Genomic DNA, 51,436 nt, shown 5'->3' with positions numbered 1-51,436 from the left:
TTCTTAACTTCAACAACATCCTGCAGAGGAACTCTAACCTCAAAAATCTGATTCTCAAGATGCCTATTAATAATAGCGCTCTCAAGATTAGCCTTTACTTTGTTCTCATATCCGGAATATGTATGAACAACATACCAATGAGCATTCTCATTGACAGGCTCAGCAACAGGTGCTTCTACTTCTTCACCAACAGGAGCTTCAGCATTTGTTAACTGCTCATCAGATTCAAAAGACTTTTCCATTTCTTCTGACATATTATCTCCTTTAAATTAGAATATAGATGTTATGAAATTCATACCATATTCAAACGCATAGTCTAAGACAGCAATAAGAGCACAGCATATGATTGAAACAACAACAACTGCAGTTGTCTGCTTAATCACATCGTCCTTGGTCGGCCAGATAATCTTGCCGAACTCTGCCTTAACTCCGGAAAAGAAATCTGAAATCTTGCCAGCCAATACTGCAATCTTGGATTTCTTTGCTTTCCTGGCAGAAGAGGTCTTAGTCTGCTCAGACTTGTTATCTACTACCTTGGTCTCTTCCATACCCGTAGTCTCCCTCCTAATAAGGATGAAATTACTTTGTTTCTTTATGCAAAGTATGCTTCTTGCAGAATGGGCAGTACTTCTTCATCTCAACACGATCAGGATGTGTCTTCTTATCCTTGGTTGTGTCATAGTTACGATTCTTGCAATCTGTACATGCTAATGTAATTCTTGTACGCATAATCTCACCTCCGGCGTGTTCTAAATATCTTAACTTTGCGCCTTTTATCATCATTTTTTTGCATAAAAAAAAGACGTAAATCTTTAGTCGCTTGTCTAATATATCATAGTAACTAATCTTAGTCAATTACTTTTTTTATTTATAGACAACTTCCCTTTGCACTATAAAACTAAGTAAAAACAGCAGGCAATCAACCGGCACCTTTACAACTATCTCCGGCAAGCCGCTAAACAGTCCATGTCCTACCGTCACAAACAGACCACTTAGAAGCATTATGCAAACTGCCAGTAAAAAATATTTGACCGCAGCCATAGCCGTATCGCCCTTGCCCTTAAATACAATTTTGTAATTTATAAGGAAATTATACACTGCAGAAATAACTCTTGCCAATATTGTTGCCACCATGATATAGCCTATGGCCAGCGGAACATTTCTGAATACCGCACAAAATATGCTGAACATTACCATATCAACAACGCTCGACGATAATGACGAAAACAAAAACTTAAGAAAAATTGCATAAATCCTTACAGAGTCCACAATCGGATTAAAATGACTTGATTTGTTTTCTTCTAAATAAATAGTTCTTATCGGAACCTCTATTATTTTTATTCCCTGATCCTTTGTTGCTATAAGCATATTAGTTTCAAATTCGAATCTTTCTCCATCCTCAGTCAAAAGATATCTCATAAAATCAGGTCCGATTCCACGAAGCCCGGTTTGCGTATCTGTTATGGCTATTCCAACAAGAAGCTTCATAATTCTTCTTGTGACCTTATTGCCAAACACAGATCTGGCAGGGATTCCGCTCTCATCAAAATTTCTCACTCCAAGAACAAGAGTGTCAGGATTCCTTAAAAGAACATCAATACACTTCCTGATATCTTCCAAAGTATGCTGTCCATCAGAGTCTGCGGTAATAACCCCTTTAAGATCCTCATACCTGTTCAGACAATAGTTAAAAGCCGTCTTAAGAGCTCTGCCCTTTCCCATGTTGACAGCATGTTCCAGCACAACTGCCCCGTTTTCTCTGACCTTAGAAAAAATTCCTCCGAACTTATCTTTATCAGAGCCATCATTTACAACAACGATTGGCTTAAGTTCTGCTCTATTAAGTTCTTCCACAAGCTTTACCAGTTTTTCATCTGGTTCATAAGCCGGAATTATTATTGGTATATTCATATTGAAGTAAGCTCTACTCCTCCATCGGTAATCTCTATCTTATAGACTGTGCAGGCTTTAAATTCAGCCCCATCCTTGACCAGCGGTCCAAAAAGACCTGCTATCACACCATCCGCATCCTCCACATATATATAAGAGGCATGGCTTGTAAGTATCTTTTGCACCATATCATCAGATGTTTCCTGCTCAGCAAGGTATCCATCATAAACAAGGGCAACGGGAGATGCTTCTTTACTGATATAAGCATCATGAACCCAGGTATATGTATGTCCGTCTCTCATAACAAGCACTCGTTTTCCCCAAAGGCCTTTCTCATTTACGACGGTATTCACCAGAATTCTTCCCTCATCACCAACCATATCATAACAGTAATTTGCGATTTCCTCTACATTTTTCCTATAGCCCCACAAATGCTTATATGCACCTGAATAATCGGCAGTCAAAAGAATAAATAAAATAAATGCTGTTCCAAGTCTCTTTCTAGTTTTGAATGACAGTTTTCCACAATTGTCATAAAAAATCCCCATCAAAAGATAAAATCCGCCTAACGCAAAAGGGCATGCATATCTGGCAATTGATACCGCCATGGCATATGCATCAAGATACTGATCTTCAGTCTGAAATATAGAAATATGTGCAAGGAATATAATTCCATAGCACAGCACCCCTGAAATCAAAAGAAATACAGACAATCTCCTGCTTTTATCCGCTGTAATAACATTATTTTTTCTCAGCAATAAAAGAAATACAGCCAGAAAAAGTACTGCTGCCCCTGTTGAAATGTCAAATGTAACATTGGAATCCGCATGCATAGGCATTGTCAAAAAGCCCTCAATAAAATATCCCGCTTTTTCCAATGTATTCTGAGGTGCCGTATATGTTCCGGATGTAGCCATTCTCAGCCCTGCTCCGGTAAGCTTTGCCACTCTCCTGTTTATAAAACAAAAAAGCAGCCAGCTTCCGTAAAATCCTCCGGATACAAAAACCGGAATGAGTATTTTCCGATTCTTTTTCCCATATATAAAGTAAAAAAACAAAGCAAATACCGCCCACTCAATTCCCACAGACTTAGTCAAAAAAAGGACAGACGAATACAGCGCAATACGCAGGTAATAAAAGAACTCACTCTCAACGTTCTGCTGACTTATTGCCAAAAGCAACGCACCATAGATAATTCCCGTCGTAATATCCGCAGGAGTTCCGTAATAAATGATTCCATTAAATACTCCCGGCAACAGAGCTATCGCTGCAAAACAAACCACAGATGCCTGGTATCTTTTCAAGCTTTTCAGTCCACAGCCATCATTTATCCACTCTTGGGCCATGCCCGCAAGCGGCATAAGGAATACCATATTAAGCGCAAAATAACCGGCAAACTGCAAACTCTCATTATAGTTTTGAGCATTTATCTGCAAAAAGAGCCATTTAAAAATCGAGGTTACAGGCGGATAATCGCCAAACTCAGGAGAAACATTGCCATACTTTCCCGGGAAACCATTAAGAAAATAGAGCTGTTTGGCATCAGATGACCAAAAATTTATATCATCCCACCACGAAAAAATTTCTTCCCTAGTCAACACACTCACAACAGCTACGCTGATTACAAGCATAATAAATGTCGGATTCAACAAATATTTAGTATATTTTTTTATCCGGGTATCAGCTTCTCCCGATGCACCGATGCTCTTTTGTCTCAAAAGCGGTAACAAAAAAATTGCACCGGCAAGCACAATCGATACCACTCCTATAAGCTTCATTCCTCTAAAAAACGCTAAAACATAAAGCAACAGAATAATCGTCGCCCCGGAAACCGCAATTCCATCTCCGATATTTACCTTATATTTTTCAGCAGCAGCTATACCAATAAGCAGCATTGCTGTGATTGTTACCACAAATATCATGCATTTTTACCTCACTCATGCATTATACACGATACATCCGTCTCCCACAAATATAATACCTGCACGCAAAGAAGCGGCACACATATAACGCGTGCCGCTTCTATATATTATTTCAAGTCACCTTCCTGCAGAAAAGGTAACTTAAGCGCATTCTCAGCAATAATTATTAAACATCATTCCCGAGTATTCGCTTGTAATATATGGAGATGCTGTATTGTCCTTGCTGTCAGGATTCTTGTAATTGACTACAGGTCTGTCAACATATTTCATAGGATCAACCGCTATTTCTTTTGCTTTGCTTATAAGCGCATCAGTAAAGCTTTTTATGGGAGAAAGCATTTCATCATTCTGAAGTCCGGCTACTGCCTGTCTCAACATCTCATCATCTATTGAGATTGTTCCATTGCCTTCAAGTTTTATTCCCATATCTTCAATACCTGACATGTACTGCCTTGCAATGGCGATTGCTTCGCTCTTTAGTTTGTCACTCTTAAACTTTTCATCCTGCTTGCCGGAAGCATCAAGTACGAAGCTGTTGTAATTATCAACCAAAGACGCGATATGCTTTACAAGCGCCTCGTTATCCCTTTTTACTCCGACATTTATAGGAGAGGATGTAATATCTTTTATCTGAATATCAAATTTGCCGCCAACCGTAAAGTGATTGGATATAGCCATTCGATCTTCACCGTTCAAGGTAAAGTGCGCATTAGTTGCCGGTGACGAAATCTTATCAAGACCATAGGCTTCAACCGAACCGGTTGAAAGTTCCCCGCTGGATTCATAAATTTCAAACTGGCTGTTTTCTCCGGCCTTTATACCTGTATGAGTACTTGAAATCTGAAGTGCAGCCCTGTCAGTTCCATCCTCAACGATTTCCGCTCTAAGACCTATTCCCGCCCTGTTTACAAGTTTTTCGAGTTTCTGCAGAACATCTATATTCTTGTCCGACCTATAAATACTGAATTGGAATTCGTACTCCTGTCTGTCAATTTTTACATCAAATGCATAGTTATCCGGCGCAAGAAGCGATGATGAATCCTTGGATACATAACGCCCTGTATTGATTTGTCCCGTTGCAAGCTGGGAAATCTCAATATCAAATCCTGCACTGCCAACATCATCATCCGGTGTTTTACCTATATAAGCTGCATTGACCTTATCATCATCACTTGTATATGCAGAAGTATGATTAAGCGAGGATTTATCTTCCTGATTACTTAATCCAAAAATATTACCCTGAAGTAGTCTTGCCCTTTCTTTTATATCAATCGCATCATTGCGGCTGGTATCATCATCCGTCAGCAAGTAAAGAGGGGACTTTTTATTGATTTTCGCAATAGACTTATACACATCCCGAAGCTCATCCTTACGATGGGCATCAGCCTGTGTCACATCTTTAGATACATAATCCTGTATGAAATGGTTATAAACACCATTCAAAGAAACGCCTGCCATATGTAGCCCCTCCTTTCTTCCGTGATAACGTACGAGTCCTTTCCTCTGCCATTCCTTTGGCATCTATCGCACGAGGGCACATCTAGCCACCTTTAGTTACTTATATATTCACCTAAAAATGCAAATAAGTCAATAAAGATATTCAAAATAAAAATTAAAAAAATATAAATTATTGTTAAGTTACACCTGTTCCGAAACCATGTCGAGAGCTGCCCTGACCACTTGATCCATATTGTAATATTTGTACTGACCAAGTCTGCCGCCAAATAGGATATCGTCATATTCAGAAGCCATTTCAGTATATTGTGAAAAGAGCTTATTATTCTTTTCATCATTCATTGGATAATACGGCTCATCGCCGTGCTTCCAATTGGCAGGATACTCCCTTGTTACAATAGTTCCCTTTCCTGTACCATATTCAAAATGCTTATGTTCAATGATACGTGTATAAGGAATATCTCTTTCTGTATAATTAACAACTGCATTTCCCTGATAGTTGTCAACATCAGGAAGTTCCTCAGTTTCAAATCTAAGTGATCTGTACTCAAGAGTTCCGAGCTTATATCCAAAAAACTCATCAATCATTCCTGTGAAAAGAATTTTATCAAAACTGTCACCATTTACTGACTCAAAAGGTTTAGCAGGAACATTTCCATTCATCTTGACAAAATCGTAATAGTCCGTATCTGTCTTTACCGTAATACTGCCTGAAACAAACGGCAACTCCCCATCCTGTCCGATCAAAAGAAGTTTGCTGACAAGAGCTGTGTAGCCTCCTATCGGAATTCCCTGATATCTGTCATTGAAGTAATTGTTGTCATAGATATATCTCATAGGAAGCCTCTTAATAATAAAGGCCGGAAGATCTTTGCAATCTCTTCCCCACTGCTTCTCAGTATAGCCCTTTACAAGCTTCTCATAAATATCTCTTCCCGCCAGTGAAAGAGCCTGTTCCTCAAGATTGTCAGCCACAAACTCTGTAGTTCCCTTTTCTCTGTTCATTCGCTCAATTTCTTCACCGGCCTGTTTTTCTATAATAGCCTTAGCTTCTGCAGGAGTCTTGATTCCCCACATCTTACTAAACGTATTCATATTAAAAGGAAGATTGTAGAGTTCATCCTTATATGATGCTACAGGGCAGTTGATATAGTTGTTAAACTCGGCAAATCTGTTGACATACTCCCATACTTCTTTATCAGACGTGTGAAAAATGTGCGCTCCATATTTATGCACATTTATTCCCATTTTACTCTCAGTATATATATTGCCTGCAATGTGGTTACGCCTGTCTATTACAAGAATATTTTTTCCTTTCACTGCCATTTCATGTGCGAATACTGCTCCAAAAAGCCCCGCACCGACTACCAGATAATCATATTTCATATAGACCTCCAAAAAAACACAATAAAAAAACTCGCAGACTTAATTATATCAAATCTGCGAGCTTTTTAATATCGTTATTAAATTAATCAGTCAGCCTGGTACTTGTCAAGCTGTGAAAAATCTCCCATCATATCAAGGATTTTCTTACGTCCAGCCTTGTTAAGCTTAACGTACTGCTGCATAACACGATTTTCAACAATCTTCTTGCCAAGGTCTGTACCCTGCTCAAGTGTTGAAAAATCAACCGGATTCAAGTTAAGACGATCACACATTTTAATAACTGTACCGTAAGCCATACCTTCGATTCCCCTATCAAGTGCTGTAACAAGTGTGCTATATGGAATAGACATATCTATTGCGAACTGTCTGACACTCTTATACTGCTGTAAGATTTCTCTTTTTAAAATTTCTGCCTTTGTCATGTCATACCTCCTATTTATTTTTCATCTTGTGAATATTCATTCTTTTGGCAAAGTAAAGTCTACCACATTAACGTTTTTTCGTCATTCACTTTTTGAGGGAATTTTCTAATAAATTTTTATCAAGATTGACGACTGTTTTTTGGCATTTTAACGAAAATACATATGATAACAAGAATTTGCGAAAGTGTTCACACTTTTTTCACAATTCATTGTTACAATAATCACTTTTTTACGTCAATCTAACATTATCGCACTTTCGTTTACCGCAGGAATTATTTGAACAATTGACGAAAAAACAAACAGCACCGAAGTGCTGTTTTTCATCATAAAATATGTGTAATTATGTTTTGAGATTATAACTGATTTCCTTCTAGCCCTTTATTGAATCTATCCGATTGGTCAAATATACCATAACTTCATTGTAGATATCTTTCGGAATACTATAAATTTTATGAACATTTCCCTCACATTGAACGTCTACAGCGCCCATTTTACGCCTAACTGAGACGATATTAATATAATCTGTAATGTCAGGCTTGTTCATATTGTCAGGAGAAAACTCAATCCTATCACCATATATCTTAAGTTTTCCCTCCAAAAGTCCACTTGTTGCCACTATGTCATAGTCCGGTTCATCTTCTCCCAAAAGCATTCTGAAACCTTTTTCGCCGGTTTCAGAAACCATAATCGGCTGCGATAGTTCTTCAGCATCTATTTCCTGAGAAGTGTGACCGTTTGAAGTTCCTTCAACAGGAGCAAAACCGGTCTCAATAAGCCCGGTCAGAGTATTATAATAAGACTTCACTTCAAAATCAGAATCAATTAGAATCTGAATTACTTTACTCCTTACGCCACATCTGAATTTAAATGTATGAAATCCGCCATTTATGCTAAAAAGGACTCCATTTCCCGGTTTGGCTTCATAAAGAATTCTTTCATCAACAAATACCAGCATATTACCGGGCAGGTTCTCTCTTTGCCCCACACTAAAAACACGAATAAGAAACTGCTTATCATCATCAAACAGTTTATTCCCGCATATAGGACAAAAATTCAGTTTCCCGCTAATCTTATCATTTAATATCTGCTTGCAATTATTACAACGCATCTATCGTCATTCTACTCCTTCTAAAGATTCCTCATCTATAATGATACCATTTGATTTAATAAATTGTGAAGCCCTCACCTTACAGACATCTCTCCTGTCTATGAGCGCCACATCAAAAGAATGATCTTTCCACGGAAGTCTGGCCAAATTCAGATCTCCCCAGGCAACATCATCGGCAATATTTTGAGCAATGCTTGCTTCAAATGCAGTCCTGCAAACCCCTGCCACGTAAATATCGGGATAGACATGCTTCAGATAAGATGCTGTGGCTCCAAAGCCACAGGTAAAATCAATGACTCTTAAAGGTTCTTTTTTCTCTTTGTATATATCTCCTACAGCCCTACATGCCTCATCCCATTGAAGGCTGTATTTCCAGACATCAAATCCCCACTTGTCAATAAACTTTTGACGGCCCGTTTCCATGGCATCGCTGTGGCCCTCAAATCCTCCTCCGCCATGATGGTAAATAAAACTGTTGTCGCAGACATACTGTCTAAAGCCCGCTCTTGCCAGTCTGATTCCCAAATCATCATCCTCAAAATACCCCGGTGAAAAAAGTCCGTCAAAAACTTCCCTGTCAGCCGACACCGTATCCAAAGCTTCTTTTGAAACCATCAAAGCAAAGCCTGTAAGCCTGAACTTTCTTATATAAGAATTACGTTTCGGAATACTGTTATCTTTTGAATACCTTTTAAAAATTTCAAAGCTTTCATCAAGAGGAATATTTTTATGCCACAAATTCGTCAGCTTACACCGGGCATATTTTTCAAAATCAGATGGTTCGATTTCCTGAAGAGATGCGCTATTTGATAAAGCAGACACTGCCCCCACATTTTTGTCATCATATAGCCCCATACGCAAAAAGAACACGGAATTTTTCATCAACACAGCATCATTATTAAGAAAGAGAATATCTCTGTCCGGATCACAGTTTTTTGCCCCAAGGTTACATCCAAGCGGAAATCCAAGATTTTCGCTGCTCTCAATAAGTTTAAATACATATTGAGCAGTATCCTTTTTATCTCTGAGAAACACACATGTTTCTTCATCAGTGGAGCTATTATCCACTACCACCACCTCTGTGTCATCCATCGGACATGTTGTTTCAATACTCTCGATGCATTTTTCCAGTAACTTGGAATCATTATAGGAAAGTACCATGATGCTTAAGCTTTTTACTCTAAATGCCGCATCCTTTTTAAGCTCAAAAAGCATATCTTTGATAACTGCAGCATCCTCAGGCTCATTACAATACAATAGTGCCTGCTGCACACAAAGATATGCTTTGTTTACATTTATATCCCTATAATAAATTCCCAGCATGTAAAAAAGCTCGTAGTTATCAGGCTCATACCTGATTCCTCTTGCTATAGCGTCAAATTCAGCGCAGCTATCCCCAAGAGCTTCCCACAAAGAAGCTTCAAGAAGGCAAAGTTTTGCTGCTTCCTGATCGTTTTTTTCGCCAATATGAAAGAACTCCTCCTGAAATTCAAAGAGTGCCTCTTTGTAATCTCCGTCTGAAATCAGTTCCTGAAGTCTTTCGTACATGCCTCACCCTACAGCTTAAAAATACTTTTCTATTGAATCCGTAAATGAAGCCCTAACCTCAAATCCGGTGTCGTCTACAAGTTTTTTTACTGATGGTTTAAAAGAAACATATGGTTTTGGATCATCCCCAAAATGTAAAAGCTTTTCATCTGCCTTTAAATAAAGGGCAGCCTCTTTTACAAATTCCTTAAGCGGCTTGTAAATACCACTGGCAATATTGTAAGCTTCGCCGTTTCTGCCTTTTTCGCCAAGGAGCCTTATTGCCCTTGCAGCATCAAAAGCATCCATATAATCCCAGTACTGCCTGCAAGAGCTAAGATAAACTTCCTCACCATTTCTTAGCTTTCTGACAAGATCCGGCAGCATTCTGCCTTCCGGCTCATACTTTCCAATAAGACTGAATATCCTGCCCCACACAAAATGTATTTCGGACAATTTTGCTTTATTCTTAAGGAGATAAAAAGCTGCTGCCTTGGCTGATCCATAGGCAGAAAACGGTTCCGGTAAAGCTTGCTCATAAAGCTCAGCTTCATCACTTTTTTCACCGTACTCTGCCTGAGAGCCTATACCCACGAAGCAAATGCTTTTTGCTTTGCCCACAAGGCTTATTGCACTATCCATAAACTTTAATGCACCGTCAATATTTTTAAGCTGTGCATCAAAGTCATCTCTTTGTCCGCCCCATGACAAGTGGAAAAAAATAATCTCTTTTCCACATACATCTTCAGGCTCCAACAAGGACGCTATCTTGTCATAATCATCCATGTCAACAAAACGAATTTTAAGTCTATCGTTTTCCTTAAATCTGTCATTGTGAGAGGAACCGGCTCTTCCTATGGCATAAACAACATAGTTATTATCTAAAAGATGCTCCACAAGGTTGGCTCCGGCAAAACCAAAAGCTCCACTTACAACTGCGGTCTTCATACGGATCTTCCAAGGGCTTTTTTAATAACCCCTGCCATAAATTTAATCTTTTTCTCGTTCATTCCGGGATAAACTCCAACCCAAAATGCATTATTCATTACTCTGTCTGTCACATCAAGAGAGCCCACTACCCTATAGTCCTCGCCTTCTTTGTACTCAGCAAAGCAAGGGTGCTTTATGATATTTCCGGAGAAAAGAAGTCTTGTCTGAATGTTGTTATCTTCAAGAGCTTTTGTAATGTCATTTCTTGAAACACCGACATTTTCTTTTACACACATAATAAATCCAAACCATGAAGGATTGGAATTGTCTGCTGCCTCAGGAAGAATAAGAAGATCGCTGACACATTCAAGTTCTTTTCTAAGAATATCCCAGTTATTTCTACGCGCTTTTGCAAAAGAAATAAGCTTATCAAGCTGAGCACAGCCAACCGCAGCCTGCATATCTGTTGCCTTTAGATTATAGCCAAGATGACTGTAAACATATTTGTGGTCATAACCCACAGGAAGCTCTCCAAACTTTCCGTCAAACCTGTGTCCGCAGAAGTTGTCCTTTCCGGGAGGACATACACAGTCTCTTCCCCAGTCACGGTAGCTTCTTACAAGTCTGTGCAAAAGGCCATTGTTCGTATATACACAGCCGCCCTCGCCCATTGTAATGTGGTGCGGAGGATAAAAGCTTGATGTTCCAATATCACCCCAGGTTCCCGTAAATCTGGTTTCCCCGTTTATTTCATACTCAGAGCCCAAAGCATCGCAGTTGTCCTCAATAAGCCAAAGCTCATGCTTATCGCAAAACTCTCTTACACTCTTTAGATCAAATGGATTTCCAAGGGTATGTGCGATCATTACAGCCTTTGTCTTTTCGCTCAAAGCTTCTTCAAGCTTTGTCACATCAATGTTATATTGAGGAATTGTAACATCCACAAATACAGGTACTGCGCCATACTGAATAACCGGTGCAATGGTTGTAGGGAATCCGCAGGCAACTGTTATGACTTCATCACCTCTTTTTACCCTTCTCTCTCCAAGCTCAGGTGCTGTAAGAGCCATAAAAGCAATAAGATTGGCTGATGATCCGCTGTTTACAAGGCTTACTCCCTTTACTCCCAAAAGCTCACCAAATCTCTTTTCAAATTCATCGGTATATCTTCCTGCCGTGAGCCAAAAATCAAGGGATGAATCCACAAGGTTCTTAACTTCCTTCTCATCAAATACTCTTCCTGAATATGGGATTCTGTCACCTTCGTTAAAATCAGAATTATCTACCTTCAAAAATTTATCGTAATAATCTGCCACAAGTTCCAGAATTTTCTCTCTGGCAGCTTTTTCAGCTTCTTTGTTAATCATCAAAATGCTCCTTAATTTCTTTTTCCATAATTTCTACTGCTCGCCCCTCTAAATAGCCCTTAGTCCATTCAACAGTCTTTTCAATAGCCATGTTGATATCCCACTTAGGCACCCATCCTAATTTACTCTTTATTTTGGAACAGTCAAGCTTTAAATAGTTTGCCTCATGAGGACCACCATCAGGTTTTATTTCAATTTCCGGCTCTCCGTATTTTTCCCTGAATAACCTTGCTATTTTAATCGTAGTTACAGCATCTGCATCATTGGGTCCAACATTATAAAATCCTGCAAACTTCGGATCTTCATACTGTTTTTCTGCAATCAAAAGATAAGCAGACAAAGCCTCAAGTACATGCTGATAAGGCCTGGTAGAGTCAGGATTTCTTAAAGTGATCTTTTGTCCGCTTCTGCAGGCACGAACCAGATCAGGAACAATCCTGTCCTTGGCAAAATCGCCGCCGCCAATGACATTGCCGGCTCTGGCAGTCGATGTTGCAATCTGTAAATCCCCAAAAAATGAATTTATATAAGAATGAGTTACCAGTTCTGAGCAGGACTTACTGTTGGAGTAGGGATCATAGCCATCAAGCTTTTCATCCTCTCTGTAACCCCATTCCCACTCATTATTCTGATAAACCTTGTCTGTGGTAATATTAAGAAAAGATTTGACAGTTCCGGACATTCTTACGCATTCACATACATTCACCGTCCCCATGACATTTGTTTCATAAGTGTAACGCGGTCTTTCGTATGAGTCCCTGACCAAAGGCTGCGCAGCAAGATGAAACACGATCTCAGGCTTTGCCTCGTCAAAAAATTTCTTTAAACTGTCATAGTCCCTGATATCTCCAAAAAATGACTCAATGCTCTCATCCACTTTAGAAATATCGAATAAGTTTTCATCTCCTTCAGGAGGTAAAGAATAGCCATATACTTGGGCTCCCGCTAAACTTAAAATTTTAGTAAGCCAGCTGCCTTTAAAGCCCGTATGGCCGGTGATAAGCACCCTTTTTCCCTTGTAAAAATCTAACATTCCTCTTCCTTTTTTGATTCCAAGGCCTCTTTTTCATAGTCAGCAGCCACTTCATCATTGCCTAAAGCTCTGTAGCACTTTGCAATCGCAAGCCTTGGAAGTTCTTTTGATTTTTGAATATCCAGTATACTTTCGCACTCGTACGCTGCATTATAATACCACACTATAGCCTCATCATAGTCCCCTTTTTCATAATAAAAATCGCCAAGTTCATAACACATCTCGCTGGACATTTCGGTTATTGCGACTTTAAGAGCATATTTCAAAAGAGTTGCCGCATCATTCTCAATAACTGCTATATGCGCCAAAATACAGCTTCCTTCCTTAATCTCATCAAGGCTTCTATTGGTATCTTTCAGCGATTCTTCAAAAAAAGTTTTTGCTTTTAAAAAGTCTTCATCCCTTCCTGCCATCATCAGCTCTCTGGCATACATGCCATAAAGACGTCTGGATATATATTTTCCGTCCAAAATCGCCTTTCTAAAGGAATCAAGATCTCTGGCTGCATGATTTTCACCGGGATTATGAATGATCTCTATTTCCGAATTGACAATAACAGGATCCAAAACAACCTGTTCATGGATAGGATCTTCCCAGACAAAATATCTCACTCTTTTAAACAGCTTAGGTCTAAGCTCCCGGTCATAGTTGTACACCGTGCGAAAAGACAACTGGTTACAATAGTACATCTGCACGATATCAATATCAAGCTCTTCCAAATCTCTTTTCAGCTGAATAAATCTGTCCCTGTTTGCCTCATCCAGCTCCTCGTCAGCATCAGCAGTGTATATATAGTCACAAGTAGCCTTGGAAAAAGAGAAATTCCTTGCTTCACTAAAATCACCGGTCCACTTAAAATCAAAGATTTTAGCTCCAAACCTCGCTGCTATTTCTTTTGTCTTGTCTGTTGAGCCGGTATCAACCACAATCATCTCATCTACCAGACCTTTTAAACTATTCAAACACTTTTCGAGACAGCTTTCTTCATTTTTCACTATCATACAGAGACTGATCGTAACCATACTATACCCCCTAAATATGCGATATTATTATAATAATCGTAACGTTTTATAGTATATTTTTCAATATCCTTTACCTTGAAACAAACATAATGTAAACTAGAAGAAGTTTTGAAAAGGACATATTTCCAATGAATAAAACATTTTTACATAAAACATTAAGCCTGATTACCGCATTATCACTGCTGACAGGATGCAATATACAGGATGCAGACGGCATTTTGGCTGATGATACTTCCAATGATCCGGCATCTGCTGCCTCAACAACTCTTACTCCTGCAACCCCTTTTACAGGAGACACATACATTATGGAATCAAGCCTGACTTCAGTAGGTCAGGAACTGGCAGATGCAGAAGATGACGGTGACATAGAAGATGCCATAGCAGGCATAGAGATTGTACAAAACTATGACACCACCCTTAGTGTTCCAACATACATCACCAGACAGGACGATACATGGTTCATAGTAGATTGTTATCACAACAGAGTAATTTACTCAGATGAACTTAATGCCCCGCTTGATGAATGGTACATTATGTCCGGCGATGCCACGCAGCCTCACACAATAGCAAGTGACGGCTCCGTATATATGATTGACGACACAGAAAACAACAGGGTTCTGATTTACGAGAAGGTTAATGATAAATTCATCCATACTCAGACCTTCTACGATATCGGAAACAGGCCTCACTACACTGTCTACAACGAAGTTACCGATACTTTCTACGTGTGGAGTTCTACTACAGGTGAGCTTTACTGCTTCAGGCATACTGCTGATTCCACCAGAATGTATTTAACAGATATACGCAGAATTGACGAGCTTAACGGTATTTATGTCCGCTCTTTTTCCATTATAGATGGTTATATTTACTTTGTTTCGGGAGTCTCCGACACAGATTCTGCAGGTGCTTCCAACATTTTAATGTGCGACCTTGATACTTTAGATGTAAAAGAAAAGTACACCGTTCCCGCAGAAGTTGCCGGAATGGTGCAGATTTCCAAAATTCAGGACTACTATTATATTTCAGTTTCAACAGACACGACAGGCTCTCAGGATTATGCAACTATCATAAAGACTGCATCGCTTTCTGATTTAAGCCAGGGAAAATATGAAGACATTTATTCTGAGTGTTTCATAGGCGGCGGAACTCCATATTATATATCAAATGTTGAAGACACTTTTTTCCTTACAGAGCACAGGTTAAAAGACCACTCAATCTGGTCATTTAAGGTAACTGATAATCAAATCACAGATGTTACATCAATTTTTTAGGAACTGTCACTTTACAGCTTTTTTCATAAGCCTTAAATCTTCAGCGGTTATCTGATGCTTGCTATATCTGGCCTTTTCATAAATATTTATGGCCGCAGACACCTTTCCTTTTGATGTTTTTTCAAGTTCGCTGGGCGTCTGACATTGCTTTACATCAGGGTAACCGCTTCCGTTTTTTATATACTTTCTAAACGCAAGCCTTATTCTGCCTTCATTGCTAAGCCTCATCTGAAGAAATGATTCATTTCTCTTGACGTCCCTTCCATTTTCCTTATGATCAAAGGGGCTTAAATACTCTACTTTATCCCTTAACAATTTATCTTTCAGGACATTCTTTGAATTTTTAAGAGCTTTGTAAAACCCAAATATCCATCTGATGAAAGCGACAATTACCACAATCACAACAGCTGCAGCAAGCACCCAGTATAGTATTTCCCACAAGCTGTGCCATATGGAATTATCTTCATAATCCTCCGGTAAAAGGCTCTGCCGCTGTCCAAAGCTGTAGCTTTCCTGAAGCGGCACATATTCTTCCTGCTCTTTAAATTTAAAAAATCCAAAAAGCCATCTGAAAAACCTGAATGTAACATATTTGATAGCAGAAACTATCTCTTTTCCATAGTCCAACAATGAGCAAATGAACATTGACACGGCTACAGTCAGAGCAGATATACCCATCATTCGTCCATTATTCTTTTTTACTAAATCATAAGGAACACTTGAACCATCTTTAAAAGGAGCCATCGCATCAAGAATCTGTCTGGCATTGTAATAAAAAACAGCAAGAATTGCCCAAACAGCCTCTCCTGCAAGGACTATGATCACTCCCTGTTGTATTTTGGCAATTCTGCAAAAAACATAGAGAGCTATAAAGAAAAACGCCTCCGATATCTCCGGATAAAAAACAAGTATACCTCTGATTCTTTCCAGCACAAGGGTAATGATCACCAAAACAAAAGTGATACACAAAAAGACAATGACCACTTCTTTTTTCACGCCAAGACCAATTGACATAATCCCCAGCACGTTAAGGCTCAGCAATATGACTATGTTGTTTATTATCCTTAAGACCTCTATCCTCTTATTCATGTGTAACCACTTTGAAATCTATCCTTGGATTTGCAGGCCCATCCTGCTTCATATCCTTTGTTAACGGGCACAGCCACAAAAGCTTCCCTGCTTTATCCGCCAAAAGATCTGCGGTTTTTAGGGAGTCATCCCCTCTTGTGGTAGAAATATAACAAAATGTTGTATTTCCGATATCACTTCCTGCCAACTCCCCCTCTACTATAGCCGCCATGGAATTAGGAGTTATTTTTTCAAGATCTATCCTTGCAAGAGCCCTTTTGATGCTGGAAACATGCAACATTGAGGATCCGGCCAACAATCTTATGTTTTCTCCTGTCACCTTATCTCTTCCGTTGGTCAAAAGAGATACAGGTACATTTTCCTCAATAAATCTGACTGCCAAAGACATTGTCAGCCTTATACAGTCCTCTAAAAGCTCACTTTCGAACAATATGCCCGGCTCATCCACATTTAAAATAAACTTAACTTCCTGAGAAGATGTGTGATCATGCAGGTTAACCTTCAGATCACCAGTCCTGGCCGTTGCCTTCCAATTCACCATATTTTGCGGATCTGCCTGCGAATAATCTCTGATACCGCGAAATGTAAAATTGTCTTCATACAAAAAACGCTTTGAAAGCACATCTCCCATAAGCTGCCTGAAAGGCACTTCTATCTTCCCTGCCGAAAGAAACAAAGGGTAAACATAGATATTCGTGTGCTGTTCAAAGGTGTTATATCTGATATCAGGGCTAAAAAAATCTGACGCTTTGAGAGAAGTTTTTAAGATGCTGTAGTATCCTCTTCTTTCACAGTCAAAATCTATTACCCTTGTTATCTTTTCATATAATCCCAGACTGAATACATCAGTCACATTGACTCTGTCTGAAACAGACGAATTGGTTTCTGCTCCGAACAAAAGCCCCTTATCAGTCTGGAAGCTGACCTGCAAAATATGAAGCGGCAAAAAGTTTCTGTTTGTAATAACTTCCTGCAAATGAGCCTTTTCTCCCTCATTTACAGCCTCCTCCACAAAATCAAGTCTGGCCATAAGCCCCTTGTCCCAATAATTGCCAAAGAGCCATTTCTCAAAGCTGTATAACGCAAAAATAACTATCGGTATAAGTATAATAGGCATCAGAAGACCTCAGTCGGCACAGAAATTTCATCAAGAATACTCTGAATTATTCCGCTTGCATCTGCATTTATCCCATAACCTGAAGCAAGTATAAGTCTATGGGCCAGTACAGGAATTGCAAGCCTTTTAACATCCTCAGGAACCACATAGTCCCTGCCCTCAGCATAAGCTAAAACCTTGGCGCAATTAAGAAGAGCAAGACTTCCTCTTGTGCTCACTCCGGAAGCAACATCCCTTCTGTTTCTCGTAGCCATGATAATATCCACAATATAGTCCCTGATATGTGGATGAACAGAAACTTTCATAGCTTCATTGTGCATATCTTCAATCTCTTTTAAAGTGACAACCGCACTTAATTTTTCCAAAGTTTTTGAACTGCTGCCGCCATCAAATCTCTCAAGGATCTTCAATTCTTCATCTCTGTCCGGAAAACCAACAGAAAGCTTCATAAGAAACCTGTCAAGCTGAGCCTCCGGAAGAGGGAATGTTCCACTGGTCTCAACAGGATTCTGTGTCGCTATAACAAAGAAAGGTCTCTCAAGTTCTCTGGTAGCACCATCGATTGTCACCTGTTTCTCTTCCATACACTCAAGAAGTCCTGCCTGAGTTCTGGGAGTTGCCCTGTTTATCTCATCAGCCAAAAGGATGTTGCAAAAAACCGGCCCCTTGTTAAAAACAAATTCTCCCTTGGACATCTGATATACATTAAGTCCTGTAATATCAGACGGGAGAAGATCCGGCGTAAACTGAATTCTTTTAAATGTACCATCAACTGTCCTGGCCAAAGACTTTGCAAGCACGGTCTTACCTGTACCGGGCACATCCTCTAAAAGCACATGTCCCCCGGCAATCATTGCCACCACAGTTAAAAGAACTGTCTCATCCTTTCCAACTATGACCTTTGAAATATTTTCCTGTATATCCTTGATGTTTCCCATAAGCTGCCTTCTTCATCCGGTTATATTTATAATTTATACCACAACTACCTTGTTTCTTCCTGTATTTTTGGCCTTATACAATGCTGAATCCACATTCTGTATACTCTTTGCAAAATCACCTGTATACTTGGAAACACCAACCGACACAGTAAAAGGTACAGGCGTATCTGTAGCAGCCTCTATGTCACGCCTGAACTGCTCCATTCTTGCACAGGCATTGTTCACATCGCAATTCTTGAAAATAATGATAAATTCCTCACCGCCAAACCTGATAACATAATCATCATCATGGGTTTCAGTGGATAATTTTTTACCTATGTATAAAAGAGTAAGGTCACCGGTATAATGTCCGTGTTCGTCATTGACCTGTTTAAAGAAATCAATATCAAGCATCGCAATAGCAATCGGGCCTGTAACATCCACAAAAGCGTTTTTGGTAACAATCTTTTCAAGAAGATGCCTGTTGTAAACCTGTGTCAAAGGATCTGTTACCATTGCCAGTTCAAGTTTTTGTCCAACTCTGTAGTGATCAAGATAATACAGTGTCAAAAGAATATGTGAACAAACAACCGCAAGTCCAACCGGAACCTGCAGAGCAAGTATTATGTCAAGATTGGGATAATGGTTAAAATTGTTGGTAATAAGGATCTCAAGAATAAAAATCACGCTGGACAGGAATGTGTATCTGGGCCTTGATACAAACCCAACTGTCAAAAACACCACATTCATGATTATGAATCCCTCACTGGCATGGACCTTGATATCCAGATGATAGATAGCCCACATGGTCGCAAGGACAATGCAATGTGCAAGAGCAAAATCAATAAACGTTATGATTCTGCTGTCGCGGACATAATTTATCAGGATCAAAAAAGCAGCCAATGCTATAAGTATAGAAAATCGTGGAATAAGTGTCGGTAAGAAAGTACCATTAAGCAGATAATCCGAAAAAATATAAGTTATTGAAAAAAATGCTCCTACCACTAGACTGATAGCAACATAATTCTGATAATAGTCACATTTAGACTGATAAAAATCCGACAGATCATCCTCGTTCATTGAGCGATAATCCTTGAATAGGCTCCAAAGTGCCTTCGCATTTTCGATAATTTTCATTGTCATAACTCCCCTAATACATTGTACTAGGAAAAAGCGAAATAAGGAAGAAATATTTTTTATGTAAAGTAAAAAGATGCGGCTTTTTAAACCGCACCTTTAAATCAGTCTTCAGAGGTATCTCCAACAGGTTTTCCACCTGTTGCAAGCCACTTAAGATATGCATTTATGAATGGATCGAGATCTCCGTCAAGTACACCGTCAGCATTTGAAGCCTTAAAACCTGTTCTGGTATCATTAACCATTGTGTATGGCTGAAGCACATAGGATCTGATCTGACTTCCCCAGGCATTATCCTTGACTTCGCCACGAATTCCGTCAAGTTTCGCAGCCTGCTCTTCCTGTTTCATGATGAAAAGTTTAGCTTTCAACATCTGCATGGCTTTGTCCTTGTTCTGGAACTGTGAACGCTCATTCTGGCAGGCAACAACAACACCTGTTGGAATATGTGTGATACGAACAGCTGATGAAGTCTTGTTGATATGCTGTCCGCCGGCACCACTTGAACGGTATGTATCTATTCTAAGATCATCGGGATTAATTTCTACATCTACATCTTCTTCTATATCAGGCATTACATCACATGACACGAAAGAAGTCTGTCTCTTGGCCTGAGCATTAAACGGGCTGATACGAACAAGTCTGTGAACGCCGTGTTCTGACTTTAAAAGTCCATAAGCATTTGTTCCTGAAATCTGGAAAGTAACTGACTTTATACCGGCTTCATCACCATCAAGAAGGTCAAGAACCTCTGTTGTAAAGCCCTTTCTTTCTGCCCATCTTGTGTACATACGATACAACATGCTTGCCCAGTCACAAGCCTCTGTTCCACCGGCTCCCGCATTTAATCTTAAAATTACATCATACTTATCATAAGGCTGATTAAGAAGATTACTGATACGGATATTTTCAAGTGTCTCTTCGAAATCATCAAGCTCCGATCTGATCTCGGCAGCCATATCATCATCATCCACACCTTCAGCATTCTGCATGTCTATAAGATCGATAATGTCACCATACTGTGAGTTAAGTCTCTCGATGTTTTCTACAAGATCCTGCATATTCTTAAGATCTTTTGTCTTTTTGTTAGCCTTTTCTGCATCATCCCAGAACCCCGGCTCTTCCATCTCACGACTAAGCTCTTCAATTATCTTTTTCTTAGACTCAAGGTCAAGAGAAGCAGTTACCTCTTTCAGCGTATCCTGCAGATTCTGAATCTCAACCTTCATCTGATCTAAAACTACCATATACTTACCTTTCTAATTACTTAAACTCTTCCATGACAATTCTTAAACTTTTTACCACTTCCGCACGGGCATGGATCATTAGGATAAACTTTAGCTTCAACTCTCTTAACAGGAGCCTTTGCCACTGAGTCATCCTTATTGGTTCCGGTAACCTTAGCCACCTGCTCACGCTCAACTCTCTCTTCGATGTGTACATGGAAAAGAAGTCTCACTGTATCTTCCTTGATATTTTTGGTCATATCATCAAACATCTCATAGCCTGCAAGCTTATACTCAAGCTTAGGGTCTCTCTGACCATAAGCCTGAAGTCCGACACCCTGACGAAGCTGATCCATATCATCGATATGATCCATCCACTTTCTATCAATAACCTTTAGAAGGATAACTCGCTCAATCTCACGAATAGTTTCAGGTTCAGGAAACTCTGCCTCTTTTGCCTCGTAGAGCTTAACAGCTTCTTCCTTAAGCTGCTGAAGAAGTCCTGCCTTTGTAAGAGTCTCGATACGACCTCTTGTAATCTTTTTAAGCGGAACAGTCGGAAGCAAAAGTTCATTAAGTTCAGCAAGATTCCAGTTATCAGGATCATTCTCTTCTCCTATAACTGTCTCTACCGCACCTTCAACAATATCTGTAATCATCTTGTAGATTGAATCCCTCATGGAATCCCCGTCAAGAACTTTCTTACGCTCCGCATAGATGATTTCTCTCTGTTCATTATTAACCTGATCGTACTCAAGAAGGTTCTTTCTGATTGCATAGTTGTTGGACTCAATCTTCTTCTGAGCAGACTCAATAGCCTTTGAAAGAGATGAATGCTCAATTTCCTGTCCATCAGGAATCTTAAGGGCATTGAACATTGAAATAAGTCTCTCTGAACCAAAGAGTCTCATAAGGTTATCCTCAAGTGAAAGATAGAACTTGGATTCACCGGGATCTCCCTGACGACCTGAACGACCACGGAGCTGATTATCAATACGTCTGCTCTCGTGTCTCTCTGTACCGATTATCTTAAGACCACCTGCTGCCCTTGACTCCTCGTCAAGCTTAATATCAGTACCACGGCCTGCCATATTAGTGGCAATTGTAACAGCGCCATGCTTACCGGCTTCAGCTACAATCTCAGCCTCCATCTCGTGGAACTTGGCATTAAGTACCTGATGCTGGATTCCTCTTTTTCTAAGGAGCTTACTAAGTTCCTCGGAAGACTCAATTGTAATAGTACCAACAAGTACAGGCTGACCTTTTGCATGTGCCTCTTCTACTGCATCACAGATGGCATTTAGCTTTTCTTTTTTGGTCTTATATACGGCATCCTGAAGATCCTTACGGATTACAGGTTCATTTGTAGGAATCTCAATAACGTCCATTCCGTATATATCACGGAATTCTCTCTCCTCTGTAAGAGCAGTACCTGTCATACCGCACTTCTTTTCAAACTTGTTAAAGAAGTTCTGGAAAGTGATTGTTGCAAGAGTCTTGGACTCTCTCTTAACTTTAACATGCTCTTTTGCCTCAATAGCCTGATGAAGACCATCCGAATAACGTCTTCCGGGCATTACACGACCTGTAAACTCATCGACAATAAGAACCTCATCATCCTTAACGATATAGTCGTGATCTCTCTGCATCAGATTGTTCGCACGAAGAGCAAGGATAATGTTATGCTGGATTTCAAGATTCTCCGGATCAGCAAGATTTTCTATTCTAAAGAATCTCTCAACCTTGGCAACACCCTGCGCAGTAAGATTTACAATCTTGTCTTTTTCATTGACGATAAAGTCACCGGTCTCTTCCCTCTCAACTCCCATGATGGCATCCATCTTGGTAAGTTCTTCCATATCCTCGCCTCTGGTCATCTGCTTGGCAAGAATATCGCATGCCTCGTAAAGCTTGGTAGACTTATCAGACTGACCTGAAATAATAAGAGGTGTGCGGGCCTCATCAATAAGGATTGAGTCAATCTCATCGATGATAGCGTAGTTAAGGCCACGGAGTACGCACTGCTCTTTATAGATAGCCATATTATCACGAAGATAATCAAAACCAAGTTCGTTGTTAGTAACATAAGTGATATCACAGTTATATGCTGCTCTTCTCTCTTCAGAACTCATGCTGTTTAATACAACACCTACAGAGAGACCAAGAAACTCATGAATCTTACCCATCCACTCAGCATCACGCTTAGCAAGGTAATCATTAACCGTAACAACATGAACTCCTTTTCCCTCAAGAGCATCAAGATATGACGGAAGTGTAGCAACAAGTGTCTTACCTTCACCGGTTCTCATCTCTGCGATTCGTCCCTGATGAAGAATCACACCACCAATAAGCTGAACTCTAAAGTGCTCCATTCCAAGAACACGTTTACCTGCTTCTCTGACTGTTGCATAAGCTTCAGGCATAATGTCATCAAGCGTTTCTCCATTAGCAAGTCGCTTTTTAAACTCTTCGGTTTTCCCCTTAAGCTCTTCATCTGAAAGCGCCTGCATCTTAGGTCTCAAAGCCTCAATAGCATCTACTGTACCACGGATTCTTTTTAACTCTCTTTCACTATGTGTACCAATAATCTTATCAATAATACTCATGTTCTATTCCTCATAAAAAAGGGTATAATAACCCAATATTTTAGCAAAAGTCCGTTGTACATTGTAGCAGATTTATGTTTGCTTTTCAATAACAAGCTCCTTCATACAAAAAGGCCCTAATATATCCCTCTCCAATAAAAAAGGTGCCGATCAAAAAACCGACACCCATAATAACCTATCAATATTCTTTAGCCTGTTCTTCACCGTTCATTACACGGATAGCCCCCTGTGCAAGAGCAAGAAGTTCATCTTCTCCGGGATATACAGTTACAGGACATATCCAATCAACTCTTTCCTTGATGGCATCGGTGATAACCTGTCCGTAAGCGATACCACCTGTAAGAATTATCTGATCAACCTTTCCCTTAAGAACTGTTGCGCAGGCTCCGATGTTCTTACAAATCTGATATACGAAAGCATCACGAACGAGAATTGCTTTTTCGTTGCCCTCATCACACATCTTGTTAACCTCTCTCATATCGTTGGTTCCAAGATATGCGTTAAGTCCGCCGCCTCCGACAATCTTCTTTTTCATCTCTTCATATGTGTACTTACCTGAGAAGCACATATCCACAAGAGCCTTGGCAGGAATTCCGTTTGCTCTTTCAGGTGAGAATGCGCCATCGCCATTAAGGGCTGCATACACATCTACCATCTTGCCGTTCTTATGAACGCCTGTAGATGTACCACCACCCATATGTACAACAATTACACTGATTTCATCATATTTTTTGCCAATCTCTTTTGCATATCTTCTGGCAACAGCCTTCTGATTAAGAGGATGGTCTATAGAAACACGTTCAATCTCAGGAACACCTGAAATACGGGCTACTGGCTCCATCTCATCAACTACTACGGGGTCAACAATATAAGAAGGAACTCCGATTTCATCACCAATCTCTCTTGCAAGGATTCCGCCGAGGTTAGAAGCGTGCTGCCCCTGAACACCTTTTTTAAGGTCCTCCAAAAGAGCATCTGTACACTCATATGTGCCTCCCGGAATAGGTCTTAAAAGTCCGCCTCTTCCTACGATAACGTTAAAAGACTTAATGTCGATACTTTCCTTTTTAAGAAAATCAAGAATAATATTTTTACGGAAATCTTTCTGATCAATAATGCTTGCAAACTGATTGATTTCCTCTGTGCTGTGTCTTAACGTTTCCTCTTTTACAAGAGTCTCATCCTCGAAAATACCAACTTTTGTAGAAGTAGAACCCGGATTAATAATTAAGCTTTTTATCATAATTATAAGATTCCTTTCTTTTTGTCTTCAGCTACTACTGCTGCAAGTGCAATTGAATTAACCTTTACTTCAACAGAATCAGATCTGGATGTAAGGATTACGGGAGCCTTAGTACCTGTGAGAATGTTACCGTTCTTAACTGTTGCAAGTCTTACGATAGTCTTGTATGTAAGGTTACCGGCATGAATGTCAGGGAAAAGAAGAATATCGGCATCGCCAACAATCTTTCTGTCAAGGGCTCCTGCCTTATGCTTGGCTGCCTCCGGATCAATAGCAAGATCCATTGAAAGAGGTCCGTCAACGATACAATTCTTGATCTCACCCTCTTCACACATTCTTGTAAGCTCTGCAGCCTCAACAGTAACAGGCATCTTGGGGTTAACAACTTCAACTGCTGCAAGAGGAGCAACCTTTGGACAATCTACGCCGCATGCTCTGGCAACATCTACTGTATATTCAATAATAACTTTTTTATCTTCAAGAGTCGGATATGGCATAAAAGCAACGTCTGTAAGGAACAGGAGACGATCAATGCCCGGAATCTCAAATACACAAACGTGGGAAAGAGGACGACCTGTACGAAGACCAACCTCCTTATCAAGCACACTCTTAAGGAAGTCTTTTGACTCAAGAGCACCCTTCATGTAAATATCCGCCTTGCCTGATGATACAAGTGAAACAGCTGTACGTGCAGCCTCAATAGTATCCTTAACATCAATGATCTCGTAGTCTGAAAGGTTCATTCCAACCTCTTTTGCCTTCTCCTCGATCAGCTCTTTGTCGCCAACAAGAACTGAATCTACAATTCCTCTCTCCTTAGCGATCTTAACAGCCTCCAGCACATGTGTGTCCTGTGCAACCGCAACAGACATCTTCTTGGTGCCGGCTGTCTTAAGTTTAGCAAGAATGTCGTCAAAGCTCTTACTCATTTTAATAAACCTCCATTTGTCTATAAGTAAAGAAAGTGTTAAACTTCGCCATATGACAAAAGTTTAACACTCCCTATAACTAATTTCAACGTCTTTATAAATATTTTATGATAATTTAGAAGCCTTCCATACGGCGCTGTTTGCGAAGTTCACGTCTCTTTACAGCACCTTCCCACTCTGCCTTCTCACTTTCAGTCTTTACATTGAGTCCGTAAGGCACTATACATGGCGTTCCATCATCATCAATGCATACTTCGGTAAGATAAGCTCTGTTAAGAACATGCCTCATTCCTGTCTTTACATCCTCAACGTATGTATCAACCCTGACTTCCATTGAAGTTCTTCCAACGTAAGTGATCTTGCCTATCATTACAAGAACATCCCCAAGAACGGCGCCCTGTTTGAACTGCATGTTATCAATCGCCGCAGTAGCTATCGGATTACCTGAATGCCTTACTGCCACTGTTCCGGCAACCTCATCGATCCAGCTCATAAGTTTACCGCCAAAGAGCCTGTCCTCTGCATTTATATCATCATACTTAACAACCTTAGTCCATTCTGTAACAGAATCCTCAACATTTTTGTTTGCAATCTGTTTGTCAACATGAAAGACCTTTCCCATAGCCTCACCTCCAAAAAGAGATTTTTTATACCTATAATTTTAACCTAAAATGCATATAAAGGCTATCATTATCATAATTACTCTTTGTTAAAAAAAGTCGGTATGATAATATAAACTAAGAATAATCCCAGGAGCATTTTAATGGCAAAAATAAGTTTTATCATTCCGGTATATAACACTGCAAAATACCTTGATCAGTGCATGCAGTCTGTTTTAGGCCAGACTTTTTCAGATATTGAAGTAATTCTCGTTGACGATGGTTCTACTGACAATGTGAGTCCCGCCATGTGTGATGAATACACAAAAAAAGATTCCCGTGTCAGAGTTATCCATAAAACCAACGGTGGTCTCATGTCAGCCTGGATAGAAGGTACGAAAGCAGCCACGGCCGATTACCTTTCATATGTCGATAGTGATGACTGGATAGACCTTTGTCTGGCAAAAGAATTGATGTCACATACCAATCCGTCTTTTTCCGATTCAGAAATCATATCCAGCAATTATATAGTAGAAAAGGCCGGAGAACGCCGCAAAGAAACACAGTCTCTTGCCCCCGGTGAATACACAGGAAATAATCTTAAACAGCTTCATTCACATCTTCTTGGAGATGAAGTTCGTCCTGTTATAATGTCAAGATGCATGAAGCTTATTTCCAGAAAGCTATTGATATCAAATATAAAATATTGTAATACCGACATCTCCATGAGTGAAGATGTGAATATAATGCTTCCATGCCTTTTGGACTGCAAGCGTCTTGTGGTTGTAGAAGACGGTTACTACTATCACTACAGACTTGTAAAAAGTTCAATAGCACATTCCTATAGTCCAAAGCTCCTTTCAAATTTGGAGCTGACCGATAAAACTTTTAGAAATATTATTGCAGCAAAAGATATTCCAAATTATGAGCAGCAAATGGATCGGGAGTTTGTTATGATGCTCCTTATTATCTTGAAAAACGTATTACGAACTTCGGATATGAGCACATCCAAGGGTGTACGGTCAATTTTTTTCAGACCGGATGTAAGAGAAAAAGTGATGTCCACAAAAGTAGACATCACCTCCAAATCCAACAAACTACTATATACATGCATTAAGCATCCCAACACGCTTACGGTCAGCATATGCAAATTCATCATCAACATGTATGACAGAAAGACAAACTGATCATTATTATTTCACATAAAAATTGCGACATAAATCACCTGTTTATGTCGCAATAATTTTTATCACATACTGATAATTCCAAACACATTAAGTACAGCACTTACCAGAATAATAACAACGAATACCGGACATAGGAATCTGATCATAAAAGAGAAGATTCTTTTTCTTTTGAAAGGATGTCCCTCCTGCTCAACTTCTTCTTCAAGTTTTTTTATCCCCATATACCTTGTTACGAGAATACAGATTGCAAAGGCTGCAATCGGCATCATAACTGAGTTTGTAAGGAAATCAAAGAAATCAAGAAACTGCATTCCGATTATAGTCACGCTGCTAAGCGGTCCATTTCCAAGGGAAGATAAACTTCCAAGTACCAACATGACAATTATCATTATCACGCTTCCTTTTTTCCTGCTCCACTTAAACTCATCGGAAAATGTGGAAACTGCGCTTTCTGTAAGCGCTATGGCGCTTGTTGCTGCCGCAAAAAGTACAAGCGCAAAGAAAAGTATCCCTATGATCTTACCAAAACCCATGCCGGCAAAAATCTGCGGCATAGTTATGAACATAAGCGAAGGACCTGCTTTTAACATGCTCTCATCACCATGGTGAAAAGAAAATACTGCCGGTATTATCATAAGGCTGGCAAGAATTGCTATTGCAGTATCAAAAATCTCAACCTGCCTGGTTGAACCTTCAATGCTGACTTCTTTTTTTATGTATGAGCCGAATGTAATAAGGATTCCCATAGCAATTGACAAAGAATAAAACATCTGTCCCATGGCTGTAACAATGGTCATAAGAGAAAAGTTCTCAAAGTTGGGAACAAAGAGATACTTTACTCCTTCTAAAGCACCGGGTCTTGTAACTGAATACACACTGATAATAACAGCAAGCACTACCAGAACAGGCATAACCATTTTGGATACACGCTCTATTCCGCCCTCAACTCCCATAAAGATTACTATCATAACAAGAGCAGAAAAAACTATAAACCAAAATTCTGAGGCTATACCATCAGTTATAAAATCGGTAAAAAAAGTATCACTTGCTATTACATTCGCATCATTCCTGATGTATTCAAAAAGATATTTGCATACCCAACCGCCAATTACCGAATAATAAGGAACTATCAGAATAGGGATTATTGCATTGATCCATCCGCCAAGCTCCATCAGCTTATTGTTACTGATACTCTTAAATGCTCCAACAGGGCTTTTTCCTGTATGTCTTCCAATTGCTGTCTCTGCAATGATCATGGTATATCCGAATGTAAGTGCCAGAATAATATAAACAATAAGGAAAATTCCTCCGCCGTACTTGGCGCAAAGATAAGGAAATCTCCAAATGTTGCCCAGACCTACCGACGCCCCGGCAGCTGATAATACAAAACCTATTTTTCCTGAAAATGAACCTCTATGTTCGTGTTTCAAATTACAAAATCTCCTTCTTATTACATAAAAGCATAAAAGTCATTATACACTACCAACTGCTATACAGCCAAGTGTCTGCTTTTAAACTTCTATGGAATTTCAATGCAGATCACAGGTCTTATGGCTCCGCCCGGTTTATTTACAGCCTTTTCATCAATAACAACCGTTCCGTCAACAGTCACAATAGGAGCCGTAATACATCCTGTACTATTCACTCCTCTAAGCCACCACCATGATGACCTGTAGCCTTTCATATCCCAGTTATTGGCCTTACTCGGAGTATTAATATTAACTCCGTTTCGTACAGCTGTATCAGTTATTGCAATTTCCCTTGCCGCATCACAATCAAAGTATTCCAGTGCTTCCAGAGGAGTTAAAAGAGATAACAAATCTCCATCACTATTTACTATAAGACTTTTTTCATTATCACTAAAAATTCCGGTAAATTTCTCGGAATTAATAAGCTTTCGTATGTCAGATTCTTCCCATGTAATCTCTTTGTGATGCTGATAATAGTAACTCCCCGCTATACCATACTCGGATAAAAGAAACATCTTATTGCCTTGTTTTTTTAATACAATCCAGGTCAGTCTTTCCTTGCCGAGGTTGTGAGGATCCGTATCAAAGCGTCCAAACTTAAGAACATCTCCCTCTTTTGCGTTTTGAAGATCTATTAGTTCTTCATTAAATTCTTTTGCAATAACAATTGAATGCATTACTGTTATAACAATTGCTGACAGAAATACAAAAGCACAGGTTATTGCCAGCCCAATTCCAAGTTTTCGCCTGGTATTTTCTCGATTCTTTTGGAAAATCTTTGCTTCAAGTGTATCGCCAGCTATCCTATTTCCAGATAAGAGTTTCTGCGTTTTTTTGACTATATAATTTATCGCCGGTGAAATAATGGCTGATATTCCTATACTGACACCAATTATGATCACATACCTGAAAAAATCCCCAACTACGATGTCATGCAACAGGTCATTTACTACATAACCATGTACCAGAAACAAAGGCAGCAATATACTTCCCAAATAATCAAGCGCTTTACTTTTTATTGTAATACTCATATTAAGCAGCAAAACAAAGGTAGTAAAAATAACGCACGCAATCATCTGTACCAAAAGAGTTATCGCGGCGTACCCGGCTCCGTTGTGCACCCAATCCCTATAATAACCATAGTTATCAAGCGTATAAATACAGGTTATGATCATTATTATAGTTAAAATTCCCATAATAATGGTCATTCTGCCATATGCTGATTTTAGAATACTTTCTATTTTCTCTCTGAATCTTGCATATAACAGCCCATAACAAAAGCAAATTGTAGAATTGTACCACCATTCTCCCCTAAACCAGTGAACTTTTGCATCTATAGGATCATGCCCCTGAAAAAAGCTATACCCCATAAGAAGAAATGTTGCAGCACACAATATTCCAAGCGCCAGATCCTTATTCTTAACAAGCAAAAAAGCACAATAAAACAATAAATACAAAATAACAATTTCAACCACAAACCAGCCATTGCTATTTACAAGAATCGCTCCAAAAACTTTCTGTAAAGCTCCGCAAAAGCTCAGCACCTCTTTTTCATAAAAAATCTGTACAACAACTATAATGAGATTAATAAACCAAAATGGCAAAAGAACTGCTGTAAGTCTTTTAGGCAAAAAATTGTCAAGATAATTCTCTTTTGAACGATAGCTGTATAAAAGACCATAACCGGAAAAAAAGAAAAACAGACCTGTAAACAGAAATCCTATGTAATTAAATACAGTAATCGGGCCCTTTGGATGACTTCCATAAGAAGTTATCTGTTGAGTCACGTGGTGCACCATAATTCCAATACATGCCAAAGCCTGAATCTGCTTACTCTGACTAAGACTTAAATAATTTTCAGAAAACTCCCCTTTTTTCACTTTTCCCCCACAAAAATGTTTTATCTTGTCATATACTTCTGTTTTGAAATGTAAAGTATGTATAGTGATAAGGTTCATCCTTAAGTGTATAATGCCACCACTCTTCCCTTAACGGAACAAATCCACTGTCAATCATTACATTTTTAAGATATAGCCTGTTATTCAACTGCTCCTTCGTAAGATTATCGTAATCGGAATGGCTTATATCTCCGAAAAAATCAAAGCTTCCACCCATATCAAGTTCATTGTCATTAAATATGAGACCAATGATCACACCAAAAGCTGTTGCTATCAGTGTCCTGATTCCAATGTCCACATTTTTTCTTTTAAATCTGTAGGCGTATTTTTATCAATTTCCTTATTATTCATCTCTTTGAATCTTATCTTTTAAAGTCTCAAATATGATCTTTGCAGCCAGGTTGGAGCCGGCTGGTGACGCGTGTCTTCTGTCCTCAAAGTACATATCAACATCAGGATGCTTATGAATCTCTTCCCACCATTTTTCACCAACAGGAGCTACCAGACATTTGTGTTTTTCTGCCAGTTTCCTATATCTGGAAGACATCTCAGGCTGAAACTCCTCATTGTTTTCTTCAGTCCAAGTCATGTAATAACATGGTATTGCCTTTGTCTGCCTGATCCATGCCATGATCTTATCTGCAGCTTCTTCCATTACTCTAAATTCCCCCATTGGATGAGCAACATGCTGTAATATGACAAAATCATAATCGCCAAAAAGGATGTTGAACCTTGTCTGCTCATTTTCAGCATGATAATCCAGTCCCATGCCACCCTTCGTCAGCATGGTCACCTGCATATCGATTCCATTTTCAGCACAGATATCCTTGAATATCTTTGGCATGTCATTGTAATAAGTGTGACTGTTTCCAATAAAAAGTGTTCTCATGTTTTTTATCTCCAACTTTTTTGCTTTTTTTCAGGACCACTTCTGATCTAAAATCTTAAGTTATCCCCCAGCACCGGAACTTTACTTGCAAAGAAAGAAAACTCGCCACTATCCAAAAGATTTCCTTCGTCATCAGTAACCCTTATATCAAATACAAGGATATGCTTTCCGGTCTTAAGTTTCATGCATTCACAGTATATATATTCAGTGTTTACTGCCGGTAAAAGAAAATTAAGATTAGCAGAAACAGTTGTGACATAGTATCCGCTCATACTTCCGGTAGCACCTGCCATGGCATCCACGAAGGACAGAAGTGCCCCTCCATGTATACTTCCATAGGTATTGTTCAATCTCGAATCACACTTGACTCTTGATTTACTATATGTCGGGCTTAGTTCCAAAACCTCAAATCCAATAAACTTGTTATATTCATTTGAATACAACTCTGAAATCATCTTCTCTCTTATTGCGTTTTCTTTTTCCGTACGTGCTTTTCTCATTACTTGCTCCAATATTTATTATTTGTATAATTTCTTTTTCAAAAGTGTGTTTTTTTCTTAATGTTTTCTATTAACTCCATATCTGCCGTCAGCCGCTTGACTTTTCACTCGCGGATAGAAATGCTTCACTTACGACGACATAAATAAAATATGTAATCAAAGTTCCAAAGCATACATCAGATAAAAAATGATTAGTCATGTGGATACGGTTATAACCATAAATCAGCACATAAAGACAAGCGACAATAAAGCAGATAAGATTCTTACTGTTGCTTCTTTTTTTCATTACATCCGCAAGCATCGGAAGTGAAAACATCATACTTGCAATAGTCATATTTCCACTGGGCCAAGATTTGAAATTGTCATCACTACCGGCAAGGTTTGGAATCATTTGCCACCAGTTGCGAAACTGGCTTATCGGATTGTCTAATGTGATCAGGTATTTATAACGAGGTCTTGAAGCAACCTGCTTGAGCCACGAGTTCACATTGTCTGCAGTTATACCGGCGATAAGTATTGCTGCTCCAACGGCAATTAGTCTGTCAGGGTTTCTGTCATCCAACAGACGTATCATCACAAATGGTATCCAGGAATACAACACAACCCAGAACCCCCAGCTTACAACTGATAATATTGGGGAGGACTGTCCGGCAGAATATCCAAACAACTGGCGAACATTTTTGCCGTTATAACTGTTAGAATAATACACTGCCATAAACAAACTCAACGCCAGCAAAGTATATGCCAGTACACGGTAACGATCTCCCTTCTTCTTGAGCCCCACAAATAAACATGACCCGGCTGCGGGATACAAACAATATGAAAAGTATGATCCGTAAGTAGCAAAGAAAGCACCAAGCTCAGTTTTATTGGCAATTGCCTCACTGATACCAAAATCATAAAATGATCCGACGATTATCCCAAGAAAGCAAGTGGCTATGACACTCCAAAAACATACAGTGGGAACCGCCATGATTTTTTTCTTTTTCATTTTCCATCTCCTTCAGCTCTGTCTCTTTATAATTTTACCTTACACTCACCAGTAATTGCGCAATTATTTCAAAATCTCCTTTTTTGAAAAATAAATATAGCAAACACTTTCTTTATTCAGTTGTTTGGGAATTGATTATTTTAGACCATCCTAATCATGAATAAAGGTCATGATACTCTTTAAGTGCAACATATTCACGTCTGTATAGCCCAAAAACTGCTATATCCGTGGCATGGTAATCCTCATATTTTCCAAATATTTCTATTGCCTCCTGAAGAGGTACCCATGCATTTGTGTATCCTGCAAGCCTTTCCGCTTCTGTAAGATGTTGAACTCCGGTATCTTCTACAAACTCACAAATAAAGTAATGATTGATATGCCTCCATACATCAAAGAGCTCTTCAATATCAAGATATCCTGATATGACCTTTGTCCTGTACCCGGTCTCCTCAAGCATCTCTCGCTCGCAGCACTCGGTGTAGCCCTCATGTCCTTCTACGCCTCCGCCCGGGATTATGTATAAGCCACTCTTTGGCCGATGGCACAGAAGAACTCTTCCGTCCCTTACAAATATTCCTCTGCATGCATGGCGAAGTTTCTCTACACGTCCAAGATAATCATCATTTATAAGCTGTACCAAAGCCGGAGCGTCGCTGCAAAACTCTTTTATCTGCCCGCAGATTCTGTCCGGAACATCGCTCACAAACTTTAGGATCATATCCGACTGATAGTATTTATGGCTGGAAACATCAATAGGTTCAGGAAGATTGTACTGCACGTCTATGAGATGTCTTTTCATCCGGGTCATACAGGCAGCCTTTACATAGTCCTCAAAGTCCCCTTCTTTTGAATCTTCCAGAAGTCGCATTATCTCATCTGCGTCATCCATGTTCTGATAGAGCCACCTGTCTATTCTGTTTGCTTCAGGGTAATACTCTTCCTTGAATACGTCATAAGTCATTGGCGGAATCATTTCTTTTTGCAGAGCACGCCAGATCAGCAGATCGTTCCAGTAATCCGTTAGGCAATGCACCGCTATTCCTATATAGAAAGCCTTTCGAATATTGTCATTTTCTTTTACCACATATTTGTTCCAAAAGGCTTTGATATTTATGATCCAATTATCGTAGTTCTGCGTATCTCCCCATGGTCCGCAGTTTTCGAAGAGGTGTGAATGGATTTTCCTGGGCAGATACTCTTCATCAAAATGCACCGAATCCGGAGCTACCGAGCCGAGTATATATTCCTCTTTTCCCTCATCTATCCCCAATCTGTCAATTAATCTGTACGCAACTTCCATGTGCGTAATCTGTCCCGCCATACCAACTTCTCCTCTCAACCAAAAATGCGGTATATCTATTATGCATTTCAGTAAATGCTGTTTTGAAAACTAAGTAATCTGTAGCGGCTTTAGCCCCACCATTTTTCTTAACAATATCTATAACTTCGCCAATCTCTCCCACCATCCGGAGAAGCTTATTCTTCCCTGTCTCTGATCCAATAGGTTCCCATTTGTCTTTATATTTCTCCTGAAGAAGTTTCTGCATTAACTTCATAACTTGTTTATTCAGTCCTCCAGCATTCTTATTCCTGCAATTTCTGTTATAGGGAGTGAAAAACAAATCGCCCCTGCTGGTGTTGTTGGTCCCACTTTTTCAGCTATAGATTTCATGATTGTGGTCTTTTTGGTGCATGTTTCTGCTATAAGCATTACCTCTTTTTCTTCTGCAAGGGAAACTCCAAAAAACTTGTTTGCAAGCTTGGCTCCCGTTCCTTTGGCATGAATAACGGTTCCACCACCGGCACCGGCATCTCTTGCGACATCCATCACATCATCTGTATATCCGCTATTAGCAACAACTACTATAAGTTCATGCTTAAATTCCATCTTAGGCACCTCCTTGTCAGGTTTTCTTTCATTTGCGATATATGACAGTGTTTTCCCTCCGCCGACGCTTTTAAGCGGAACAGACATCATGACTCCATTTCCGGGAATATCTATCATCAACTCTCTTTTTGCCTTAGAAAAAAAGTCATGAGTTTCGCCGCCGGATATCACACCTGCAATAAGAGCTTTTTGTGTATTATCAAGTCCTAGAATCCTGAGTTGTTTTTGTGTGGCTGTTCCTCTCCCAAGCATGGTAATAACCGGAATTATATTGTTTTTTTCATAAAACTTCATGACATCGTATAGCTCTATTCTGTCCAATATTGTGATCATCAGTCCAATGTCCATCACTCCACCTCCCAAAGCTCAATTATGTCAGTATCAGAGTATTGCTCCTGTGAAAGCTCTGCATCACGCTTTCCTGAGTATACAAATCGAAGTCCCATGATCTGAACAGTGATAAGAGGCATCATCGCAACAAGTGCTACTGTTCCAAATGCATCTGTTAATATATTTCCCCCAACAGCCTTGCATACGCCAATAGCAAAAGGGAGCATAAATGTAGCCGACATTGGTCCTGATGCCACGCCTCCGGAGTCAAAAGCTATGGCCGTAAATATTGAAGGAACAAAAAATGACATAATAAGTGCAATAAGATACCCTGGCACAACAAGCCATAGGATGCTTATCCCGGTCAGAACCCTGATCATAGACAGAGCCATGGCAAAAGATATAGCCACCTGCAAGCTTCGAAGCATTTCATTGCTTGTAACTGCCCCTGCACTTATTTCCTCTACCTGCTTGGTAAGTGTATGCACTGCCGGTTCTGCAGAGACAACAAACCAGCCTATCATAGCATATATTGGTATCAGTAAATACCTTGTCCATCCACCTGCAAGTGTCTGACCAAGAATAAGTCCAAGAGAAGAAAATCCTACATTTACTCCCATGAGAAAAATCACAAGTCCTACATATGTAAAAAGCATTCCCACCAGAATTCTCTCGACCGATTCCCGGTTAAGATGAAAGGCCATTTTCTGAAACACTAAAAAAATAATCAATATAGGCAAAAGGGAAACTGACACTTCTTTTACATAAGTCGGAAGGGATTTTATATATGCAAATCCAAGTTCTACAGTATCTGAATAGCTTCTGGCAATATCAGAAGCTATTTCAGTAGATTCACTTGGATAAAAAAATCCCAATATCAGAACTGACAAGATAGGACCTATAGAACATAATGCAACAAGACCAAAACTGTCTGATTCGGCATTTTTATCACTTCTTATTGCAGCAACTCCAACTCCCAACGCAATGATAAAAGGAGCTGTCATGGGTCCTGTGGTAACACCGCCCGAATCAAAAGCGACACTAATATAGTCCGGATCAGCAGCAAAAGCAAGTACAAAGACAGCAGCATAAAAAATCCATAATAAAATCCGTAGCTGTATTCCAAATAAAATCCTAAGCATGCACAGTACCAAAAACAGTCCAACGCCAATTGATACGGTGAGTACAAGTACAAAGGAATTTATATGTGCCACATTTCCCGACAGAACCTGAAGATCAGGCTCTGCCATGGTAATGAGTACTCCTATAATAAAGCTGACAGTGATAATCAATCTCAGCTTTCTGGATTTTGTAAGGACACTCCCGAGGTGATTTCCAATAACAACCATCGAATTATCAGATCCATACATAAAAAGTCCCAGACCAATTATCAAAAGTATGCTCCCAACCATAAATGACAGCATGACATCAGTTGCTATTGGTGCGGCCAAAAATGCAAGTAGAGCTACAATAATAATGATCGGCATAGCCGAACTTACAGCTTCCTTTATCTTCTCGCGAAATAGTTTCTTTTTTAACATAATAATCTCCGTTTTGCCACAAAAAGTTCTTAAGCATCCACTACATTGTCTTTTATCGTACACTTGTCATCTGCAAATGGCATATCCAATATAAACCAAGTATATCAGGACCAATGAGCATCCTTCAATTCTGTTTATCCTATTAGATGTTCTCGAATACATAAGCGCTAAAAGGCTTGTAAAAATCAAAACAACCAGGTCAACTACAGATGCTACATTGACTGATATTGGATGAACTGCACCTGACCCCAGGATAAATACATCTTTTATCATTTTTTTCTCCATCATTCATAATATTATAGAATCTTCTCCCCGAATTTAATCTTTCTATAAATCTTATATATGATTGTTACCGGAAGTGATACTACAACATATAATGTAGAAAAACCGCCAAAGATGACCATAAAAATAATGAATATGTATGTTATAAAGTTGTTCATTTTCTATCCTCCGAATCTTTCTTATCATTTTTTTCCTTTGTTTCGCCTTCATCATAATCCGGCGCATTATGCTCAGCTATAACCACCCAAATAATAGCACCGACCATCAGGACCGTGCATATCACAACAATCGCATCTGCAACCATTTCTAAATCTCCTTTTTCAAATTAAATATGGCAAATACTTTTTTATTCAGTTGTTTTGGGAATTAATTATTTTAGACCATCCTGCTCATGAATATAGAGCATGATGTTGTTCCTTGAACAAATGACACTTGTCCAAGGAAAGATTGAAGGTAGATTGCACTTAAAAAAAGTGCCTATAGACAGAAAGAAGCATAGAATCAGTGTCAGAATGACAATTCTCTTGTTTGATGAACTTCTTTCAAGTTTTTTAATTACTTCGCCAAGAATGCTAACATCCTTTATCTCTGCTGCTGACAGTATATGCGTGATGTTATAGTTTACATAAGAGTTTGCATTCAATGGTCTGGATGTCTGAGACTCTTCAGCAGCTGCGCCATAGCCAAACCAATCTGATAATTCCAGGCTTTCATGGGCATCAAAAAAAATACCACCTACTACAATGGTAAACAATATAAGAAGCAATATTGAGTTTTTAGCAAATGCTCTAAGCTTCATCTAAAACTCTCTCATGTATTTCAAACTTCTTCCAATATATTAGCAAAAAAAGAAAGAGGCTGCAAACTCAGATAAACTCTAAGATTACAGCCAATCTCATTACTGCCGGCGACCGGGGGCGAACTTTTAGTAGTCTCGCGAAACTGCAGAGAAGGACGGTCCTTGACTTTGTGATATGTGCTGACTTCATCGATTTTCAGCATATCGCCCCATGGGGCAATATATAGTTTACCAAGCTGATATTTTCCGACTTCTTTGTATACTCTCGTTGTATAGCAGTATCCCAATTTGCTTAAATAGTTCTGCACTGATTCATACTCGTGCTCAGGAAATGTCATTTTTTCAAACATATTGTTAAAATTCTTTATCGTAGGAATATGGATTAGCACCGCTCTTCCCTGATACTTTTCAAGTAAGTACCAATATGCCTCATTACAAAGGTACTGAGTTGGAGTTTTCGATATGGTACTTCTTATACCATTTGCTGCCAGACGTTCCGAAATAGTCTTTAGATCAATAACGCTTAAAAGCCTGCTCCTGTCTTTTTCTGCACATTGCTCTATACGAAATGAGTCAGTCAAATTCTTATCCACTCCAAAGAAATATACCACATCATAATCTGCCGGAAGCAGATCAATATCTTTCTTAAGCCCGGTAAAAGAATTAGTCAGTAAAATATTATAATGCGATAATGCTTTAACCAACATAGATGATGAATTATTCCGACCTTTAAAGCCTATATACGCTTCTCTTATTGTCATATATGCCCCCTATGATAGACTTTGTTCACATGCAGTATAGCGTCATCAATCATCTCATTCCCTACAAGATCGGAATAGTTTAGATAATCTTTAATCATATCAACAGCTTATCCAGTTCGCAAAGAAGCTTTGCCTTCATATCCTCAAGTTCATTGCTACTTGGCCTATTTTCGTCAGAATACATCTTCTCGCGCGGATACCACCAAACGGGACCCTTGCCGTTATTGCCATACTTCTCTATATCACCGACTCTTCTCGGAAACAGATGCCAGTGAATATGTGCCCCTCCTTCACCATTTCCAAGGCATTCGTAGTTCATTTTTCCTGCCCCAAAAGCCTTTTTTACAGCTTCAGCAACAAGTGTCATTTCACATAAATGCTTTGCTCTTGTCTTCTCATCCAAATCAAATAACTCAACAACATGGTCCTTATAAAGAAAAAGAGTATACCCCTTAAAATGCTGATAATCCCCCATTACTACATATCCAGTCTCAAGCTCTTTTACAAGAAATGGGTTCTTTCCCTCTTTAGTCTCCTTAATCCGTTCACATACACCACACATTGTAGTCTCTTTGCCCTTCCATAATCAACATTTTCAAGTCTTTTGTGATTTTATCTGGCATATTAGCTTATGCCTAGTTCCCTATTTTTTTCCTTGCAATGATTCGATTTCCGATATATTTATTTTGAAAGCCTCTTTTGATATACATGGAATCCGTTCCACCACAATTCCTTGCGTCAAATGCTCCATCAGATGGATAGCCTTCGATATAATCAAAGCCATTTTCTTCTGCATAACCGCAGGCATATTCTAATAGTGAGTCTGCTATTCCCATTCCCCTCATATCAGGGGCAACGATATAGCATACTATAGCTAACACCTTGGAATCAGAATCTATCCCATCCCAACTTTCAGGATCATTATCTTTGCTGTGTCTAAAGTAGTTTTCTTTTAAATCCGCATTGCAGAAACCAACGATCTCTCCTTCAGAAACTGCCACAAATCCATTTAATTTCCCATTTTTGACCAATTCATATGCATAGTTTCTTTTGCAGAAAGGTCGTTCATTTTCCGGAAGTGCACTTCTTTCTGCTTCCTTCCGCTCTGTCCAATGATGCCAAACACAATAGCAACCTCTTTGCTCGTTGCCATCTGAAAACGCTCTATTATCAAAATATGCTACATATTGCTCTGCCATATCAGGTGTCAATTTGTGTACACTAATACTATTCATATATCTCTATTCCTCCATGCCCCTGCCCCTTATCAGCAACACTTAATTCCAATCGCCGTAAACTCACCTGGCAGCCTTTCATCTTCCCAAGAAGGGTGCTCATCAAACTGTTTTAAAGAAAAACCATTTCTTAGCATAGAGTTTATGATTTCGCTAATCGTGTATTTCCTATAACTGCATTTAGGCATGCTTTTTCTTATTTCTTCATCGTAAAATCTGGCATGTGCCATTTCACCCTCAAATATATCAGTAGAGAAATAGCTCCCCGTGGGCTGTTCCAGCTTTAAACTATCATAGATTTTTGTAAAAGGATGAAAATCACTGCAGATTATCTTTCCGCCTGGCTTAAGAATAGCATTCATCATTTTCATAAACTCATCTATATCGTGAAAATAGTGAAGTATTCCTCCCTCCATAAAAACTACATCAAAGTATTCAGCATACCTACCAAGGTCTATGTCAAGCACATCCCCAACTTCAAAAGAAATCTCAGTATTTGCAGCAGCAGCTACTTCCATCGCATACTTTTTGTTATCTTCAGAAATGTCAAAAATAGTGACATCTGCCCCAAGAAGTGCCAGCGGAATTGCTTTCTTTCCGCAAGAGCCACAGATATTTGCCACCTTAATACCTTCAAAGGAATCAAAATATACGGCATATTTTTTGAGCATTCCTATTGGATCCGCTATATCCTTCTGTGCTCTTTCTTGTGGTGTTCCGCTTGTCCTAACCCAAAAGTCGTAGGCATTATACTCCCATGCTTTCTTATGCTGCTCACTGTAATCCCGCATCGACAGTCCTCCCATATATAGCTATTCTTTGAATATTAGAAAATACCTATATATCTTAGCATAACCATTGGGTTTCTCCCATAAAATAGCTATATTTGAGAACATCTCCGCAATAATTAAATATCATCTTAAATCGTTAGTAAAACAAAAAGCTTCAAACCCAGATAAATTCTAAGTTTAAAGCTAATTGAATTACTCGACTCACTTTGTCACTTGCTGAAGAAGTCCATTATCTATGACCTCATCATCAAGCTCTTCAAGATTATTGACTATTTTATTTGTGTTAACAACATGAATTTGAAAAGGACCTTTTCCAAAATTCATAAGGTACCCCAGTCTAATTGTTACATCCTTGTTCTCGCCTATTTTTAAAAGCCATTTGGCACAATTATCCCCACAAGCAGAAGCATTATATATATGCTCATTATCATTTGCGATAAGGATAAGTGTCTTCACACCACCAGAAAGTTTTTCTGGCGGAATAGCTCCTAAAAAAGGGCTTTGAACAAGATGCGGCCCAATTATTTCTGATTGATCAACATCTTTTACCATTTCCTTTGTAAACTCATCCTCAAGCCATGCATCTTCACTTTGATGATTAAAAAAAGTATCAGGATCAAAAATATAATTATCTTTTTCTATCTCTCCATAAATAATATTTAGCATTCTCTTACACCTCAATTTGTTCCGGTAACTGCGCCCTAATTTTTTCTAAGTTACCCTCAGTCAAATATGCTTCATTAATCCTTGCTTTGTTATAATGAAGAACAGTATCCTTTGTTCTTTCAATCAGGTAGGCTGTATAAAACCTCTCCCAGCTTGGATAATATCTACTGTCAGCATAATCATATGTATTCTCAAGAACATTCTCGTCCACCTCAACTATTCCTGAATTCAGTAATAAATACTCAAATGATTCCGGCGCATATAAAACACACTTATTATTGCAGTTAGCAGCTTTTCTGCTAAACAACTGCATTTCGGAACCAAAAGCTGCCCCATCAACAATCACAAGCAAATCTTTTCCTGAATTCTTATACTCTGAAATCATAGCTGTAATTTTGCTCTTTCCCTCAGCGGATCTGCACTCGCACTCAAAAACATGTGAAAAACACTCATTCCCTGAATTGGAATCTTCTGTGATAACCGTATCCGGCTTTATCTCTTTACTATCGTGAAGATTGTAAATATTGTATAACTCGTTGTATGTCTTCTTAGGTTCAATATATTTCTGCGACTCTTTATTGATCCGCATTCCGTATATTTCTTCTATGCTATAAGGCAATTGGGGAAGAGCATCTCGACATATGATTACAAAATAATTATCTGATTCGTTCACTATTCTTGCGAATTCATGTGTCTTGATAAAGCTGTTATTCTCATCTAAAAAGATAATGTATCCATGCATAGCCTGTAAAATCTGCAATTGCATATCATTTTGAAATCTAAATGCCACACATTTTCTCTCACAAACTACTGTTACTCCTGAATTCTTCCCCAATTGACTATAGTCAAGCAGCATATCTATCAAAGTTGTCTTACCAGTTGCACTGTTCCCCTGTATTATCGTTATATTTCTTTTCACGATAAGGTGGTAATGTACTTTGTTGTCATAGATTTTTATATCGTACTTTCCAACCAAAATTTTATCCTTCCTATCCCATAATTTATTCATCCACTTATCAACCATATAGTGGATTTCATTATTCTGACTGCATGCTCCCTTATCAAATACTATATCAAAAAAGAGAACCGCTATCTACTCACGGCGTGTTAAAGATTCTAATACTCCCATTGTATCTCCAAAAAAATAAAGACCTTGTATTTGGCTACAGTAAGAGAGAAGCATCACTGCTTCTCTCTTACTGCCGGCGACCGGGGACGAACTTTTAGTGGTTTCGCAAAGCCGCAGAGAAAGGGAACTTCGCCGGTAAAGATAAAGACAAGTAATAATCCGTTTCATCTTTTACAATTCACCCATAATGATTTTCAAAAGATCCACTACACCAATATCTTGTCCGGATTCATATTTCTCAAGTTCAGCCATATCATCTTTTCCAAAAGAAATCAGTCTATCAACCTCATTACTGCCTGTCTCCTTCTTAAAGGAATCAAAGGCATGTTGAATTGTTTTTGAATCAAGGTTTGAATAAAAAACAAATGGAAAGCCATACTTATTGTCATTAGTAACAAGATACGATTTGCCTATATCAGTAACGCTATCCCTGATTTCCTTTCCAACCTCTTCTTCAAGCTCTCGAAATGCTGTCACTAAAGGTGATAACTTGTTATTATCTGTACTGCCATCCTCACGTATGGCGCCACCAATAAACCTGTCAGAAGGGTCCATAACTCCACCTATTCCCTGAATCTTTCCTACAAACTCTGACCCTACGCCATTTAAAGAAACAAATAGCTTTTTGTCATATGAGACTAATATGCAACCGGCATACATACTTCTACATGCATACTCTCCAAGATCCTTGATCTCACTGTATTTGTAATGAGCATAATCAGAAGGCTCACAGGTTATCGTGACTATGCCGTCATCATTTTCCATATTGATTACAGAATATAACGCCCCATTAAACATCCCCGGATACTTTGCTGTAAGTTCATTCCAGTAAACTTGTACTCTTTCTTCAATATCCTTAGGAAGCTCTCTTGCTGCAGTTTCTTTTATTTTTAGCTCTTTTATTGGAATGATTTTAGTCATATTTGTCTTCGCTTTCTATGTATTTCTTGATTTCTTCGGCAGTCCTTATCACGTTCTCAATATCCGCATCAGAAGCACTATCTTTGGCAAAAGCATTGATATCACGCAGATACTGCAAACCATATCCAAATTTTTCCAGCATCCACTCCTGATTAGGAAAAATCCATATATGAAAGTGCTTGGAGCGTTCTTCCTGAACCAATGTAACAGTTTCGGCAATTTTCAGATCCTTTATAGCTCTTTCTGCAATTGCTATTGTATTTCCTATCTCAGTTCTCTCGTCTACAGTTAATTCCGCAAAAGACTGAATGTGTCTTTTACTTGTAATTATTAGAAAACCGGGAATTGGAATCTCAGGATCTGCGGCAAGAATAATCGACTCCCCATCATAAATTATTCCCCCAGAAAGTTTCACCTCGCCACGCACAATTGCGCATCCTACGCACTCAGACTTAATTTCATTCCCTAATATATCTTTTCTGTTCATAGCTTCCCCTTTGCATATTTCTTTCACCTATAAGGATAAAGCATGCCCTTAGGGCAAGGTCAATACTCATAAAACTGTAATGCAAAAAGGATTGCCAAAATAGCAATGCCATCCTTAACCCTCTCTCTTATAACAATGATAAAATGTGCTATCCATATCTACAGTAACAGAGCCATCTTTCAGCAACACAGTTTCAAAGTATTTTTCTATAGCACCCCTGTTATCCTCAAGATATTTTCCGCCCTCGGGGTATTTCATTTGCACTCTGTCAAAAAGAGCATCTGTGCTATCGAATACTAATGGCCCCGGAAGCGCTATCTTTTCTACTCTATCGAAGTTCTCTGATAAAAGCGCCTCAAACTCTGCGTCTGCCTGCCTTCTTTCTTGTCTCTTTTTAAGGGCAAAAGAAATATCTAAACCCGCTTCAGTTAAACAATTTTCCCAGAAATTGTATTCCTTCACTGCTTCCCCATAATGATTAACAGAAAACATACCACCTGGTGCCAGCACTTGCGCCACATTTTGGATAAAATAAGCATCATCATGCAGATAAGATAATAGATAATGTGCAATAATCTTATAATACTTCTTCTCTCTAATCTTTTCCCACGTCTCATCTTTTTCAAGATTACTGAAAAAGATCTGAATATCAGAGCCTTCCGGAAGCGTCTCTCGGTTATCCTCCAGATAATTGTAGAGATCATCAGCCCAATTTCCGTGAATGTCTACACCTAATACATTGAAGCCCTTGGGAATACGATCCCAGTTCTTTCTCCACAAAAGGCCGTAGCTGCAACCAAGATCAAGAACAGTATCATTTTCTTCAAATGATAAAGAATTAAAAATCTTTTCATACCACTCAATTCCGTCTGCAGCATGTTCCGCAGCATACCATCTGCGCTCATCCGCCCCCTGACTCATTTCCATTTTTCTTATAATGTCTGCAATATCGTCCCAGTCAGGATTTTCATCAAACCTTGCAAGCGCTGATTCTATGCACTTTGCAGCCTTTTGAAGTTCATATATTTTCTGATTCATCATTTCAAGCTGTTTCTCGAGGATTTCTCTTATAGAACTCTGTTCATCATTCTCAAGACTGCTCTTAATCTCTTCAAGACTAAGTCCAATATGCTTGAACGCAATAATCTTTTCAAGAATTATCAGTGAGCTTTTGTCATAGAGTTTGTAATTGCCCTCAGAAAGCCCAACAGGCTTAAGCAGCCCTTTTTCATCATATATACGAAGCGCCTTTGTTGATACTCCTGCCTGCTTTGCAATTTCTCCCGATGTCATTTTTTCCTTCATACTGACGCCCTCCTTTTTAGGTAAATGTAATTTTAGAAACTAAGTAATACAGCTGATTCGTACGTACTTCATCCTGTGATTACTTAATGGTAAAGGCTGCCCCAAGGGCAAGATCAATACTTTTTTATAATCTTCCAAGCACTCAGAAGCTTTTCCATATTCCAGGCAGCATTGGCGGGACTTGTAGATGGAAGACATATTGCAGGCCTTTTGATCACAGGCTCTGTATACTTTACATAATACTTAAGTGCTGTTTTACCATTGACATATATTGCCTTGATATCCGCTGTATTTAAAATAACGCTTAGATCGTTCGGTACTACATTAGTGATACTGGAATCCGATGATCCTACAATATCGCAAGACTTTATAACATCCCATAATGCAATCTTATTTCTTAACAAAAGAGCTTTCTTCTCCTCAATTGTCCCTGGCTCTTCCTCTTCGAATACTCCGGAAATCAACTTCCAAAATCTATTCTGCTTATGTCCGTAGAAGAACCCTTCTTCTCTAGATTTTACAGACGGAAAACTTCCCAGAATAAGTATTTTTGAACTCTTATCATATATTGGTTCAATTGGATGTATAACCATAATTAAGTCTCCCCTTCCCCCATCCAACATATATGCACACTCTTTTATAGTACAAGATGGCAACAAAAAAGAGAAGCATCACTCACTGCTTCTCTCTTACTGCCGGCGACCGGGGTCGAACTTTTAGTAGTCTCGTAAAGCCGCAGAGAAAGGGGCTTCGCCGACCTCGCCTTTCTTTTGTACCAAATTTGTACCATTTTCGTGTGGTAAAGAAGGCTCACATTTACCGTATATAATCAAGTTTTATGAGCAGATTATCTCCATGCAAGTCTGTTACAGCATCAAATAAAAAGTCATACTCGCGCTCTATATCCCGAAGTTCTTCACACTCCTCAAAATGCACGTCCTCTTCTTTATTGACATCTACAACGGTTCCATCTTTTAACTTATAAATTAACCTTCCGCTTGCCCTCATGACCCAATTCACCTTTTACCTTTTCACCGGATTATCCCATTCTCTTATTCCATAACATATTCCTTATAACCGTGGGCTATATTACCAGACATTACATCCTCTGCGATCCTGTCAGCATTATTCTTTATTTTAAAACCTATATCATCAGAAGTACCAGTAAACATCACCATTCCGCCATTCATCACATATGTTTTACCAAACTGATTATCAACATAAATGGGATTTCCTTCGGCATCATACACCCATAAATATTTGGCCTTATGATAATTGGTATTCATCTGCTCCTCAGCAAGTATTATCGGAGTATCAGTCTTCCCCTTAAGATATACATCAAACGTCCCTACTCCATAAGCGGTAACAGAATGTGCTCCCAATCCATACTGTGTCTCATAACTTGAATAAATCATGCTGTAATTAAGATACTGAGCATAGGCATCAATCATAGCAACATATCTGTTGATTTCCTCGTCAGATTCATAACCAACTGTCGCAAAGCCGTCATCAAGTCCATTCTGCACAATCTGGAATTGATCCGCAAGATTCTTTTCCAGTTCTGAAGTAAAAGAGGAATCGTACTCCGACGTTATTATCTTCCATAGCATCGTAGCCGTTCTCAGATCTAATGCATATCCATAGGCATATCCAAGATAAGAATACAGCGCACCTCTTATATCATCATCAGGAATAATAGCCTGATTCAACACAAAGTCGTTGTCTTCAGCATAATATAGCTCATCCAAAAATCCTCTGGCCACGCACATTTTATAATATGAATCATCCAGTGAGCTTTCCAAAGTCTTGTAAAAAGATATCCTGTTCTCCTGAGCTGTTTTCTGATTGTTCTCAAGGTCACTATTAGCCATATTCCCCAAAAGGTCGCCAAAAAGTTTCCCTGATGCCATGCCGGATTGTTCAGTATATTTTTGTTCTTCCCTATATGCCTTCACATCATAGTTACAAGGAAGTCCCATAATGCTATCAGATACATATTTGAACAAAAAACCTCTATCCAGTTCTGTACTTTCATTCTGGTTACCATCTGACTTCATGAGTTTTGACAGGCCATATATAGCGCCAGATGTCTTTTCCCATTTCTCAACGCAGGATTCAATTTCTTCAATCTGCCCAAGTGCCGATGTTTTTCCACCTGCGCTTATTATTTCATCCTGCCGGCTGCTGATTCTTTTATAAACTCCTGCAACATATCTCAGTTCACCTGGTCCAAATTCTTCTTTACCTACTATAGAAAGAACCGCATCAACATCAGCCTTTTGCATGTCTATCATACCATTCAAAAGACCTACCGGAGTGTCGTCAACATTTATAAATTCATTTATCCAGTTGACAGTATCAAATGGAATCAGATCAAGATACTGTTCCGCTTCTCCTAACACAGCGCTCTTGGCCGCTGATGTGATATAGTCTTCAGTGCCATCAATGAGCGCAGAAGTTGTATCAGTGATAATATCATCAACACTCTTTTTCTCCCACAAAGAGTCAACTGCTGCCTTTGCCGCTTCAGAAAGTATTGGACCATCCACAGCATCATCAATAATTGCATCGGTTATCGCTTTTCGATAATCTGTCCCCGTCTCATTAGCAGAAGCATATTGAATATATGAAGCCTTCTCAAGATTTGTAAGAATTATTGTTCTTATCAGTTCTTCAGTCTCTTTTTGGGTAAGATAGAGTTCTTTAATTTTATACTCATAAGTAGTGTCATTTTCCTCTGCTTCTGTCGTATCATCTATGGCAGACACATTGGTATCATCATTACCAGAATCCAGTTTTTCTACGGTTATATCATAGATACTGCTGCTAGAATTTTGTGCTCCAGAGCCCATCTGTGAAGTCACTTCTATAGCACGAGTCGAATCTTCAGTAGAGTTTTCTATCCTGCTAGTTCCAGCAACAACATTATCAGCAACAGAATCAGTGCTGCATCCGCTTAGAACGCAGCACTGAAATACACATAAAATCAAAAAAAATTTGATATTATTTTTCAAATCATCCTCCATAGGAAACAGATCTTATCCAACTGCTCATGGGTTTGTATCTATCCATATGGCAGGTCTTATTCCGGCAGTTGTAACTATATATGGTGTAGGTTCATTATTATTTGAAGGAATAGAGAATGAACCGGTTGAAGTAGCTATTCCATCAAAAGAGTACAGTGACATCCAGTTAGCATCATGATCATTTCGATAAGGAAAAAGCAATCCAAAACAATGTCCATAGCCTTGGTACATTTTAGTTATGTCGCCTCGATTTGATGAAGGAAACATTACGCTCCGTGTAAGAACCATGATATCATCAATGCTTTTTACGTAATCATATTTTCCCATAACGTAAACCGGTTGGCTTGTATGGTACTGATCATGAATATTTCTTGCATATTCAGTCACTGGAACATTGTTTTTTGCCGGAATAAACTCCGAAAGATCACTCTCCGCATAGTGTCTAAACTCGGGATAACTTAACAAAAAAACATAATCATCAGATTTTAAGCCCCCATAAATATCATAATTCTGTGAAGAATACTCTTCCTCTGCATAGGTTTTTTCCGATTTGATGGATCTAACCCATGGGGTATATTCACCAGTACCAGAATAGCGCCACTGCCATCCAGTCCCTGTTCCTTTTGTATCCTCTGTGTCAACATTTGTCAGGATAATTGAGGCTTTCTCTTCATCTGTAAAAGCTGCATCATAAAAATGTGAATTCAACCATGTTCGCACTTTGGATTCTGCCCATGTAACGGGCTGTTCTTCTACGACATCAGTGAAATTACTACCATCATTGCCACCATAATAATCGCACATTTTAATGTAATCATCACCGTATTGGTAAATCTCATTTGAAGGGAGGAAATCAATAATCATTTTGCTGTATAGCAAAAGCTTTCCGTTATCGTTTTCTAATACAACCCATTCAATTGGTTCTGCCTCATATAAATCGTTATCCTGCTCATAATGACCAAACTCAATTATATCGTTTGGTTTAGCATCTGAGTATACCGAAAGCGGATTTTTAAGTGCTTTAATTTCAGCTAATTTATCAGTACTATCCTTATAATCACCAACTTCTGTAAACAGGCTCTCTGCCGAGTCATAGTCTCCTTTCTCAAAAGCGTCTAATGCTTCTAAATACTTGGAATATAACTTATCTTCCTCTGTTTCTTCCTCAATTTGTGAGGTTTCAGCAGCCGATGCTTCTTCTTTCTCTGGCTCTTCTTTAAATTCTTCTACTGATTCTTCTTAAGTAGCTTCCACTTTGGTTTGTTCAGCCTGCGAAGCTGCTTCCTGCCCACATCCAACAGAGGAAGCGACTACCATAACTGAAATTATTGTTGCCAGAACTCTCTTTTTCATAATTTTTTTTGCCTCCTTAAATTCTCAATCGTGAATTTTAAAATCGTCAAAATCCTAAATTGACAGGTTAATTGTATCATATCGTGAATATCTCCACAATGTTTCTAGTCACAATAAGATCTTATAATTTTTTTAAGGAACTAGGAAACGGAGGCTTGAAACAAATATAATCGACTATTCACCCATGTGGGAAACCATGAAAAAAAAGAATATCAGCCAATATTATCTGTTAAAAAACGGACTTGATAATAAGACTCTTGATAGTCTAAAGAAAGGCAAAAACATAACGCTCGTTACCTTGGAACGTCTTTGCCATTTGCTTGATTGTACACCTAATGATGTTATTAACTTTTATGACTAAAACTCAAGAAGAGCCGCTGCAACAAACGCAGAGACTCTTCATACATAAACAATATCAATAATACTTACTAAACCTGATTCTTGATTGCATTACCGCTTCCGTATTTAATGTTTCTTATTCACAAGTTTATAGTTGGACACAAAGTTATAAAGGCTAATCTTTATTTACCACCCAAATGCCATTATGACTTGTGCCGTTTCTTAAGAGCATTCCTTTTTTCTTCAATGAAGCAATATAGTATTTTACTAATGTTTCTTTCCAGCCTAATACTTCCGCAGTTCTCGCAATAGTAATTGTAGGTTCTTGATTAAGCAGTTCTAATAGTTGCTTTTCGTTCTCATTGTCATTACGCTTTCTTGATTTTTCAATTTGGTTAGTTGGTTAGTATCTAAACTATCTAAACTATCCAAACTTTCAAAGTAATCCGGCTGAATTGGTATCGTTACCCATAATACACGCCTGTCTTCGTCCGTTTCAAATGTTGCCCTGGGCGAACCATTTCTCTGCAATCCCTCTTGAATAGTCGGAATTCCGGTACTACGTCCCTCGGTAAGATCCAGCTCTTTTAAAAATTCTCCAAGTCGCCTGTTTCTGTACATTTTGCTCTTAAAGCGCTCTCCCTTTTCAATGGTGTCAAAGGAAATCGATCTGTCAATCCCAGGAAAGCTAGTGATTTTGATATGGTCAGGCTCAATTTCGATCTGAACAGGCTCATAACACATATAATCCCTGTGATAGAACGCATTTACAACAGCTTCTTCCAGTACCTCATAAGGATAGCTCATAAATCTGTTTGCTTCCATGCGGTCAGGTACCTTCTGAACATACTCTTCAATCACCATATCCTGTAGCTTTTCCATGGTCCTGTTTATAATCTGAGGAACGGTTCCTTTTATTGGCGGCACTTCAATAAAGTTTTTGGGATCCTTAATACTTCCATTTGGAAACCGGACTATTTCAACCTGCATGTAAGGAAAAAACTTATCTGCATGATCACAGAACATCATAAGAGCGACATTCTTTATTCTTTCATGCTCAGGTGGTCCGACAAGAAGTTCCATCTGATCAAGTATTTCTCTCGCCCCAAGCTTTGAAACTTGTTTTGCTAACTTGCTTCCAGTTTTCTTAAGATGCTCTTCCAAAAGAATAGTAGAAATGTCGTCAATTGTAGCTTTCTCATTCCCTTGTACATCAAAAGGCTCCCTTGCGGACATGTCTTCAAGAACGAGCCAATCTTTGATACGCAGATAGCAGAGATTAAGAAAAAGGACATCAAGTATATGTACGAGTGTTGGACCGGTCAGGGACTTATAACCAGAAAGGCCTTTGTGAATCGTAAATCAGCCTTAAATGGAGTTTTTATCTATGCAGCTGAAAATGAGTATATCCCATTCAACTTCATTCCATCTATAGGAACATCTGAACTTAAGT

Annotated in this window: 55 protein-coding genes; 3 read left to right on the top strand and 52 right to left on the bottom strand. The window is 39.0% G+C overall.

Going from position 1 to position 51,436, the window contains the following annotated elements; all coding sequences use genetic code 11:
- From J6O61_RS03340 to J6O61_RS03275, 14 genes are all read right to left on the bottom strand, one after another.
- On the bottom strand, positions 1–254 hold a 254-nt coding region (locus J6O61_RS03340; protein ID WP_292209575.1), incomplete at its 3' end, for a transcription termination/antitermination NusG family protein.
- Positions 255–269: 15 nt separating this feature from the next.
- Positions 270–548 (bottom strand): preprotein translocase subunit SecE, encoded by a 279-nt coding sequence (secE, locus tag J6O61_RS03335; protein WP_330613716.1) that lies wholly within the window; start codon positions 546–548, stop codon positions 270–272.
- Positions 549–579: 31 nt separating this feature from the next.
- Positions 580–729 (bottom strand): 50S ribosomal protein L33, encoded by a 150-nt coding sequence (gene rpmG, locus J6O61_RS03330; RefSeq protein ID WP_013281689.1) that lies wholly within the window; start codon positions 727–729, stop codon positions 580–582.
- 135 nt (positions 730–864) lie between these two features.
- A complete protein-coding gene (locus J6O61_RS03325; RefSeq protein ID WP_292209572.1) occupies positions 865–1,911 on the bottom strand; it encodes a glycosyltransferase in 1,047 nt (348 codons plus the stop codon).
- Positions 1,908–3,812, bottom strand: coding sequence for a hypothetical protein (locus tag J6O61_RS03320; protein WP_292209570.1), 1,905 nt, complete (start codon positions 3,810–3,812; stop codon positions 1,908–1,910). The genes J6O61_RS03325 and J6O61_RS03320 overlap by 4 nt, the downstream gene beginning before the upstream one ends.
- Positions 3,813–3,965: 153 nt before the next feature.
- Entirely contained in the window at positions 3,966–5,270 is a 1,305-nt protein-coding gene (gene fliD / locus J6O61_RS03315; protein ID WP_292209568.1) for a flagellar filament capping protein FliD, read from the bottom strand.
- Between the two features lie 180 nt (positions 5,271–5,450).
- Complete coding sequence (glf, locus tag J6O61_RS03310; protein ID WP_292209566.1) at positions 5,451–6,653, bottom strand: UDP-galactopyranose mutase; 1,203 nt, start codon at positions 6,651–6,653, stop codon at positions 5,451–5,453.
- Between the two features lie 86 nt (positions 6,654–6,739).
- Positions 6,740–7,075: a hypothetical protein gene (locus J6O61_RS03305; protein WP_022774658.1), complete on the bottom strand. Its 336-nt coding sequence runs from the start codon at positions 7,073–7,075 to the stop codon at positions 6,740–6,742.
- A gap of 370 nt (positions 7,076–7,445) precedes the next feature.
- Positions 7,446–8,183, bottom strand: a complete 738-nt coding sequence (locus J6O61_RS03300; protein ID WP_292209563.1) for a hypothetical protein — start codon at positions 8,181–8,183, stop codon at positions 7,446–7,448.
- A 6-nt stretch (positions 8,184–8,189) separates the two neighbouring features.
- Positions 8,190–9,731 (bottom strand): glycosyltransferase, encoded by a 1,542-nt coding sequence (locus J6O61_RS03295; RefSeq protein ID WP_292209561.1) that lies wholly within the window; start codon positions 9,729–9,731, stop codon positions 8,190–8,192.
- A gap of 15 nt (positions 9,732–9,746) precedes the next feature.
- The gene (locus J6O61_RS03290; RefSeq protein ID WP_292209558.1) at positions 9,747–10,658 is read right to left on the bottom strand and encodes an NAD-dependent epimerase/dehydratase family protein; all 912 of its coding nucleotides are present in this window, start codon (positions 10,656–10,658) and stop codon (positions 9,747–9,749) included.
- Entirely contained in the window at positions 10,655–12,010 is a 1,356-nt protein-coding gene (rfbH, locus tag J6O61_RS03285; protein ID WP_442861690.1) for a lipopolysaccharide biosynthesis protein RfbH, read from the bottom strand. Before rfbH ends, J6O61_RS03290 begins: the two co-directional genes overlap by 4 nt.
- Positions 12,000–13,040: a CDP-glucose 4,6-dehydratase gene (gene rfbG / locus J6O61_RS03280; RefSeq protein ID WP_292209553.1), complete on the bottom strand. Its 1,041-nt coding sequence runs from the start codon at positions 13,038–13,040 to the stop codon at positions 12,000–12,002. Before rfbG ends, rfbH begins: the two co-directional genes overlap by 11 nt.
- The gene (locus J6O61_RS03275; protein WP_292209551.1) at positions 13,034–14,062 is read right to left on the bottom strand and encodes a glycosyltransferase; all 1,029 of its coding nucleotides are present in this window, start codon (positions 14,060–14,062) and stop codon (positions 13,034–13,036) included. The genes rfbG and J6O61_RS03275 overlap by 7 nt, the downstream gene beginning before the upstream one ends.
- A gap of 128 nt (positions 14,063–14,190) precedes the next feature.
- Between J6O61_RS03275 and J6O61_RS03270 the strand changes: the two genes are divergently transcribed.
- Positions 14,191–15,333, top strand: a complete 1,143-nt coding sequence (locus tag J6O61_RS03270; RefSeq protein ID WP_292209549.1) for a hypothetical protein — start codon at positions 14,191–14,193, stop codon at positions 15,331–15,333.
- Between the two features lie 6 nt (positions 15,334–15,339).
- On the opposite strand, the gene J6O61_RS03265 is transcribed toward J6O61_RS03270, so the two are convergent.
- From J6O61_RS03265 to J6O61_RS03225, 9 genes are all read right to left on the bottom strand, one after another.
- Positions 15,340–16,422, bottom strand: coding sequence for a hypothetical protein (locus J6O61_RS03265; protein ID WP_292209547.1), 1,083 nt, complete (start codon positions 16,420–16,422; stop codon positions 15,340–15,342).
- The gene (locus tag J6O61_RS03260) at positions 16,415–17,539 is read right to left on the bottom strand and encodes a DUF58 domain-containing protein (RefSeq protein WP_292209544.1); all 1,125 of its coding nucleotides are present in this window, start codon (positions 17,537–17,539) and stop codon (positions 16,415–16,417) included. The genes J6O61_RS03265 and J6O61_RS03260 overlap by 8 nt, the downstream gene beginning before the upstream one ends.
- Positions 17,539–18,477 (bottom strand): AAA family ATPase, encoded by a 939-nt coding sequence (locus J6O61_RS03255; RefSeq protein WP_292209541.1) that lies wholly within the window; start codon positions 18,475–18,477, stop codon positions 17,539–17,541. The genes J6O61_RS03260 and J6O61_RS03255 overlap by 1 nt, the downstream gene beginning before the upstream one ends.
- Before the next feature lie 33 nt (positions 18,478–18,510).
- Positions 18,511–19,593 carry a GGDEF domain-containing protein gene (locus J6O61_RS03250; protein WP_292209539.1) on the bottom strand — a complete coding sequence of 361 codons (1,083 nt, stop codon included), beginning with the start codon at positions 19,591–19,593 and terminating at the stop codon, positions 18,511–18,513.
- Between the two features lie 104 nt (positions 19,594–19,697).
- Positions 19,698–20,840, bottom strand: coding sequence for a peptide chain release factor 2 (prfB, locus tag J6O61_RS03245; RefSeq protein ID WP_292209538.1), 1,143 nt, complete (start codon positions 20,838–20,840; stop codon positions 19,698–19,700).
- A 20-nt stretch (positions 20,841–20,860) separates the two neighbouring features.
- On the bottom strand, positions 20,861–23,425 hold the full coding sequence (secA, locus tag J6O61_RS03240) for a preprotein translocase subunit SecA (protein ID WP_292209536.1): 2,565 nt from the start codon (positions 23,423–23,425) through the stop codon (positions 20,861–20,863).
- A gap of 178 nt (positions 23,426–23,603) precedes the next feature.
- Positions 23,604–24,668 (bottom strand): butyrate kinase, encoded by a 1,065-nt coding sequence (gene buk / locus J6O61_RS03235; RefSeq protein ID WP_330613715.1) that lies wholly within the window; start codon positions 24,666–24,668, stop codon positions 23,604–23,606.
- Positions 24,669–24,670: 2 nt separating this feature from the next.
- Positions 24,671–25,597 (bottom strand): phosphate butyryltransferase, encoded by a 927-nt coding sequence (ptb, locus tag J6O61_RS03230; RefSeq protein ID WP_292209534.1) that lies wholly within the window; start codon positions 25,595–25,597, stop codon positions 24,671–24,673.
- A 115-nt stretch (positions 25,598–25,712) separates the two neighbouring features.
- On the bottom strand, positions 25,713–26,219 hold the full coding sequence (locus tag J6O61_RS03225) for an acyl-CoA thioesterase (RefSeq protein WP_292209532.1): 507 nt from the start codon (positions 26,217–26,219) through the stop codon (positions 25,713–25,715).
- Positions 26,220–26,360: 141 nt separating this feature from the next.
- On the opposite strand from J6O61_RS03225, the gene J6O61_RS03220 reads away from it, so the two are divergent.
- Positions 26,361–27,383 carry a glycosyltransferase family 2 protein gene (locus J6O61_RS03220; RefSeq protein WP_292209529.1) on the top strand — a complete coding sequence of 341 codons (1,023 nt, stop codon included), beginning with the start codon at positions 26,361–26,363 and terminating at the stop codon, positions 27,381–27,383.
- A gap of 62 nt (positions 27,384–27,445) precedes the next feature.
- On the opposite strand, the gene J6O61_RS03215 is transcribed toward J6O61_RS03220, so the two are convergent.
- The 27 genes from J6O61_RS03215 to J6O61_RS03085 form a co-directional block, all read right to left on the bottom strand.
- Positions 27,446–28,813: a sodium-dependent transporter gene (locus J6O61_RS03215; RefSeq protein ID WP_292209526.1), complete on the bottom strand. Its 1,368-nt coding sequence runs from the start codon at positions 28,811–28,813 to the stop codon at positions 27,446–27,448.
- Positions 28,814–28,902: 89 nt separating this feature from the next.
- On the bottom strand, positions 28,903–30,732 hold the full coding sequence (locus tag J6O61_RS03210) for an acyltransferase family protein (RefSeq protein ID WP_292209524.1): 1,830 nt from the start codon (positions 30,730–30,732) through the stop codon (positions 28,903–28,905).
- Between the two features lie 28 nt (positions 30,733–30,760).
- Positions 30,761–31,048 carry a M15 family metallopeptidase gene (locus J6O61_RS03205; protein WP_292209522.1) on the bottom strand — a complete coding sequence of 96 codons (288 nt, stop codon included), beginning with the start codon at positions 31,046–31,048 and terminating at the stop codon, positions 30,761–30,763.
- Between the two features lie 45 nt (positions 31,049–31,093).
- Positions 31,094–31,639, bottom strand: a complete 546-nt coding sequence (locus tag J6O61_RS03200) for a hypothetical protein (protein WP_292209520.1) — start codon at positions 31,637–31,639, stop codon at positions 31,094–31,096.
- A gap of 47 nt (positions 31,640–31,686) precedes the next feature.
- Complete coding sequence (locus tag J6O61_RS03195; RefSeq protein ID WP_292209517.1) at positions 31,687–32,139, bottom strand: PaaI family thioesterase; 453 nt, start codon at positions 32,137–32,139, stop codon at positions 31,687–31,689.
- Positions 32,140–32,227: 88 nt separating this feature from the next.
- On the bottom strand, positions 32,228–33,130 hold the full coding sequence (locus tag J6O61_RS03190) for a phosphatase PAP2 family protein (RefSeq protein ID WP_292209514.1): 903 nt from the start codon (positions 33,128–33,130) through the stop codon (positions 32,228–32,230).
- 154 nt (positions 33,131–33,284) lie between these two features.
- Positions 33,285–34,451, bottom strand: a complete 1,167-nt coding sequence (locus J6O61_RS03185; RefSeq protein WP_292209511.1) for an NUDIX domain-containing protein — start codon at positions 34,449–34,451, stop codon at positions 33,285–33,287.
- A complete protein-coding gene (locus J6O61_RS03180) occupies positions 34,405–34,686 on the bottom strand; it encodes a hypothetical protein (protein WP_292209509.1) in 282 nt (93 codons plus the stop codon). The genes J6O61_RS03185 and J6O61_RS03180 overlap by 47 nt, the downstream gene beginning before the upstream one ends.
- Before the next feature lie 11 nt (positions 34,687–34,697).
- A complete protein-coding gene (locus J6O61_RS03175; RefSeq protein ID WP_292209507.1) occupies positions 34,698–35,366 on the bottom strand; it encodes a P-II family nitrogen regulator in 669 nt (222 codons plus the stop codon).
- Entirely contained in the window at positions 35,366–36,889 is a 1,524-nt protein-coding gene (locus J6O61_RS03170; RefSeq protein ID WP_292209504.1) for a DUF1538 domain-containing protein, read from the bottom strand. The genes J6O61_RS03175 and J6O61_RS03170 overlap by 1 nt, the downstream gene beginning before the upstream one ends.
- A 66-nt stretch (positions 36,890–36,955) precedes the next feature.
- The gene (locus J6O61_RS03165; RefSeq protein WP_292209501.1) at positions 36,956–37,162 is read right to left on the bottom strand and encodes a hypothetical protein; all 207 of its coding nucleotides are present in this window, start codon (positions 37,160–37,162) and stop codon (positions 36,956–36,958) included.
- 23 nt (positions 37,163–37,185) lie between these two features.
- Positions 37,186–37,329, bottom strand: a complete 144-nt coding sequence (locus tag J6O61_RS03160) for a hypothetical protein (RefSeq protein ID WP_177201656.1) — start codon at positions 37,327–37,329, stop codon at positions 37,186–37,188.
- Positions 37,326–37,475 carry a hypothetical protein gene (locus J6O61_RS03155; protein ID WP_292209497.1) on the bottom strand — a complete coding sequence of 50 codons (150 nt, stop codon included), beginning with the start codon at positions 37,473–37,475 and terminating at the stop codon, positions 37,326–37,328. Before J6O61_RS03155 ends, J6O61_RS03160 begins: the two co-directional genes overlap by 4 nt.
- Before the next feature lie 66 nt (positions 37,476–37,541).
- Positions 37,542–37,970 (bottom strand): hypothetical protein, encoded by a 429-nt coding sequence (locus tag J6O61_RS03150; RefSeq protein ID WP_292209494.1) that lies wholly within the window; start codon positions 37,968–37,970, stop codon positions 37,542–37,544.
- A gap of 20 nt (positions 37,971–37,990) precedes the next feature.
- Entirely contained in the window at positions 37,991–38,731 is a 741-nt protein-coding gene (locus J6O61_RS03145; RefSeq protein WP_292209491.1) for a hypothetical protein, read from the bottom strand.
- Positions 38,732–38,825: 94 nt separating this feature from the next.
- On the bottom strand, positions 38,826–39,293 hold the full coding sequence (locus tag J6O61_RS03140; RefSeq protein ID WP_292209488.1) for an HIT family protein: 468 nt from the start codon (positions 39,291–39,293) through the stop codon (positions 38,826–38,828).
- Between the two features lie 73 nt (positions 39,294–39,366).
- A complete protein-coding gene (locus J6O61_RS03135) occupies positions 39,367–39,966 on the bottom strand; it encodes a GNAT family N-acetyltransferase (protein WP_292209485.1) in 600 nt (199 codons plus the stop codon).
- A gap of 32 nt (positions 39,967–39,998) precedes the next feature.
- Positions 39,999–40,757, bottom strand: a complete 759-nt coding sequence (locus J6O61_RS03130) for a class I SAM-dependent methyltransferase (protein WP_292209481.1) — start codon at positions 40,755–40,757, stop codon at positions 39,999–40,001.
- Between the two features lie 201 nt (positions 40,758–40,958).
- On the bottom strand, positions 40,959–41,423 hold the full coding sequence (locus tag J6O61_RS03125; protein ID WP_292144991.1) for a DUF4869 domain-containing protein: 465 nt from the start codon (positions 41,421–41,423) through the stop codon (positions 40,959–40,961).
- A 4-nt stretch (positions 41,424–41,427) separates the two neighbouring features.
- The gene (locus J6O61_RS03120) at positions 41,428–42,447 is read right to left on the bottom strand and encodes a translation initiation factor 2 (RefSeq protein WP_292209478.1); all 1,020 of its coding nucleotides are present in this window, start codon (positions 42,445–42,447) and stop codon (positions 41,428–41,430) included.
- Positions 42,448–42,723: 276 nt separating this feature from the next.
- The gene (locus tag J6O61_RS03115) at positions 42,724–43,473 is read right to left on the bottom strand and encodes a hypothetical protein (RefSeq protein WP_292209476.1); all 750 of its coding nucleotides are present in this window, start codon (positions 43,471–43,473) and stop codon (positions 42,724–42,726) included.
- Positions 43,466–43,960, bottom strand: coding sequence for an HIT family protein (locus tag J6O61_RS03110; protein WP_292209473.1), 495 nt, complete (start codon positions 43,958–43,960; stop codon positions 43,466–43,468). The genes J6O61_RS03115 and J6O61_RS03110 overlap by 8 nt, the downstream gene beginning before the upstream one ends.
- A 114-nt stretch (positions 43,961–44,074) precedes the next feature.
- Positions 44,075–45,265 carry a MerR family transcriptional regulator gene (locus tag J6O61_RS03105; RefSeq protein WP_292209470.1) on the bottom strand — a complete coding sequence of 397 codons (1,191 nt, stop codon included), beginning with the start codon at positions 45,263–45,265 and terminating at the stop codon, positions 44,075–44,077.
- Between the two features lie 113 nt (positions 45,266–45,378).
- Positions 45,379–45,858, bottom strand: coding sequence for a DNA-deoxyinosine glycosylase (locus J6O61_RS03100; protein ID WP_292209468.1), 480 nt, complete (start codon positions 45,856–45,858; stop codon positions 45,379–45,381).
- 223 nt (positions 45,859–46,081) lie between these two features.
- Complete coding sequence (locus tag J6O61_RS03095; protein ID WP_292209465.1) at positions 46,082–46,285, bottom strand: hypothetical protein; 204 nt, start codon at positions 46,283–46,285, stop codon at positions 46,082–46,084.
- A gap of 32 nt (positions 46,286–46,317) precedes the next feature.
- Complete coding sequence (locus J6O61_RS03090; protein WP_292209463.1) at positions 46,318–48,255, bottom strand: hypothetical protein; 1,938 nt, start codon at positions 48,253–48,255, stop codon at positions 46,318–46,320.
- 60 nt (positions 48,256–48,315) lie between these two features.
- Entirely contained in the window at positions 48,316–49,155 is an 840-nt protein-coding gene (locus J6O61_RS03085) for a DUF6273 domain-containing protein (protein ID WP_330613714.1), read from the bottom strand.
- Positions 49,156–49,840: 685 nt separating this feature from the next.
- On the opposite strand from J6O61_RS03085, the gene J6O61_RS03080 reads away from it, so the two are divergent.
- Positions 49,841–50,005: a helix-turn-helix domain-containing protein gene (locus J6O61_RS03080; protein ID WP_330613713.1), complete on the top strand. Its 165-nt coding sequence runs from the start codon at positions 49,841–49,843 to the stop codon at positions 50,003–50,005.
- 153 nt (positions 50,006–50,158) lie between these two features.
- On the opposite strand, the gene J6O61_RS19685 is transcribed toward J6O61_RS03080, so the two are convergent.
- Both J6O61_RS19685 and J6O61_RS03075 read right to left on the bottom strand, forming a co-directional pair.
- On the bottom strand, positions 50,159–50,293 hold the full coding sequence (locus tag J6O61_RS19685; RefSeq protein ID WP_442861691.1) for a hypothetical protein: 135 nt from the start codon (positions 50,291–50,293) through the stop codon (positions 50,159–50,161).
- A 29-nt stretch (positions 50,294–50,322) separates the two neighbouring features.
- Positions 50,323–51,219, bottom strand: coding sequence for an ATP-binding protein (locus tag J6O61_RS03075; protein WP_292209459.1), 897 nt, complete (start codon positions 51,217–51,219; stop codon positions 50,323–50,325).
- Between the last annotated feature and the right edge of the window lie 217 nt (positions 51,220–51,436).

Origin of the sequence: Butyrivibrio sp., assembly GCF_017635265.1 — a bacterium.
Taxonomy (GTDB): Bacteria; Bacillota; Clostridia; order Lachnospirales; family Lachnospiraceae; genus Butyrivibrio.
Note: the sequence above shows the minus strand (reverse complement) of the source record. Positions and strands in the feature narration are given on the sequence as shown.

Excerpts from the sequence above, each read along its gene's own strand:
- secE (WP_330613716.1), bottom strand. The coding sequence starts at position 548 with ATGGAAGAGACCAAGGTAGTAGATAACAAGTCTGAGCAGACTAAGACC.
- rpmG (WP_013281689.1), bottom strand. The coding sequence starts at position 729 with ATGCGTACAAGAATTACATTAGCATGTACAGATTGCAAGAATCGTAAC.
- J6O61_RS03325 (WP_292209572.1), bottom strand. The coding sequence starts at position 1,911 with ATGAATATACCAATAATAATTCCGGCTTATGAACCAGATGAAAAACTG.
- J6O61_RS03320 (WP_292209570.1), bottom strand. The coding sequence starts at position 3,812 with ATGATATTTGTGGTAACAATCACAGCAATGCTGCTTATTGGTATAGCT.
- fliD (WP_292209568.1), bottom strand. The coding sequence starts at position 5,270 with ATGGCAGGCGTTTCTTTGAATGGTGTTTATAACCATTTCATACAGGAT.
- glf (WP_292209566.1), bottom strand. The coding sequence starts at position 6,653 with ATGAAATATGATTATCTGGTAGTCGGTGCGGGGCTTTTTGGAGCAGTA.
- J6O61_RS03305 (WP_022774658.1), bottom strand. The coding sequence starts at position 7,075 with ATGACAAAGGCAGAAATTTTAAAAAGAGAAATCTTACAGCAGTATAAG.
- J6O61_RS03300 (WP_292209563.1), bottom strand. The coding sequence starts at position 8,183 with ATGCGTTGTAATAATTGCAAGCAGATATTAAATGATAAGATTAGCGGG.
- J6O61_RS03295 (WP_292209561.1), bottom strand. The coding sequence starts at position 9,731 with ATGTACGAAAGACTTCAGGAACTGATTTCAGACGGAGATTACAAAGAG.
- J6O61_RS03290 (WP_292209558.1), bottom strand. The coding sequence starts at position 10,658 with ATGAAGACCGCAGTTGTAAGTGGAGCTTTTGGTTTTGCCGGAGCCAAC.
- rfbG (WP_292209553.1), bottom strand. The coding sequence starts at position 13,040 with ATGTTAGATTTTTACAAGGGAAAAAGGGTGCTTATCACCGGCCATACG.
- J6O61_RS03275 (WP_292209551.1), bottom strand. The coding sequence starts at position 14,062 with ATGGTTACGATCAGTCTCTGTATGATAGTGAAAAATGAAGAAAGCTGT.
- J6O61_RS03270 (WP_292209549.1), top strand. The coding sequence starts at position 14,191 with ATGAATAAAACATTTTTACATAAAACATTAAGCCTGATTACCGCATTA.
- J6O61_RS03265 (WP_292209547.1), bottom strand. The coding sequence starts at position 16,422 with ATGAATAAGAGGATAGAGGTCTTAAGGATAATAAACAACATAGTCATA.
- J6O61_RS03260 (WP_292209544.1), bottom strand. The coding sequence starts at position 17,539 with ATGCCTATTATACTTATACCGATAGTTATTTTTGCGTTATACAGCTTT.
- J6O61_RS03255 (WP_292209541.1), bottom strand. The coding sequence starts at position 18,477 with ATGGGAAACATCAAGGATATACAGGAAAATATTTCAAAGGTCATAGTT.
- J6O61_RS03250 (WP_292209539.1), bottom strand. The coding sequence starts at position 19,593 with ATGAAAATTATCGAAAATGCGAAGGCACTTTGGAGCCTATTCAAGGAT.
- prfB (WP_292209538.1), bottom strand. The coding sequence starts at position 20,840 with ATGGTAGTTTTAGATCAGATGAAGGTTGAGATTCAGAATCTGCAGGAT.
- secA (WP_292209536.1), bottom strand. The coding sequence starts at position 23,425 with ATGAGTATTATTGATAAGATTATTGGTACACATAGTGAAAGAGAGTTA.
- buk (WP_330613715.1), bottom strand. The coding sequence starts at position 24,668 with ATGATAAAAAGCTTAATTATTAATCCGGGTTCTACTTCTACAAAAGTT.
- ptb (WP_292209534.1), bottom strand. The coding sequence starts at position 25,597 with ATGAGTAAGAGCTTTGACGACATTCTTGCTAAACTTAAGACAGCCGGC.
- J6O61_RS03225 (WP_292209532.1), bottom strand. The coding sequence starts at position 26,219 with ATGGGAAAGGTCTTTCATGTTGACAAACAGATTGCAAACAAAAATGTT.
- J6O61_RS03220 (WP_292209529.1), top strand. The coding sequence starts at position 26,361 with ATGGCAAAAATAAGTTTTATCATTCCGGTATATAACACTGCAAAATAC.
- J6O61_RS03200 (WP_292209520.1), bottom strand. The coding sequence starts at position 31,639 with ATGAGAACACTTTTTATTGGAAACAGTCACACTTATTACAATGACATG.
- J6O61_RS03195 (WP_292209517.1), bottom strand. The coding sequence starts at position 32,139 with ATGAGAAAAGCACGTACGGAAAAAGAAAACGCAATAAGAGAGAAGATG.
- J6O61_RS03190 (WP_292209514.1), bottom strand. The coding sequence starts at position 33,130 with ATGAAAAAGAAAAAAATCATGGCGGTTCCCACTGTATGTTTTTGGAGT.
- J6O61_RS03185 (WP_292209511.1), bottom strand. The coding sequence starts at position 34,451 with ATGGCGGGACAGATTACGCACATGGAAGTTGCGTACAGATTAATTGAC.
- J6O61_RS03180 (WP_292209509.1), bottom strand. The coding sequence starts at position 34,686 with ATGAAGTTAATGCAGAAACTTCTTCAGGAGAAATATAAAGACAAATGG.
- J6O61_RS03175 (WP_292209507.1), bottom strand. The coding sequence starts at position 35,366 with ATGGACATTGGACTGATGATCACAATATTGGACAGAATAGAGCTATAC.
- J6O61_RS03170 (WP_292209504.1), bottom strand. The coding sequence starts at position 36,889 with ATGTTAAAAAAGAAACTATTTCGCGAGAAGATAAAGGAAGCTGTAAGT.
- J6O61_RS03165 (WP_292209501.1), bottom strand. The coding sequence starts at position 37,162 with ATGATAAAAGATGTATTTATCCTGGGGTCAGGTGCAGTTCATCCAATA.
- J6O61_RS03160 (WP_177201656.1), bottom strand. The coding sequence starts at position 37,329 with ATGAACAACTTTATAACATACATATTCATTATTTTTATGGTCATCTTT.
- J6O61_RS03155 (WP_292209497.1), bottom strand. The coding sequence starts at position 37,475 with ATGGTTGCAGATGCGATTGTTGTGATATGCACGGTCCTGATGGTCGGT.
- J6O61_RS03150 (WP_292209494.1), bottom strand. The coding sequence starts at position 37,970 with ATGAAGCTTAGAGCATTTGCTAAAAACTCAATATTGCTTCTTATATTG.
- J6O61_RS03145 (WP_292209491.1), bottom strand. The coding sequence starts at position 38,731 with ATGACAATAAGAGAAGCGTATATAGGCTTTAAAGGTCGGAATAATTCA.
- J6O61_RS03140 (WP_292209488.1), bottom strand. The coding sequence starts at position 39,293 with ATGTGTGGTGTATGTGAACGGATTAAGGAGACTAAAGAGGGAAAGAAC.
- J6O61_RS03135 (WP_292209485.1), bottom strand. The coding sequence starts at position 39,966 with ATGAATAGTATTAGTGTACACAAATTGACACCTGATATGGCAGAGCAA.
- J6O61_RS03130 (WP_292209481.1), bottom strand. The coding sequence starts at position 40,757 with ATGCGGGATTACAGTGAGCAGCATAAGAAAGCATGGGAGTATAATGCC.
- J6O61_RS03125 (WP_292144991.1), bottom strand. The coding sequence starts at position 41,423 with ATGCTAAATATTATTTATGGAGAGATAGAAAAAGATAATTATATTTTT.
- J6O61_RS03120 (WP_292209478.1), bottom strand. The coding sequence starts at position 42,447 with ATGGTTGATAAGTGGATGAATAAATTATGGGATAGGAAGGATAAAATT.
- J6O61_RS03115 (WP_292209476.1), bottom strand. The coding sequence starts at position 43,473 with ATGACTAAAATCATTCCAATAAAAGAGCTAAAAATAAAAGAAACTGCA.
- J6O61_RS03110 (WP_292209473.1), bottom strand. The coding sequence starts at position 43,960 with ATGAACAGAAAAGATATATTAGGGAATGAAATTAAGTCTGAGTGCGTA.
- J6O61_RS03105 (WP_292209470.1), bottom strand. The coding sequence starts at position 45,265 with ATGAAGGAAAAAATGACATCGGGAGAAATTGCAAAGCAGGCAGGAGTA.
- J6O61_RS03100 (WP_292209468.1), bottom strand. The coding sequence starts at position 45,858 with ATGGTTATACATCCAATTGAACCAATATATGATAAGAGTTCAAAAATA.
- J6O61_RS03085 (WP_330613714.1), bottom strand. The coding sequence starts at position 49,155 with ATGATTATTGATTTCCTCCCTTCAAATGAGATTTACCAATACGGTGAT.
- J6O61_RS03080 (WP_330613713.1), top strand. The coding sequence starts at position 49,841 with ATGAAAAAAAAGAATATCAGCCAATATTATCTGTTAAAAAACGGACTT.
- J6O61_RS03075 (WP_292209459.1), bottom strand. The coding sequence starts at position 51,219 with ATGTCCGCAAGGGAGCCTTTTGATGTACAAGGGAATGAGAAAGCTACA.